The 57671-nt window shown below is 40.1% G+C and carries 49 protein-coding genes and 2 pseudogenes; 32 read left to right on the forward strand and 19 right to left on the reverse strand.

Annotated features, from left to right (window positions below; translation table 11 throughout):
- From H5200_RS23750 to H5200_RS05765, 3 genes are all read left to right on the forward strand, one after another.
- Positions 1–182, forward strand: a 182-nt coding sequence (locus H5200_RS23750) for a hypothetical protein (RefSeq protein WP_220497000.1), incomplete at its 5' end; no start/stop codon positions are given.
- 560 nt (positions 183–742) lie between these two features.
- Positions 743–1732: an FHA domain-containing protein gene (locus tag H5200_RS05760; protein WP_182739316.1), complete on the forward strand. Its 990-nt coding sequence runs from the start codon at positions 743–745 to the stop codon at positions 1730–1732.
- Positions 1716–4307 (forward strand): serine/threonine-protein kinase, encoded by a 2592-nt coding sequence (locus tag H5200_RS05765; RefSeq protein WP_182761126.1) that lies wholly within the window; start codon positions 1716–1718, stop codon positions 4305–4307. The genes H5200_RS05760 and H5200_RS05765 overlap by 17 nt, the downstream gene beginning before the upstream one ends.
- Here H5200_RS05765 and H5200_RS05770 read toward each other — a convergent pair.
- Positions 4304–4852 (reverse strand): hypothetical protein, encoded by a 549-nt coding sequence (locus tag H5200_RS05770; protein ID WP_182717285.1) that lies wholly within the window; start codon positions 4850–4852, stop codon positions 4304–4306. The genes H5200_RS05765 and H5200_RS05770 overlap by 4 nt on opposite strands.
- Positions 4853–5066: 214 nt before the next feature.
- Here H5200_RS05770 and rmuC point away from each other — a divergent pair, with 214 nt between their 5' ends.
- The 4 genes from rmuC to H5200_RS05790 all read left to right on the forward strand — a co-directional run bounded on the left by rmuC (position 5067) and on the right by H5200_RS05790 (position 8465).
- Entirely contained in the window at positions 5067–6536 is a 1470-nt protein-coding gene (gene rmuC, locus H5200_RS05775; RefSeq protein WP_182739318.1) for a DNA recombination protein RmuC, read from the forward strand.
- A 9-nt stretch (positions 6537–6545) separates the two neighbouring features.
- Positions 6546–6857, forward strand: a complete 312-nt coding sequence (locus H5200_RS05780) for a cupin domain-containing protein (RefSeq protein WP_182761127.1) — start codon at positions 6546–6548, stop codon at positions 6855–6857.
- A 109-nt stretch (positions 6858–6966) separates the two neighbouring features.
- The gene (locus tag H5200_RS23900; RefSeq protein ID WP_259399176.1) at positions 6967–7890 is read left to right on the forward strand and encodes a hypothetical protein; all 924 of its coding nucleotides are present in this window, start codon (positions 6967–6969) and stop codon (positions 7888–7890) included.
- Entirely contained in the window at positions 7887–8465 is a 579-nt protein-coding gene (locus H5200_RS05790; protein WP_182761128.1) for a DJ-1/PfpI family protein, read from the forward strand. The genes H5200_RS23900 and H5200_RS05790 overlap by 4 nt, the downstream gene beginning before the upstream one ends.
- On the opposite strand, the gene H5200_RS05795 is transcribed toward H5200_RS05790, so the two are convergent.
- A complete protein-coding gene (locus H5200_RS05795) occupies positions 8462–9352 on the reverse strand; it encodes a LysR family transcriptional regulator (protein WP_182717290.1) in 891 nt (296 codons plus the stop codon). The two genes, H5200_RS05790 and H5200_RS05795, sit on opposite strands and share 4 nt — an antisense overlap.
- A gap of 98 nt (positions 9353–9450) precedes the next feature.
- Between H5200_RS05795 and H5200_RS05800 the strand changes: the two genes are divergently transcribed.
- The 4 genes from H5200_RS05800 (at position 9451) to H5200_RS05815 (ending at position 13958) form a co-directional block, all read left to right on the forward strand.
- Positions 9451–9957: a DUF2938 domain-containing protein gene (locus tag H5200_RS05800; protein WP_182761129.1), complete on the forward strand. Its 507-nt coding sequence runs from the start codon at positions 9451–9453 to the stop codon at positions 9955–9957.
- Positions 9947–10588, forward strand: coding sequence for a thiopurine S-methyltransferase (gene tmpT / locus H5200_RS05805; protein ID WP_182717292.1), 642 nt, complete (start codon positions 9947–9949; stop codon positions 10586–10588). The genes H5200_RS05800 and tmpT overlap by 11 nt, the downstream gene beginning before the upstream one ends.
- A gap of 91 nt (positions 10589–10679) precedes the next feature.
- Entirely contained in the window at positions 10680–11477 is a 798-nt protein-coding gene (locus tag H5200_RS05810) for a class III extradiol ring-cleavage dioxygenase (RefSeq protein ID WP_182717293.1), read from the forward strand.
- A 138-nt stretch (positions 11478–11615) separates the two neighbouring features.
- Entirely contained in the window at positions 11616–13958 is a 2343-nt protein-coding gene (locus H5200_RS05815) for a S9 family peptidase (protein ID WP_182761130.1), read from the forward strand.
- 156 nt (positions 13959–14114) lie between these two features.
- Here the strand turns inward: H5200_RS05815 and H5200_RS05820 are convergent, their stop codons facing one another.
- Complete coding sequence (locus tag H5200_RS05820; RefSeq protein ID WP_182739325.1) at positions 14115–14711, reverse strand: hypothetical protein; 597 nt, start codon at positions 14709–14711, stop codon at positions 14115–14117.
- A gap of 85 nt (positions 14712–14796) precedes the next feature.
- On the opposite strand from H5200_RS05820, the pseudogene H5200_RS23905 reads away from it, so the two are divergent.
- Positions 14797–15138: pseudogene (locus H5200_RS23905) on the forward strand (integrase core domain-containing protein); the annotation flags it as partial.
- A 165-nt stretch (positions 15139–15303) separates the two neighbouring features.
- A pseudogene (locus H5200_RS05830) lies at positions 15304–15522 on the forward strand (haloacid dehalogenase type II); the annotation flags it as partial.
- Between the two features lie 133 nt (positions 15523–15655).
- Here the strand turns inward: H5200_RS05830 and H5200_RS05835 are convergent.
- Together H5200_RS05835 and H5200_RS05840 are read right to left on the reverse strand one after the other, a co-directional pair.
- A complete protein-coding gene (locus H5200_RS05835) occupies positions 15656–16966 on the reverse strand; it encodes a DKNYY domain-containing protein (RefSeq protein ID WP_182739327.1) in 1311 nt (436 codons plus the stop codon).
- A 344-nt stretch (positions 16967–17310) separates the two neighbouring features.
- The gene (locus H5200_RS05840; RefSeq protein ID WP_182761131.1) at positions 17311–18162 is read right to left on the reverse strand and encodes a LysR family transcriptional regulator; all 852 of its coding nucleotides are present in this window, start codon (positions 18160–18162) and stop codon (positions 17311–17313) included.
- Between the two features lie 129 nt (positions 18163–18291).
- On the opposite strand from H5200_RS05840, the gene H5200_RS05845 reads away from it, so the two are divergent.
- Positions 18292–18963 (forward strand): FMN-dependent NADH-azoreductase, encoded by a 672-nt coding sequence (locus H5200_RS05845; RefSeq protein WP_182717303.1) that lies wholly within the window; start codon positions 18292–18294, stop codon positions 18961–18963.
- Between the two features lie 6 nt (positions 18964–18969).
- On the opposite strand, the gene H5200_RS05850 is transcribed toward H5200_RS05845, so the two are convergent.
- From H5200_RS05850 to H5200_RS05870, 5 genes are all read right to left on the reverse strand, one after another.
- Complete coding sequence (locus H5200_RS05850) at positions 18970–19155, reverse strand: hypothetical protein (RefSeq protein WP_182739330.1); 186 nt, start codon at positions 19153–19155, stop codon at positions 18970–18972.
- Between the two features lie 76 nt (positions 19156–19231).
- Entirely contained in the window at positions 19232–19384 is a 153-nt protein-coding gene (locus tag H5200_RS05855; protein ID WP_182739331.1) for a hypothetical protein, read from the reverse strand.
- 168 nt (positions 19385–19552) lie between these two features.
- The gene (locus H5200_RS05860; RefSeq protein WP_182739332.1) at positions 19553–22420 is read right to left on the reverse strand and encodes a TonB-dependent receptor; all 2868 of its coding nucleotides are present in this window, start codon (positions 22418–22420) and stop codon (positions 19553–19555) included.
- A gap of 98 nt (positions 22421–22518) precedes the next feature.
- Positions 22519–23394 carry a FecR family protein gene (locus H5200_RS05865; RefSeq protein WP_182761132.1) on the reverse strand — a complete coding sequence of 292 codons (876 nt, stop codon included), beginning with the start codon at positions 23392–23394 and terminating at the stop codon, positions 22519–22521.
- Between the two features lie 60 nt (positions 23395–23454).
- On the reverse strand, positions 23455–23997 hold the full coding sequence (locus tag H5200_RS05870; RefSeq protein WP_182717308.1) for an RNA polymerase sigma factor: 543 nt from the start codon (positions 23995–23997) through the stop codon (positions 23455–23457).
- A gap of 212 nt (positions 23998–24209) precedes the next feature.
- Here H5200_RS05870 and H5200_RS05875 point away from each other — a divergent pair, with 212 nt between their 5' ends.
- Complete coding sequence (locus H5200_RS05875) at positions 24210–26978, forward strand: TonB-dependent receptor (RefSeq protein WP_259399177.1); 2769 nt, start codon at positions 24210–24212, stop codon at positions 26976–26978.
- A gap of 79 nt (positions 26979–27057) precedes the next feature.
- The gene (locus H5200_RS05880; protein WP_182761133.1) at positions 27058–28887 is read left to right on the forward strand and encodes a metallophosphoesterase; all 1830 of its coding nucleotides are present in this window, start codon (positions 27058–27060) and stop codon (positions 28885–28887) included.
- A 120-nt stretch (positions 28888–29007) separates the two neighbouring features.
- Here H5200_RS05880 and katG read toward each other — a convergent pair whose 3' ends face one another.
- A complete protein-coding gene (gene katG, locus H5200_RS05885) occupies positions 29008–31185 on the reverse strand; it encodes a catalase/peroxidase HPI (RefSeq protein WP_182761134.1) in 2178 nt (725 codons plus the stop codon).
- A gap of 522 nt (positions 31186–31707) precedes the next feature.
- Between katG and H5200_RS05890 the strand changes: the two genes are divergently transcribed.
- From H5200_RS05890 to H5200_RS05935, 11 genes are all read left to right on the forward strand, one after another.
- A complete protein-coding gene (locus H5200_RS05890) occupies positions 31708–34710 on the forward strand; it encodes a TonB-dependent receptor domain-containing protein (protein ID WP_182761135.1) in 3003 nt (1000 codons plus the stop codon).
- Positions 34711–34782: 72 nt separating this feature from the next.
- Positions 34783–36360, forward strand: coding sequence for an amidohydrolase family protein (locus H5200_RS05895; RefSeq protein WP_182761136.1), 1578 nt, complete (start codon positions 34783–34785; stop codon positions 36358–36360).
- Positions 36360–38945, forward strand: coding sequence for a M14 family zinc carboxypeptidase (locus tag H5200_RS05900; RefSeq protein WP_182761137.1), 2586 nt, complete (start codon positions 36360–36362; stop codon positions 38943–38945). The genes H5200_RS05895 and H5200_RS05900 overlap by 1 nt, the downstream gene beginning before the upstream one ends.
- Positions 38946–39051: 106 nt before the next feature.
- Positions 39052–40776 carry a Na+/H+ antiporter NhaC family protein gene (locus tag H5200_RS05905; RefSeq protein ID WP_182761138.1) on the forward strand — a complete coding sequence of 575 codons (1725 nt, stop codon included), beginning with the start codon at positions 39052–39054 and terminating at the stop codon, positions 40774–40776.
- Positions 40777–40803: 27 nt separating this feature from the next.
- Positions 40804–41679 carry a LysR family transcriptional regulator gene (locus H5200_RS05910; protein WP_182761139.1) on the forward strand — a complete coding sequence of 292 codons (876 nt, stop codon included), beginning with the start codon at positions 40804–40806 and terminating at the stop codon, positions 41677–41679.
- A gap of 122 nt (positions 41680–41801) precedes the next feature.
- A complete protein-coding gene (gene dgcN, locus H5200_RS05915; protein WP_182761140.1) occupies positions 41802–42797 on the forward strand; it encodes an N-acetyltransferase DgcN in 996 nt (331 codons plus the stop codon).
- Complete coding sequence (gene dgcA / locus H5200_RS05920; protein WP_182761141.1) at positions 42797–43846, forward strand: N-acetyl-D-Glu racemase DgcA; 1050 nt, start codon at positions 42797–42799, stop codon at positions 43844–43846. The genes dgcN and dgcA overlap by 1 nt, the downstream gene beginning before the upstream one ends.
- A gap of 211 nt (positions 43847–44057) precedes the next feature.
- Complete coding sequence (locus H5200_RS24335; protein ID WP_310737041.1) at positions 44058–44357, forward strand: glutathione S-transferase N-terminal domain-containing protein; 300 nt, start codon at positions 44058–44060, stop codon at positions 44355–44357.
- Positions 44336–44539 carry a glutathione binding-like protein gene (locus H5200_RS24340; RefSeq protein ID WP_259399406.1) on the forward strand — a complete coding sequence of 68 codons (204 nt, stop codon included), beginning with the start codon at positions 44336–44338 and terminating at the stop codon, positions 44537–44539. The genes H5200_RS24335 and H5200_RS24340 overlap by 22 nt, the downstream gene beginning before the upstream one ends.
- Positions 44540–44550: 11 nt before the next feature.
- Positions 44551–45192, forward strand: a complete 642-nt coding sequence (locus H5200_RS05930; protein ID WP_182761142.1) for a glutathione S-transferase family protein — start codon at positions 44551–44553, stop codon at positions 45190–45192.
- A gap of 36 nt (positions 45193–45228) precedes the next feature.
- Positions 45229–46050: an alpha/beta hydrolase-fold protein gene (locus tag H5200_RS05935; protein ID WP_310737042.1), complete on the forward strand. Its 822-nt coding sequence runs from the start codon at positions 45229–45231 to the stop codon at positions 46048–46050.
- Between the two features lie 80 nt (positions 46051–46130).
- Here H5200_RS05935 and H5200_RS05940 read toward each other — a convergent pair whose 3' ends face one another.
- The 4 genes from H5200_RS05940 to H5200_RS05955 all read right to left on the reverse strand — a co-directional run bounded on the left by H5200_RS05940 (position 46131) and on the right by H5200_RS05955 (position 48604).
- Positions 46131–46340, reverse strand: coding sequence for a cold-shock protein (locus tag H5200_RS05940; RefSeq protein ID WP_016706518.1), 210 nt, complete (start codon positions 46338–46340; stop codon positions 46131–46133).
- A 185-nt stretch (positions 46341–46525) separates the two neighbouring features.
- A complete protein-coding gene (locus H5200_RS05945) occupies positions 46526–46735 on the reverse strand; it encodes a cold-shock protein (protein WP_149980327.1) in 210 nt (69 codons plus the stop codon).
- A gap of 407 nt (positions 46736–47142) precedes the next feature.
- Complete coding sequence (locus H5200_RS05950; protein WP_145238947.1) at positions 47143–47592, reverse strand: GyrI-like domain-containing protein; 450 nt, start codon at positions 47590–47592, stop codon at positions 47143–47145.
- A gap of 142 nt (positions 47593–47734) precedes the next feature.
- Positions 47735–48604, reverse strand: a complete 870-nt coding sequence (locus tag H5200_RS05955; protein WP_182717314.1) for a LysR family transcriptional regulator — start codon at positions 48602–48604, stop codon at positions 47735–47737.
- Positions 48605–48707: 103 nt separating this feature from the next.
- On the opposite strand from H5200_RS05955, the gene H5200_RS05960 reads away from it, so the two are divergent.
- The gene (locus tag H5200_RS05960; protein WP_149980329.1) at positions 48708–49208 is read left to right on the forward strand and encodes a lactoylglutathione lyase family protein; all 501 of its coding nucleotides are present in this window, start codon (positions 48708–48710) and stop codon (positions 49206–49208) included.
- A gap of 126 nt (positions 49209–49334) precedes the next feature.
- Here H5200_RS05960 and H5200_RS05965 read toward each other — a convergent pair whose 3' ends face one another.
- From H5200_RS05965 to H5200_RS05980, 4 genes are read right to left on the reverse strand one after another with little or no spacing between them, the layout of a single operon-like run.
- Positions 49335–50069, reverse strand: a complete 735-nt coding sequence (locus H5200_RS05965) for a HugZ family protein (RefSeq protein WP_182717315.1) — start codon at positions 50067–50069, stop codon at positions 49335–49337.
- The gene (locus H5200_RS05970; RefSeq protein ID WP_259399178.1) at positions 50066–50857 is read right to left on the reverse strand and encodes a heme ABC transporter ATP-binding protein; all 792 of its coding nucleotides are present in this window, start codon (positions 50855–50857) and stop codon (positions 50066–50068) included. The genes H5200_RS05965 and H5200_RS05970 overlap by 4 nt, the downstream gene beginning before the upstream one ends.
- The gene (locus H5200_RS05975; RefSeq protein WP_182761143.1) at positions 50857–51903 is read right to left on the reverse strand and encodes an iron ABC transporter permease; all 1047 of its coding nucleotides are present in this window, start codon (positions 51901–51903) and stop codon (positions 50857–50859) included. Before H5200_RS05975 ends, H5200_RS05970 begins: the two co-directional genes overlap by 1 nt.
- Positions 51900–52709, reverse strand: coding sequence for a hemin ABC transporter substrate-binding protein (locus tag H5200_RS05980; RefSeq protein WP_182717316.1), 810 nt, complete (start codon positions 52707–52709; stop codon positions 51900–51902). The genes H5200_RS05975 and H5200_RS05980 overlap by 4 nt, the downstream gene beginning before the upstream one ends.
- 142 nt (positions 52710–52851) lie before the next feature.
- On the opposite strand from H5200_RS05980, the gene H5200_RS05985 reads away from it, so the two are divergent.
- The 4 genes from H5200_RS05985 to H5200_RS06000 all read left to right on the forward strand — a co-directional run bounded on the left by H5200_RS05985 (position 52852) and on the right by H5200_RS06000 (position 57561).
- Positions 52852–54933, forward strand: coding sequence for a TonB-dependent hemoglobin/transferrin/lactoferrin family receptor (locus tag H5200_RS05985; protein ID WP_182761144.1), 2082 nt, complete (start codon positions 52852–52854; stop codon positions 54931–54933).
- Positions 54934–55294: 361 nt separating this feature from the next.
- On the forward strand, positions 55295–55915 hold the full coding sequence (locus H5200_RS05990) for a fused MFS/spermidine synthase (RefSeq protein WP_182761145.1): 621 nt from the start codon (positions 55295–55297) through the stop codon (positions 55913–55915).
- A complete protein-coding gene (locus tag H5200_RS05995) occupies positions 55908–56792 on the forward strand; it encodes a spermidine synthase (RefSeq protein WP_182761146.1) in 885 nt (294 codons plus the stop codon). The genes H5200_RS05990 and H5200_RS05995 overlap by 8 nt, the downstream gene beginning before the upstream one ends.
- Positions 56793–57087: 295 nt before the next feature.
- Complete coding sequence (locus tag H5200_RS06000; protein WP_182732002.1) at positions 57088–57561, forward strand: TlpA disulfide reductase family protein; 474 nt, start codon at positions 57088–57090, stop codon at positions 57559–57561.
- Positions 57562–57671 lie beyond the last annotated feature (110 nt).

Here is a 57671-nt window from a genome sequence, read left to right on the forward strand (position 1 = left end):
GAGGGCGTCTACTCTTTTGCTTGTTGTTGAATTGCAGTTTACGCAAGCATCATGTTGATTTCCCTATTTGGTTACTAATTTTAGTAATGATTGAGCCAGCCCATTTTGAGCTGGCTTTTTTTATGCCTGTTATTTGGCGCATGCAGTATTATTTTATCAATTTTAAATTTATTTTGAACTAAAGTACCTTGGGGGCGTCTACTATTATGCTTGTTGTTGAATTGCAGTTTAAGCAAGCATCATGTTGATTTCCCTATTTGGTTACTAATTTTAGTAATGATTGAGCCAGCCCATTTTGAGCTGGCTTTTTTTATGTCTGCTATTTGGCGCATGCAGTATTATTTTATCAATTTTAAATTTATTTTGAACTAAAGTACCTTGGGGGCGTCTACTATTATGCTTGTTGTTGAATTGCAGTCAACGCAGGCATCATGTTGATTCCCTAGTTTTAGTTACTTATTTTAGTAATATTAGGCCAGCTCACCTTGAGCTGGCTTTTTTTATATTTCATTCTTTTACTTATCCCTTTAATAAACAATTGCTGTAATAGTACGTAATGTTTATTTTGCCTTTTTGTTTCTAAAATACTGTTATCTGGCCGCAATTGTTTGCGGATTAACCCATGAATACATTGAATGTTAATTTTTTGTTTCATTTTGATTTGGTTGTGTCTATTATAGAGAATTGGTTGTAATATCAATAGTTAGACACATACCTCATCATTCGATAAAAGGTAGTGAAAATGGCTTATTTAATTAATAAACATACAAGTGAATATTGTTTTTTATATGCGCATCATAGTTTTGGGCGCTTTCAATATTCTGTAGATACACTTGTCAACGATCTGAGTGTGTCGAAAATACACACTATTATTGAGTGGTTGAATGGTAAGTGGTATATCCGTGACTTAAGCCTGAATGGTACTTGGTTAAATCATAAGCGTTTGGTGAAGGATGACTCTGAAGAACTAAGTATTGGCGATAAAATTTATTTTGCCGGTAATTCAGAGGTCACTTATGTGGTTAAAGATCTCAGTGCTCCTACAGACCAATTAATCAAGTTAGATGACGAGCAAAGTCAAACAGCCGAGACAATTAAGCTTAATCATTACCACCTATTGCCTGAGCAGCAACCTGATAGCGTGGTTGTTTTTGAGCAAAGTAGCGGCCAATGGTTGTTAGAATCATTACACGATGATGAGTTTACGATACGAGAAGTCTTAGAAGATCATAGTATTATTACCTTAGGTGGTGAACAATGGGTGTTTCTTTCTAGTCATCTGGAAGTTGCAACCCAGATGAGCTCCGTACCACAATTGTATATTAGTGATTTAGACTTTATTTTTAACCTAAGTTTGGATGAAGAAACATCAGAATTAAAAGTTCAACATCACAATAATAATAAAGATTTTGATTTGCATGTTCGCTGCCATCACTACTTAACCTTAAATTTAGCGCGCTATAGAGCTTTAGATGCTAAAAAAGGAGTATTACCAGCTAACCAAGGTTGGGTAAATACGGAGCAATTAGTGAAAGATTTAGGTGTCGACATGCGCTATTTAAATATACAGATACATCGTGCTCGCAAGCAGTTTTCAGAAGTTTTAGTAAATGTTCATGATGCTGAAAATATCATCGAAAGACAATTGCGAAAAGTACGGTTTGCTGGCGCATCCTTTATGATTTATAAAGGGTGTGAATTAGAGAGTACCTCGGATGTCGTTAGAGCATGAAACAGTATTAAAATTTAATAAAGTCATCACTAACTATAAATTAATTAAACTACTTAACCAAGGAGGTATGGGAAGTGTGTATCTTGCAGAGGATACACGTTTAAAGCGCTATGTTGCGATTAAATTATTAAAGCCTACTGAGCACTCAATAGAACATAGCGACCCCTTGGTTGAAGCGCAGCTGCTTGCTCGTTTAAATCACCCTAATATTGTACAAATACATGATGTAATTTTATATGAGCAGCAAATTTGTATTGTAATGGAGTACTTAAAAGGCAAAACATTACAGCAGTTTCAACATCAGCACGTCACCACACTCTCCGAAAAGCTTAATTTATTAGCACAACTGTGTGCTGGTCTAACCCATGCCCATAGTCAAGATGTTATGCATTGTGATTTAAAGCCTAGCAATATTTTAATTGATAAAAATGAATTAAAAATCACTGATTTTGGTATTGCAACATTACAAAATAAGCCGCTTAGTGAGCAACGTGATGAATCCAGTTGTGGCAGTGCTAGTGCGATGTCGCCTGAGCAGCTTAATAAACAGCCGTTAGATTTTCGCAGTGATTTATTTTCTTTTGGTATGCTGGCCTATATGTTTATTAGTGGCCGTCATCCATTTGGTGAAGGATCTGCGCAAACGATTGCTAATAATATTGCCAACGGTAAAGCGTGTAATGCACATGAGATCATTCCCAAGTTACCTAATGAATTATGTGATTTACTAAATCAATTATTACAACGAAAAAAAGACCGCCGCCCTGTTGATGCTCAAAGTGTAGAGCGTAAGTTACAAGCCGTTATTATAGCTATTAAACAGCAAGAAATTTTGGCGCAAGACACAGTTCCACTAGAGCAACTCGCATTACAAAAAAAATCGCCTAAAAAGGCTGTTTTTTTAGGGACTTTGCTTTGTATTGCCGTGGCTGCAACAGGCTTAATGTATAAGCTGCAAGTACATAAACCAGCAGAGCACTATGTTGCATTTTTACCTCCGGTGGTAAAATCAGCCGCACTGTTATCCGCAGATACAAATATGCTCAAAGCCACAATTGATGATGCTATTAGGCAAAGTATTATTAATAGTAAGCAGTTAAATCTTATTTCGCAGGATGAGGTTGCGCTCATTTTACAAAGCGGCAATGCTAAACTTACTTTTACAGATAAGTTACATAAATTAAAGCAAGCAACGGGTGCACAAGAAGTGGTGACCGCTGAGCTTAATTGCATGCAACCGCAATGCTATTTAACGTTAGTTCGGCTCGAGGCGCCAAATTGGACGGTAAAAGCGCGTAAGCAATGGCCCATTGTAATTGATAGTTATAATCAGATGTACCATTTAAGCAGTCAGCAATTAACAGCGCTTTTCCCTGATTTTGATAGTAAATATATTGCAATGGCGCAGCTTAGTGACAAAGAACAAATAGAACATATTGAGCTTTATCAAAAAGTGCAGCAAGTTGGTGATTACACTGATCAATTATTTATGCGTATTAAAGAGGCTATAGAACAAACCCCGCAGTTATATGCCAACTATGAGTTATTACGTGAAGTCGCCCTGAGTTTATATCAGCAATCACAGCAAGCAGAGTATTTAAATATTGCCAGTAAATTACTTTTTAACTCACCAACTGCGTATCAAAACACCCCTGCATTTGCTACAAATGCAATGCTAATCGCGGTTGCTAGGCAAGATTGGTTAACTGCGAAGCAGTATTTAGCTAAAGCTGAACAAGTTGGAGCAAGTTCTACCGCTCTTTATGAACTTAAAGGTTTATTATATTTACAACAAGATCAGTTGCCTGAAGCACAGCAGGCGTTTGAACTTGCATTAAAAATACGAGCAAATCCAATAATAAAGCAAAATTTAGCGCAAGTATTATGGTGGCAAGGTCAAATTGAAGAGGCAAAGCAGCTGCTTAATGAAGTTATAAGCTTAAGTTCTCAAAACTATATGGCAAATCAATTACTGGCAGATATAGCCCTAACAGAAGGTGATTTAGCCATTGCTATAAAGCAATATAAACAGGCAATTGAGATTAAACCTGATAGCATAGATTTAAGTAACTTAAGTATTGCTTATTCGTTACAAGGAGAGTTTTCGCAAGCATTAATAGTTGCCCAACAGGCGGTTGATATAAACCCAGAGCATATCAGCTTTCGCCTTAACCTAGCTGATATTGAAAAGGTTTTAGGACTTAGTGAGTCATATCCGGCTAATTATTTAAAGGTAGTTGAGCTGGCGCAAGATCAACACACCCTTGATAGTTATTTAGAAGTCGCACAAGCATACAGCCAACTCGGCGAAGCTAAACTTGCCTTGCAAGCACTCAATAAAGCAATAAGTATTGCGTCAGATCATAATGAATATGTGTTCACTGCAGCGCTTGTATATAGTGTGATTGGTGAATATCAGTCAGCGTTAATGTATATAGAAAAGTCATTAATGATAGGCTATCACCCGATGTGGTTTAATTTACCCTGGTTTAAACCTTGGTGCCAAAAAGAAGAGTTTATTGCGTTAATGCAACAATATGACTCTTCTTTTCGTTGTGCTAGTGCTTTATATTAGTATGTAGCACCAGGCCTACGAACAACAATTTTAGGATCTTGTGACATATAAATTTTGCCAGAAGGCACATGTTTAGCTGTATACCTAAACGAAATAGGTAAATACTCAGTTTCTTTGCCTTCGGTTACTTCAACAACTTTTTCAAGATTGTCTTTATCTACACCGTTAAATTCATAGGTCGGCTCTACTTGAGCAATTCTTAAAACTAAAGTGTCGTCATCAGTGATCTCGGTAGATATATTATATTGGCAATTGCTATCTGCACCACAATATTCAACACCATTCCCATAAAATTCCCAATCGGCAGCCACTGACGGATCTAGGCTGATAATAAGTTCTACGTATTGTCTTTTTTCAGTGCTTATGAGATCGTTTTTTCCTGCATTATTAAACAAAACACTCAGCGACTCAGTCGGATTTGTTTCGTTATTAAAAAATGTTAACCAATTTTCTTGTGTATGAGGTAAAACAGTCAACGTTTTAACGGAAAAGTAGTTATCTGCTTTACATTGCACTTCAATATTTGGGGTTTTGATATCGTTCATTTTTTCAGTCCTTGTATTGTTGTATAAGTAAAACCACTTGTTGGTTTTTATTATTGTTCTGAGTGTAGAATAAAATTGTTTATATAACTAATTAAGATGGGTCTTTTGTAATGCTCTGTAATGATTTTTAGAGTCATAAAAAAGTAAAAAAACCTATCGTGGTATTTTTAGATTGGCTATCATGAAGTGTCTTTTGGTTAATTAAAGTTTATTTATGTATATACAGTTACTTACAAACATTGATTGGGTAAGTGTTGGGATTGGTTTTAGTGTTGGCGCGGTGCTTTTTAGTGTTATTTATGCAAGTCGTGGTAAGCGACTAACAGCAGAGCTAAGTGAGCAGCAGCAACAACTAGCTTTATTGCAAACACAGTCCAATGAAAAACAGCAGCAATATACTGCCTTGATAGATGAACACGATTTACTTAAGCAAAGCCACCAAGAACAACGCGACGAAACTCAGCACTATAAAACCCGCTTCACTGAGCAAGAAAAGCAAAGCCAGCAATACAACCATTATTGGCGCAAGGCTGAAGCTGATTTAACAACACTACGAAGCGAATACAATGCCCGTGATGTTGAGCTCAATAATATGCGCACTATGCTTGAGCAAAAGCAAAGCCATTTTGAGCAGCAGTTACAACATATTAAAGAAAGCAAAGAGCAACTTAAAAAAGAATTTGAAAACCTTGCTAATCAAATACTCGAAGAAAAATCGCAAAAATTTAAAGTCCTTAATCAAGAAAGTATTGAGCAGCTGTTAAAACCTGTCCAAGGTGAGTTAAAAGGCTTCAGGGATAAATTGGAATCAATTCATGTTGAAGATCTAAAACAACGTGAAGCTCTGAAAATAGAGTTATTACATCTACAAGCGAAAAGCCAAGCAATCACTGAGCAAGCAGACAGGCTCAGTAACGCATTACAAGGGCAAAAGAAAACCCAAGGTAATTGGGGCGAACTCATGCTTGAAAACGTGTTAGACAGCGCAGGGTTGCGCGCTGGTACTGATTATAAACGCGAGGTATCGTTTAATACCGAAGAAGGCCGCCTTCGCCCTGACGTGGTGGTGTATTTGCCTCAAGGTCGGCATTTAGTGATTGACGCTAAAACCTCGCTAAACGCTTACACCCGCTACGTAAATGCAGATAATGAACTGGAGTCTCAACAAGCAATTAGAGAGCATGTTGAGGCTGTAAAAGCGCGTATTAATGAGCTGGCGAGTAAATCATATGATCACTTACCAGGGCTTAACTCTCCTGAAGTGGTGGTGATGTTTGTGCCGATAGAATCAGCCTTTGTTGAAGCACTTAAGTATCAAAGTGATATTTATCAACAAGCGATAGAAAAGAATATTCTGGTTGCCACCCCCACTACCCTTTTAACCAGCTTAAATATTGTGAAACAGTTATGGCGCTTTGAAGAGCAAACTAAATACTCCAAAGAGTTGGCTAATCGCGCGGAGCGTTTTTATAGCAAGCTCAACGGCTTTTTAACCAGCATGGAAGGTGTTGGTAAACAGTTAGATAAAGCCAAAGAAAGCTACGATAAAGCGTTTTCGCAGTTATATCGCGGTAAAGGCAACCTAATAAAACAAGCCTCAGAATTTAAAGAGCTTGGTGTATCAGTACAAAAAGAACTACCCGCCGAAACCTTAGAGCGGGCGCAATTAGAGCTAGATGAATAAGGAAATTGTATGCAGATCATTCGTGGTAAAGAATTCACCGCAGCAAAGGCATGGGGAGCTAAAAATATTGCCAATATGAATGGCATCACTACCCGCTTACATTGGACTGATAAACCTTATAAATGGCATATCAATGATGGCGAAGAAGTCTTTGTGGTGCTTGATGGAGCCGTTGAAATGTTTTACAAACAAGATGGCGAGACGCACTCAACTGTACTGCAAAGTGGTGACATTTTTTATGCCTCAATAGGCACTGAGCACGTAGCCCACCCTATGGGTGAAGCGCGTATTTTAGTGATTGAAACGCAAGGTAGTGTTTAAGCTGCTAAAGTTTGATATTTAATTGCTGGGCTTTTTAGACCAGCTTGTATAACCTTTACGGCAGCTAGCCAGCTAGCCAGCTAGAATCGAATTGGATCAACAAATAATTATGAAAGATTTTATAAATAAAGGAATTGTTAAGCTAAAATCGACATCTAATAAAATGTTTGATGAATTAAATAAAGGCTATGTATTAGCAAAAGAAATGATTGATGGTCTGCCTATTTTTATGTCATTTGAACGCTTTGGTACGCAAACCCCTACGTCATTTGATGAAAAGCATTATTTTGTAATTCCTTTCGCACTATCGGAACATCAATTCGCTTTACACACCATGCGTTATTTGCCAAACGGCGTACCTGAGATTAATAACTTACCTAAGCGGCGTATTTTTCATTTTCCTAATGAGCATGCTGAGGCCGGACTTCGCCATTACATGCTAAACAGTGCTGATGCAATTATGCGTGATCAAGCTGTCGGGCAAACTAATTCATTACAGTCGCTTGCTAATGATATTGATGCCTTAGATAAAAAGCTCACTTACGGAATGCTTTTGGTTGGTGGCTTAGCGGCTATTGCAAATCCATTGTTAGGAGCCAGCATTGCAGCTAAAGCTATGCTGCCAAGTATCACTGGCCTACTGAATAAATATGGTGTGCGTGCCTCTGCCGATAAATTGTCTCAATATCAACTTGAAAAAGAAATCAAAGCAGCCCAAAGCAATATAATTGCAGAGTTTGAGGCCGCAAATACGCTACAGTTGATCAACCCTATTTTACAAGAGTTAGAGTTAACTCTTAGAACGACTGAAGCTGAGCATGATCCTATCAGTTCTTTTAATTTAGCAGATGGCTCACTATCAGAGTTTAATGACGACAAATGGCGTGAGTTAACAGAAGTTGCTATCTGCCATGTTTATAAAGATGTTTATGATGATCCCTCATTACATAAACAAGCAAATTTAGATGCAAAAGACTTAAGATGGTTAAAGTTAATGTTTGATGCAGAGCAAGCTAAGGAAAACACATTATGAACATTGCTATTTATATTTACGATGATGCCGAAGTGCTGGATTTTTCAGGCCCATTTGAAGTGTTTAGCACGGCAAAGCGTTTAGCAGACAATAATTGGCAGGTATTTTTTGTGGCAGAGCATGCCGGGCCGATAATTGCCCGTGCAGGTTTTAGTGTAAACCCCCATTACAGTTTTGCTGATCACCCCGCGATTGATTTACTCATTGTTGTCGGTGGTATACATACACATGAGCTTGAAAAACCAGCCGTAATAAACTGGATCCGAGAAACCGCTGGTGCTACTGCTAAAGTTGCCTCAGTGTGTACAGGCGCTTTTTTACTGGCCAAAGCGGGTTTACTCGATGGCTTAACGGTGACTACGCATTGGGAAGATCTTGCGGATCTCGCTAATATGTTCCCTCGGTTAAATGTGATCAGCAATAAGCGCTGGGTATCACAAGGTAAATTCACCACTTCAGCGGGTATTTCTGCAGGAATTGATATGAGCTTGCAATTAGTTACTGAGCTGGGGAGCTCTGAGCTTGCAGAGCTTACGGCAAAACAAATGCAGTACCAGTGGCACAAAAACATTTAACTGTTCGGTAACTGTTCACTGATAAAGTTATGCATATAATCTTTAAGACAAACCGCTTTTTTACTAAGTAAACGACCACTTGGCCAAATGGCATAAATTTCTCGCGGCAGGCTTTGCCATAGTGGCAATACTCTAACTAACTCTTTTGTTTGTAGCTCATTTATAATTTCAAAGCGCGGTAACAAACCGATACCTTGATGATCCGCAACTTGATATTTTACAAAGCCAGTATCGTTATAAATGCTTTTAAAGCGGCACATGTGTGTGTAAGTAGCACATGATTGCGTGTTCGTTAATAGCCATTTATTTCTAAGTGTTGTACCAATTAAACGGTGATGTTTTAAATCGTTCGGTTCAACAAGTTTTGCTGCATTTGTTAGGTACTCAGGTGATGCGACTAAGATAGAGTCGGCTTCTGCGAGCTTTTTTTGCTGTAATAACGAATCAGCTTGAGGGCCGATCCTGAGCGCTAAATCAGCTTGGTTTTTAATAATATCGTCAAGTTGATTACTTAAAATCAGCTCCAACTGAATATCAGGGTATTTCTTGCAAAACGACAACCACATCGGCTTTAAAAAACCATGACAGATATTCAGTGGCGCGAGCACTTTTAGCTTACCACTAAGTTGTTCTTTTTGTTGATTAAGTTGATAACGAGTTTGTTCAAATTGCTCAACTAAGTTGGCATAACTTTGATAGTACACCTGTCCTTGTTGTGTGAGTGTGCATTGGCGTGCAGAGCGATGCAGCAGTTTTTGCCCAAGGCGAGATTCAAGGCGCTGTAAACGCCGCGTAACTGTTGCCGCAGGCAGCGATAAATACTCCCCCGCTTGAGACAATCCTCCTTGTTGTACTATGTGCACAAACAGCACTATATCATCTAGCATGATTCCACTTTTGCAATTTAAGTTTGATTAAAGCTTTGTATTTAACGTTTTTGTAAGTCTATATCATAGTGACTTAGTTTTCAGCAAAGGGTGACATTATGTTTTCAGCGATTGATTGGTTAGCAGTGATCGTTATAGGGAGCGGTGCAACCGCGATACTTGATCTGTGGGCGTTGCTACTTAGTAAATTTGGTATTAGCTCTTTAAACTTTTGTATGGTGGGGCGCTGGCTATGCTTTATGCGCTATGGCAAGTGGCAACACCTAGCTATTAATAAAGCCGCTGTGCAACCGAACGAATGCGCAATTGGTTGGTTTAGTCATTACTTTATCGGGGTTATTTTTGCGCTGCTATTTTTATTACTGATGCCAGATAACTGGCTTGCAGCGCCAAGCTTAATGCCTGCGCTGTTGTTTGGGCTGCTTAGCGTTGTTATCCCGTTTTTTATTATGCAGCCTGCGCTTGGGCTTGGCATTGCTGCAGCTAAAACGGCAAAGCCAATGGCTGCAAGGCTCAAAAGTGCACTATCGCATGCAATATTTGGTATTGGCATGTATTTAACTGCGGTTGCGCTGTTACAGTTGAAGGGGGGTAATGCAGGCTGAATATTGGTTAAAGCGCTGGCAAAGCAATGACATTGGTTTTCATGACGGTAAAGTAATCCCTAGTTTAGATCGTTATTTTACTAACTTAAATTTACCTGCTAGTAGCCGTGTGTTTATCCCTTTGTGTGGCAAAACAGTCGACATTCATTATTTGCTTAATAAAGGCATGTACGTTGTGGGTGTTGAACTCAGTGAGCTTGCTGTTCGGCAGTTATTTATTGAGTTAGCGCTCACGCCAAAAGTAACTAAGCACGGTTTACTTAGCGCGTATCAGGCCCAGGGGATCTGCATTTGGGTGGGGGATGTATTCGCTTTAACTGCAGATCATTTAGGTCATGTTGATGCTATTTATGATCGCGGCGCATTGGTGGCGCTGCCATACGCTATTCGTAATCAATATGCTCAGCACATAATTACCTTGAGTAATGCTGCACCACAGTTATTGATCACTTGTGTGTATGATCAATCTAAGCGCTGTGGCACACCTTATAGTGTTTCAGCGGCTGAGATACAGAGTAGTTATGCAAAGAAGTACAGCCTAAAAATACTCAGCTGCGAGAAGTTAAGCCAAGGTATTAAGGGCGTGACCCCTGCCAGTATCGCGGTTTGGTTGATGGTATCTAAACCTTAATAAATGCACTTTAGCTGTGCATTTTTGTGGCTAGTTAATTTGGATTTGTGCGTGCATTATAATAACCACATTGATTAATTAAGGGGTTAGTATGCAACAAACAAATGTTTTCTTTTTATCTCATGGCGGCGGCCCATTACCGCTGCTTGGTGAGCCAAGCCATAAAGAGATGGTGACTTGTTTGCAATCAGTTGCCGCTAAAATTACTAAGCCTAGTGCTATTTTAATGATCAGCGCTCACTATGAAGCAAACCCTATTGCAATCACAGCCTCAGCAACACCTAAATTAATTTATGATTACTACGGCTTTCCCGAGCAGGCGTATCAGTTAGCTTACCCTTGTGCTGGTGAGCCAAAGCTTGCTGAACAACTGCAGCAGGCTTTAAAAAGCAATGGTATTGCTACCAACCTTGATACCCAACGAGGCTTTGATCACGGCATGTTTGTACCATTAAAAATTATGTTTCCTGAGGCAGATATTCCATGTGTACAAATTTCGCTAAATCCAACCCTTGATCCCGCAATGCACCTCAAAATTGGCCAAGTGTTGCAGCAAATAGAGTATGAAAATTTATTGATCATTGGCTCCGGCTTTACCTTTCATAACATGCAGGCTTTTTTTGCTAAACAAACAACGGCTATGCAAAAGCTCAACCAAAGCTTTGAGCAATGGTTAATTGATACTTTAGCAAGTCCTAAGCTTGCAGAGCCTGAGCGCACGCAACGTTTAACGAACTGGAAACTAGCGCCAGGGGCACAATTTTGTCACCCTCGAGAAGAGCATTTACTGCCTCTGCATGTATGTTATGGCGCGGCACAACGCCCGTGTGAAAACGTATACGAGTTAGAAATTTCAGGCAAAAAAGCCAGTATGTACCTGTGGCTGTAACTTTGCTTGCAGGCTTTTGGGTTTAACCTTATGCTTATTGCGACAAACGTTCAGATCTTATAAGTAATTTTTGCTAAAGTGTTGCTAATGCGACTTGTAAATAAATACACGCGCGCTAACCCCTTTTAGGATCACTACATGAAATTACTTAAAACCTCTGGGCTGGTTTTGTCGGTACTGGCTGGGCTGTCGCTATCAGGCTGTTCGGTAACACACAACGTCACGGCTACAACAACGATGAATCAAATTAGCAATCCACTGTCGCTTGAACAAATCTATAAAGATAAATATTTCAAAGCGCAGCGTAGCACTTACTTTAAATGGCTTGATGATGGCACCGGCTACACCGTGCTTGAAGAACGTGGAAGCGAAAAAGATAAAAAAGACGACGCTGAAAATGCCAAAGCAGATGACGAAAAAGAGCACGGTGTAAAAGGCAACGACATTGTATTTTACAACGCCGATGGTACTGGCCGCAAAGTTCTAGTTGAGTTTGAAAAACTACTGCCTGAGGGCGCAGATGAGTCATTTGCAATCGAAAGCTACCAGTGGTCAAAAGATGGCAAATGGTTGATGGTATTTACCAACAGTGAGCAAGTGTGGCGCTCTCGTAGTCGCGGGGATTTTTGGTTACTCAATCTTGAGACCAATCAATTACAGCAATTAGGTGGCGCAGATGTTGAACCAACTAAATTAATGTTTGCTAAGTTCTCACCAGATAGCTCAAAAGTGGCTTACGTGCGCGATAACAACATTTATATGCAAGCGGTTGGCAGCAACAAAGTAACAGCGCTTACAACCGATGGCAGCGCTAAAATCGTTAATGGTAACTTTGATTGGGTTTACGAAGAAGAATTCAGCATTGCTGATGGCTTTCGTTGGAGCCCAGATAACAAATCAATCGCCTATTGGCAGCTAGATACCAGCGGCGTTAAGTTTTTCACCATGATCAACAACACCGACGAGCTTTACCCTACTTTAAAAGAGTTTCCTTACCCAAAAGCCGGTGAAACTAACTCGGCAGTACGCGTGGGGGTTGTTAGCCTTGCTGATAAGAAAACCCGCTGGGCCAAACTTGAAGGCGATAACCGCGACCGCTATATTCCTCGTATTAGCTGGGCAGGCACCGGTAAGGAATTAATGATCCAAGACTTAAACCGCCCGCAAAACCACAACAAGGTTTGGCTGTTCGATTGGCAAAAACAGCAATTGACCAAAATTTTAGAAGATAAAGACGATGCTTTTATCGAGTGGTTTTACAAAGCCAACTGGTCAAAAGATGGTAAGTTCTTTATTTGGCACAGCGAGCGCGACGGCTGGCGTCACCTTTATCGTGTATCTCGCGATGGCAAAATCATTATCGATTTAACCCCAGGTGATTACGATATTGTTGATATGCTGGCGCTAAACGAAGATAAAAACGTGATGTATTTTACCGCTTCGCCAGACGATGCAGGTCAACGTTATTTATTTAGTACGTCTTTGGATGGTAGTAGTAAACCTGTACGCGTAACGCCTGCTGAATTTGAAGGTTCAAACAGCTATTACATGTCTAAAGATACCTCATGGGCAATGCACACTTACTCACAATTTGGCACGCCGCCAACTAAAGAGATCATTAAAGTAAGCGATCACAGTAATGTTAAAACCTTAGTTGAAAATAAAGAGCTGAAAGAAAAACTCGCAGAGCAAAGCTTACCAAATCACGAGTTCTTTAAAGTGAATGCGCAGGATGGCACTGAGCTTGACGGCTACATTATGTTCCCTAAAAACATGGATAACAGTAAAAAATACCCAATCGTTTTTTACGTGTATGGCGAACCGTGGGGCTCAACAGTGCAAGACCGCTTTGAAGGCGACAGCTACTTGTATAAATCACTATTAACGCAAAAAGGCTTTATTGTGGCATCGGTTGATAACCGTGGCACGCGAGCACCAAAAGGCCGTGATTGGCGTAAATCGATTTATAAAAAAATCGGCTCAATCACAGTACAAGACCAAGTTGATGCGCTAGATGCCATGGCAAAACGCTGGGATGTAATAGATACCGACCGTGTTGGTGTATGGGGTCACTCAGGCGGCGGCAGCTCAACCCTTAACTTATTGTTCCGCCATGGTGATAAATTTAAAGTCGGTATTGCCTCAGCGCCGGTGCCAGACATTCGCTTGTACGACACTATCTACCAAGAGCGTTATGCAGGTAATCCAAAGACCGATCCTGAGAGTTACGACAATACTTCGCCAATTAACTTTGCCAAAAACCTAACCGGTAAGCTATTGCTTATTCATGGTACAGGGGATGATAACGTTCATTACCAAGGCTCAGAGCGTTTAATTAACGAGCTTGTTAAGTACAACAAACAGTTTGAGTTTTTCTCATATCCAAATCGCTCACATAGCTTACGAGAAGGCAAAGGCACTACCTTGCACTATCACACCATGATGGCCGATTTTTTTGAAAAGAACTTACTAAATAAGTAATTACATTAAAAAAAGTTAAAGGCTAAAAAGCCACACGTTAACCATTGTTTGCGTGTGGCTTTTTTAATCAAAATGTAACGGGGGTTTACAGCTAAGGTAAAGCTTTTGACCAGTAGAGAGTTAATTTGAAGCAGTGTTAGTGAGCCCTTTAACTTTTTAGATTTCGTTTTTTAATGATTTTATTTTGCACTGGCTAAGTATTTCATCAACAGTATTTGCTATTACATTAGTTGGCACCAATTCCTGTTGATTAGAAGCGTTTAGTGCATTTAATGAAAGAGTGAACATCTCCTCGTCGCTTGCTGCTGACCAAAAGCCTATTAATCTATAATGCTCATTAAACGTAGCTTTCCAAATTGATAGCTTTGCAGTACGTTGCTCCCAAATATAGTTTTTAGAATGTAATAAAGTCACCGTATAAAAAAGCTCCTCTTCCCACATTTTTTCATATCTTTTGTGTGAGTCTTCCACAATTTCAATCTTCGATGCTTCTTTCGCTGAGTTTTTAAATAAAATAGAGTCGTGCTCAGGTCTTATAACTCCTACTGTAACGGTTATTATTTTATGTTCATCTATAAGCTGAAAGTCATATTTGAGGTCATTATCATACTTTTTCTTATTAATTGTGACTGCTTGGCCCTCGATAGAGGATATTTCGCAAAACATACTCGACTGGCTACGCCCATGAGCACTCAATGAAATGAGCAATAAAATTAAACAAAAAAAACTATATTTTGAAATATTGTGTATCACTAAACGATCCTTTTAAATAATTAGTACAAAGAGTTAGAGCTTACATCTGTCTTAATTATTATCTAAAAACTAGACGGAAAGAATAGCATTAGATAAAACCTACGAGCAACGAGGCAAACCATCTGAATTGATGTTTCACTCAGATCAAGGAAGCCAATACGGCGCAAAGAGGTTTTAGTAAAAGTTATTGCGTTACCGGATAAAAAAGCATGAGCCGCCGAGGGAATTGTTGGGACAATGCGCCGATGGAGCGCCTATTTAGAAGTTTAAAAACAGAATGGGTTCCCTCATTGGGTTATAGTAATTATCAAGACGCTGAAAAAGATCTTAGCTTCTTGATGAATTATTATAATTGGCGCAGGCCACATAGCCATAATCACATGGTGTAGCAGAAGAAAAACTTAATTCACTGCTTGGAATTAGTTGACCACAACAAACACAATCTTACCGTGCGTATTTTTAACCAAATCGTAACGGGGTTTACAGTGGGTGCTTAAATCGCCGGTAGTGTTACTGTACTTTATTACCTGATATGGTGATTAAGCTGAGCGATAAAATCGCGTTTTAGTAACGATTTAAACAGGAGTCATTAATGGCAACTACACTGGCGTTTGATGTATACGGTACACTTATAAACACTCATGGCGTGGTGTCGTTACTTGAAAATATGGTTGGCGATAACGCACACGCATTTTCAACTACCTAGCGTGAAAAACAGCAAGAATACTCATTTAGATGGAGCTTAATGCAAAACTATATGCCTTTTTCTGTGTGTACTGAGCATGCGCTTGATTATGCCTGTTTACTGCACAATGCCCGAAAAGACTTGGCAAGATCTTCAAACGTCGATATTGTCGTAAGGGCTTATCAGACTGTTTGGAAGTCATAGTCGAATACACAATAAAGATACAGAGTAGATAGCCATACCCTGTACCTTTGAGCGTTTATTCCCATCTTTTTAAGTAGTACTCACCCGCATCGTTCTCGTCTGCATATAAATTTTCTTCATATTCAAAGGTTAACGGGTCGGCATCGACTACCTTATACACTTCCCAGTAAACATGCTTAGCATCTTTTGAAAAACGATCGGCTATTACAGTGAAAGTGTTTGGATCTGCACCCTCAACTACAACATTATAATAAAAAACCTGAGATCCTATACGGACAAATATTTTTTCATCTTCATCAAGAATAACCACATCTTCAGGTTCAACACCGACAAGTTTATTATTTCTGCTATACACTTCGTTATTGTAAGCATAAAAATTATTTGTAATGTCTTCAACATCATCAGTAGGAACCAGAATCACCCGCGTTGGGCTTAAGTGAAGAGAATTCCATTTCCACATCTTCTCAAGCTCGCTGGCATCAGACCGGCTCACTTCTGCCACCGTTCTATTGTCAACAATATAACCGTTGTAGTAAACGTGCTTACCATCTTTGGCAACAGAATCATTTAATACTTTAAATGTAGATGGATCACTTTCTGGAATGGGTGTATTAAAATAGTACGCTTGATTTTTATCTTTTCTGTAGTAAGGCGTAATCACCGTAAAGCCATCGGCTACCATGCCTTCAACAACCTCACCATGTGAATAAACATGCTGTCCGTCTACGGCATACTCATCATTAATAATTTTAAAACGACTGGCTTCGTTACTAATTATTTTTCCCTGATAAATTACCTGCTCACCATGACGAATATAACGCTCGTTCGCATTTTTAATCGCTTCAGGCATTGTTTTACGTGGAAATTTGTCATCGATGTAGTAATATAAATATTCTTTATCCATGGCGTATGAGCCCAACAAATAAGAGAACGAAGCGGCGTCTGCACCTTCTATCATTTGTCCATAACAAAAAACTTTGCCACCACTAACAAGATAACCAGATTCATCTTTACTTGTATTAATACCCGATGTTATCAACTGAATTGAATTAGGATCAGCACCCTCAACCCGTCTTCCGTTGTAATAAACACTATTATTATCTCTAGCGTAAGACTGACTAATCACACTGAACGTATCAGGGTCAGCTCCTTCTACTGGAGAGCCTCCAATTTGGAAAAAATTGCCATCTAAAACATAAACAACTTTACCGTCTTGTAGGTAATATTGATTGCTAATTTTACTATCAAAAGCAGTCGCGTTATGCGTGCTAGGATTATTAACATATAAGCCAATAATAAGAGCAATTAAGGCACCAACAAGGGGGATGACTAAAAATATAATTCCAATCCATATGAGTATTTTCATTTATCTTTCCATAGCTATTAAATATATCAGCGGATAAAATAACATATTTATAGCGCCATGTTTAACGGGCTGCTAATGATTAACACAAGATGAAGAGGGCGTTCATAATTCTATGCCATAACATAGTAGGCAATTTAAAAGATCATTTCGAAAGAATGAATAACCCCTAATTGCTTAGTGTGAACTTACATAGAAACCCAGGGGAGCAAATATTGACTTCAGACATAATATTTATTGACTGACCCTTTATCCTTATTTTGCCTATTAGACAAAGTCTAAAGCAATAAGATAAATCAGTAACCCCCTACTTTTAGCTATTACTTAATTTGATTTATAACTAGCATTTATAAATTCAACAGCCCTTCTACCCATTCTAAAACTAGGCGTGTATCTCGGGTTTGAAAACGCTGTTTATTGGGTATGTAATAACAAAACTCAGATTCAACTGCTTGAGTATTAAAGTTTTTAAGTAACTCGGTGTTTAATAATCGTTGTACTAGCGTGGTTGAACAAAATACCAGTCCTGAGCCTGCCATAGCTTCTTGAATGCCAAATAGCTCTTGGTCGAAGGTTTTAATAATAAACAAAGCAGGATCTAAGTTGTTTTGAGTAAGCCATTGTTTAATTGGAGGCTCACTTAGCGCGTTGTTTTTCCATTTTGTGGTATAGAGCGTAACAGGGCCATTTTGCCATGGGATATCGGCGGCTTTGTATGAGCCAAACAGGTTAAAATGTTCGGTTTTTATAATGTCATCTGCGTTTATATTGCGCTGCTGGCCAAAGCGAATGGGTAATGTGTGCAATTGTTTGTCAATGGCTTCACTGGTTGATATATCTACCTCAAGATTGGGCTGACTTTTTGATAATTCCTGCAATGCGGGTATTAAGCGCAGGGCGGCCAGTGACGAGGTGGTGGTTATTTTAACTGTTGCCCCTGTGGCTTGCACAGTTGCCAGTGCTTGGTCGATGCGGTTAAAGCCGTCACTTGTGGCCGCACTTAAATATTCACCAGTGGGAGTGAGAGTGATCTTTCTTACTTGGCGGTAAAATAAATCCACATTTAAACGGCTTTCAAGATTATTTATATGGTGTGAAATCGCTGTTGGCGTGAGTGAGAGTTCATCAGCGGCGGCTTTAAAGCTGCCTAAACGCGCTGCAGCTTCAAAGGCTTTAAGCGCTTGTAGTGATACTTGCATAAGTGATATTGGCAAATAATAAAATTGACTATAGATGAGTATAACTTATTTATAGCTGAGGTTAACTCGTTTGTGAAAAGCCTCTGTTAGTTGGATGATGACCGCACAATTACTAACAGGATAAACAGCATGACCACCCTACTACACATTGATGCAAGCATCAGAGCCGTTAAAAATGACAATCCAGATCACGATTCAATCTCTAAAAATATAGCTAAGCGTTTTATAGAGAGCGTTACTCAGCAGCAAAGCATAGATGAGTATATTTATCGTGATGTAGGTGTGAATCCGCCGCCTTTTATTACCCAAGACTGGATAGGTGCGGTATTTACTCCTGATGATAAAAAGACTAATGAGCAAAAGCAGTTACTGGCGTTGTCAGACTTACTCATTGCAGAAATTGCTGGTGCTGACATTATTGTGATTTCCTCGCCTATGTATAACTATGGTATGCCAGCGCAGCTGAAAGCCTGGTTTGATCTAGTTGTTAGGATCAACAAAACTTTTGATTTTGATCTGGCCCGTGGAAACTTTCCGCTGCTGCCTTTACTTGGCGGTAAGACTTTGGTTGTGATCACCTCAAGCGGTGAGTTTGGTTTTGAGCAAGGTGGTATTCGTGAGCATATGAGCCATTTAGTGCCGCACTTACGTACGTTGAGCAAATATTTAGGCGTGAGCACAATTCATGAAATTGCCTGTGAGTATCAAGAGTTTGCCGATACTCGTCATCAACAATCACTAGAAAATGCTTACAGTCGAGCTAAAGAGCTTGCGCTGCATCTCAGTTATGTTGCTGCTTGAAAGCTCTTATTTAACGGCTTCCTGAAACTGCGCTAAGTCTAGCTTTGTTACGGCTATGTCTTCTTTGTTAACTGCGTAGCTTATAAATAAGCTTTTTTGCCAAAGATAACTTTTTGGGTAGCTGTAACCAATGCGTTTGTATTTACCTTGATACTGCATGGTCGGTAGAGTTTGTTGGTCACGAAAAGTCATAACCACGTTGTTTGCTTTATTGATAAACCAGCTAGGCTCTAGCTCATCGCTAACATATTTACTAAAAGGCCGGTTGTTAGGCTTTTAAATCCTGTTCAATAACGCCTTTTAGTGACGTGCCTGCTTTATTTAATACCGATTTAAACTCACCCCAATTTATGCCACCTTCACTTTGGCTATATAAAACATGTGTATTTGGGCCATCTTCGTCTTTTTTTGAGGATTGCATGAGGTAATTATCGTTATGTATCATTTCGATACTAGCAAGCCATTAACTCAGCGGCTACTGGGTTTGCATAAGCTAGCTTTAAACATTAGTTGCTTGTATTATTTTTACTCAAAACGTAATGGGGGTTTACAAAAGCGATCTTTGTTTACGTGTGGTAAATTCAAAAACTTATATTCTTAATGACAAGCTAACTACCACGCGGCGGCCAAATTCTTCAGCTTTGAGTAATGAACTGGCGCCGTCAGTTTTTGCTGTACGGGTGAGTGTTTCATTGGTGGCATTAAATAAATCTAAGCGCAGGCTGGCATTGGCTGAGTAAAACCAGCTAAAGCTTAAATCTGTGCTGGTGTAGCCTTCAACATAACTATTGGCATTATTACTAATGTCGTGTTGCTCCAAAAAGTCACTACGGTAATTAATATTAAATGCAGCTTGCCATTTATCATCACTGACCAAAAAGCGCAGGTTACCTGTCCAGTCAGAGACTCCTGCAACTTTTAAGTGATTGCCAGCTAAGGTGCTTACATCAGCTTTGTTTATATGGGTGATGCTTGCTGATAATTGGCTTTGTAAGAACCACTGGCTATATTGCGGTAATTGCCACTGGCTACTTGCTTGTAAGCCATTGACTTGAGCTTGGCCATCGTTAGTACGTTGCAAAGAGTTGTAATGCTGGCCTTGATAATTAAAGCTTGCTGCTTGCTCAACAATAAAGTTATTCATGTGGTGATTAAAGCCCAGCAATTGTGCGCTGACGCTTGGTTGTTGCCAGTTAACGGAGAGGGTACTAGTGTTGGCTATAACCGGTTGCAAATTGGGGTTACCAAGCTCTGCATAAGGTAGACCTCCTGAGTTTACATGCAGCTTTGGGTTTAAATCTGAGTAATTCGGCCGATTTAAAGAGCGGCTAAAGCCTGCCCGCCATTGCCAAAATTGCGAAGGCTGCCATTTTAAATTAACTGACGGTAACCAAGTGCTATCATTATTGCTGCTATTGATGGGCGCTAATTCCCCTGTTGTTGCATGCTGTGAGCCTTTTGTTTCACTTAATGTATTGCTGTATCGCAAGCCTGTACTTAACGTTACTTGCTCAAATTGCCACTTTGAAGAGATGTATCCTTCCTTTGATACAAACCTTACTTTGTAACTATTTAATCGGTCACTATCGCTCATTTCAGCGAACGATAAATCAATATCATAAAGTTGAAAAAGGTCACTTTTTGGGATTAGCCAAGGCTGTACATCTGCGTTGATAAACTCAGCTGAAAATTTATTAGTGATTGGTTCAAGCCAACGACCATCTAAATTAGGTAGTTGCTCTAAAGCCGAGGGCGATAAACTTATATCTTTGCGGGTGTAGTCATAATTTTGAGTTGAATGTAAAAAGCCGATATCCAGCGCTTGTAAGCCCCAATAATTTTCACGACTCCAATGACTATCAATGCCCCACTCGTCCACTTCATTAAGCACATTAATAGTGCGTTTGCTCATTTGATTAATATGTGAGTAGCTACTTACCAACCCTAGGTTGCCTGCAAAATTAAAGCTATCAACCGATTTATTTTGTAAAACTACGTTTGCCTGCATAGGCGAAATAGCCCCATGAACGCGAGAGATAGGTTCTTTGGTTTTACTGTTTGCTTTACTGCTACTGTAAAATGGCGAAAGCGTTAAGGGTAAATGCGCACTTGGTTGCCAGTTAGCATCAACTTGTATGGTTTGGTTGGCATAATATAAGTTGGATTCTTCACGGCTAGTTTTGGCATTTACATCGTTAAACACAAATTGGTTTAAGCTATTATTTTCATCGTTAACCTGTGCTTGAGCTGACTGACTTTGTGGGTTAATTGAAATACGGTGCTCATCAAACGAAAAGTCAGTATCTGATCTAAACCACAGAGTATTAAGCTTTAAACGCTCAGTAGCTTGCCAGGCTAAAGCGCCATAATATGTTGCGCGAGTGCGATCTTCGTTTTCTATGGTCAGTGCTAAGCCATCTGTAGGCACCAAGATGTTTTTATTAATATCAGGCCATTGGTAAGGCTGCGGTGCGCCGCCATTTTCTCCCCAGTGCCAGGTTTCAAACTGAAACTGACGTTGCAGACGGTTTTCATAGTTCATTTTTACCATCACAGCTAAGTCACCATCTGCTGTTTTGGCATTGCCTGTTAATCCAAAGCTTGGTTGAAGGTTTTGTTCACCTTCAAGCGCAGCGGTGGTGAGCATAACTTGTAGGTTATTGTCTTGATAAGCAAGGGGGTCATCGCTGAGCAAGTTAACTGTAGCGCCTACTGCACCACTAGGAAGGCTTGAGTTTGTGGTTTTATACACCGCGATATTTGAAAATAACCCTGCGCTAAATATATCAAAGCGATGTTGTTGCCCATATTGGTTTGAATTTCGAACGTTTTCGGTATTTGCAAGGCGATGACCATTAAATAGCGTTAATTGATACTCAGCACCCAATCCCATCGCATTAATATTGAGGGCTTCACCGCGATCGCGGGTAATGCTTATGCCGGGTACTGCTTGTAGTGCCTCGGCAAGATTTTCAGCTGGCAGTTGATTGAGCATTGCGCCTATTGCTATTTCGCTTTGCCCTACATAGTTACTCTTTATTTGTTGGGCGTAGTTAATTGCTTGTTGGTAATTGTGGTTATAGGCATCACCATTGGATGGTGTAGGTAATGACTCGGTTACTGTTACTTCTTCAATCACCTGCGTATTGTTAGTTTCGAGTATTGATATTGCCGTTGCTGGTACTGATGTTGCGGTTTGAAAAATAACGATGCCAGAAGCGGTTTTTTGCCAGCTTAATTGCCTAGGAGTCAGCCATAAATCAAGAGTTTGCTCAAGTGTGGTTTGAGTACTGGGCTCAACGGTTATGCCTGCTAGTAATGAGGTGTTGTATATTATCGCAGTGGAAAACCGTTTAGATAGGTCAGTTAATTGCTCTATTAAACTGGCCGTTGCGGCATCTGCTGCAATAGAAAAAATCGAGAGTGCTACACATAAAAAACTGCTTATACGTAACATCTATGAACGGCCTTGCTACTTCATTAATAAAACGACAGTGTGCAGAATATAAATGAACAATTTATGACAATGCCAGCAACTGCAGAAATATGCTCAAACTAGTTTGTTGGCGACAATACAATACTGTCGTCAAAGCGATTAACCTCAAGCTGGTTTAATTGCGCGATTAAAGATGCCGCGCCAACGACATCGGTTGTTTTAAAACGACCGCTGACTCGTAAGTTAGCATCCACATTACTCAGAACTAATGGTTTGTCGGTATAGCGATTAAGTTGAAAAATAGCATCATTAATGGTGACATTTTCTAAATCAAGCCAGCCAAGTTGCCAATCAGGCTGCTGTGCTTTAAATGTACTTACAATAATATGATTATTATGAACGCGAGCTCGCTGCCCTTTTATTAATTCTACTCGCTGTGCGTTATCTGGTGTGGTTACCGCCACCTTGCCATGAAACACATCAATTGTGGTTTCGCGTAGGGTTTTATCGATATTAAAAGCGGTGCCTAATACGCTTATTGTTGCGTTACCCGTATCGATAGTAAATGGGCGCTGTTCATCACGTTTTACTGAAAAATAAGCTTCGCCTTTACTCAGGGTTGCTTGTCTGGCTTTATCGTTTTCATTAAATTGCAAATTAGTGTGTGTATTTAATGCAACTTCAGAGCCATCTGACAAAGTAGTATCAGTGGCTTCAGTGGCAAAATACTGTTGTGCAGCAACGAGCGAAGAAGCTTCAGGGGTTACCTCTGAGCTTAATTGCATAACGCCAACCACGGCCACAATAATACTGGCTGCAAGCGCACTTCCCCACAACCAAAAAGGCTTTTCTTGGCTAGGTTCTGCCTGTGTTGGCTGATTCACTTGTGTTTGTGAGTCTAATTTTTGTAATGCTGCAATGAGTGCGGCATCTTGCCAAATCGCTTGCTTAAGTGGATCTTTATTTTCATCGTCATGTTTGGATGAGGTGACCATGTTATTTCTCTATCTATCTCTATTATTGATATAACGACTTAACGTTCATTAAGGGGACACTTAGTCGGCAATAAATTCGCTGATTGCGTCTTTGAGCATATCCATCGCGCGGGAAATATGCTTTTTTACCGCTTCTTCTGAGAACCCTAAGCTTTGCGCTATTTGTTGGCGGCTTTCGCCATGTAACCGCCTTCGAGTAAACACATCACGACGTAGCGCAGGCATTTGTGTGAGTACCTGTTGATATAAACGCAGTCGTTGCTCATGGTCGAGTAAGTTTTCAAGGGAAAGCTCTGTACTTAATGGCTCATGCTCTAGGCACTCGGGATATTTACTTTGCTCTTTGTGATGGTCAATCACTAAATGATGTGCCATCCGATAACCATACGCTAGTGGGTTATCAATATGATCGGTACATTCTATTTTTAATGCTTTGAGCAACAATTTTTGAAATAAATCGTCCGCATCGGCTTGTTCACCAACCGCCCGACGAAAGAAACTTTTTAATGCATCTTGATTCGCAATAAAACATTTAACCAATGGTCGATGAGATTGACTTTGCTTGCTTGCAAGCGATAGAGGCGGTTGTGTTTGCGATATCATTTTATTGTATTTACAGCATTTTCCTTTAATTAGGCGCCATACTAGAGCAAAAAAGTGGATATTGATGTGATCATTTGATGACATTTTTATGAGCGCGCTGTCGCAAAACCGACATAAAAACTTCATCAAATAAATACGTCCCCTATTAAATTTTTGCACCGTCATTAGAAGTGAAATCAATTTAAAGTCGTAATACATACAACAGGACCAACATGATGACTAAGCGAATTTTTACTCTATCACCGTTAGCATTAGCACTTAGCTCGTTATTTGTAGCACCAAGCTATGCACAAGAAACTGAAAAAGAAGATCAAGCGATGGAGCAAATCGTCGTAACCGGTAGTTATATTAAAAGCTTAGAGCAAGCGATTGATTTAAAACGTAGTAATATTGGCTTTTCTGATTCGATAGTCGCTTCAGATATTGCGGATTTTCCTGAGCAAAACTTAGCCGAAGCGCTACAGCGTATGCCAGGGGTGACTATTGAGCGTAATAAGGGCTTAGGTCAAAAGGTGAATGTACGTAGTTTACCGAGTGAATTTACGTTCGTATCAATCAATAATCTTGCTACGGCATCGGGCAGTGGCGGACGTGATGTTGAATTTGATATGTTTGCCTCTGAAATTATTCAAAGTGTTACTGTAAAAAAATCATCAACGGCTGCGGATGAAGAAGGCGGTATTGCAGGTTCAGTCGCAATCACAACAGCAAGACCATTTGATTATGACGGCCGTAAGTTAGTGGCATCTGTCGAAGGGGCTTATAACGAAATATCAGAAAAATCAGATCCTAAACTAACCTTTTTAGCCAGTGATATATTTGGTGATTGGGGGGCACTTGCCTCGTTTGCATTCTCTCAACGGACTAATCGTACTGATAGTAACTCAGGGATCGATTTTCGCCCCCTTTCTCGATTTTTAGAAAAGAAAGGCTCATCGCAATGGCAATCTGACCAAGCTGCGGACGTATTAGAGCGTGATACCGGTATAACAATTAATGATCGCTTTGATAGTGATGAAACAAGCCGCGTGGTGTTTTTAAATAAAGTAGGCGATCGTTCATACTTAACAGAGCAAGAAAAATGGGGTGCAACACTATCATTACAATATAAACCTAGCAGCGAATTTAGCTTAACCTTTGATGGCTTACTGGGTAATTTTGATGATCATGAAGACGAATATGATGCATCCGCTTATGCCGCATCAAGTGTTAGCTCTTTAGAACGCATTAATCAATATGATAGCTCTACGCTAGGTGATTACGGTATCACTGTTCTAACCGACGTTGACTATGCGGCTACTCAACACGAATTTTTAAGTAAAGAACACAGTAGTGATACTGACTACCAACAATTTAGCATTGCAATGGACTGGGTTGTAGGTGACTGGGATATATACGGTTTAGTGGGTTATAGTGGCGCAGATAAAACAACCGAATCCACTAATTTAAAACATACAGCCTATCGTGCAACACGTTCACGTTATACCAGCACAGGCGCAGAAACTATACCAAGTAATAATCCTGATACATTTGATATGTATAACTCACCTGAGGCTTATTTATTTGACTATAACGAAGTTAATCTTGAAGCAATCTCAGATGATAAATATGCTGCTCAATTGGATTTCTCTCGCCAATTTAGCTTAGATTCCTTCCCTGCGTTAACCAAGTTGCAGTTTGGGGCGCGGTATACCGACAAATCAAAAGAGCGTAATTATGGTACTAACCGAGCAACAGGTCCATCAGTAGGTGATACCTCTTGGGTAGGCACGCGTACGTTAGCTGACAGTGAACTAACTAATATTTCAGATTTGGTTAATGGTGGCGAGTATCTATCTGACGTACCGTCTAAACAAGGTTGGAGTCAAATTTCTAATCGTTATGCTCGTAACCAACTTAGATATGAAGGCTTTGGTGTTGATTTCGAACCAGACCAATATTATCAAGTAGAAGAAAAAACCACGGCTATTTATGCAATGGCTGATTTTGCTTTTGATATTGGCGATATGCCCGCAACCTTGAATACCGGTGTGCGTTATATTGATACTAAAGTTGATTCATCAGGTTATCACCAAGTACAAAATGATGATGGCTCAACATCTTATACGTCAACACCAGTCTCTAAAAGTGGTGGTTACACTGAAGTACTGCCAAGTATTAACTTTACCCTTGAGCTTAATAATGACTTAGTTTTACGTGCTGCGGCATCACAAACGCTTATGCGTCCATCATTAACGGATATCGCTTATAAACGTACAGTGAGCTTAAGTGAGTTTAAATATCGCGATGGTAACCCTGATTTAAAACCAACCTATGCTGATCAATGGGAACTGGGCTTGGAGTGGTATTTAGAAGATGGCGGCTTATTAGCGGTTTCTTACTTTGAAAAAGAAATTGAAGGCGTCGTACGTGAATCACTCACTGGTGTTGTTAATGGCGTAACTAAGTACAATGATAATGGTACTGTTGACGGTGTTTATGATTTTGATGTTTATCAAAAAGTGAATGCCGAAGGCTCGTATGATGTTAGTGGTGTTGAGTTTATTGCACAAATTCCATTTGCTCGTTTTAGTAGCATGTTAGAAGGTTTTGGTGTCAATGCTAACTACACGACATTAAATAACTCCATAACGGGTGCATCTGACTTAGGTATCCCTACCCCGCCAGAGGGGCTTGCAGATGAAACCTACAACCTGACTTTTTATTATGAAAATGAAAGCTTTGATGCGCGTATTTCATATAACTATAAAGACAAATACGTAGAGTACATTGAGCGTGATATGTATCCAGTTTATCGTGATGCGTATGGTCAAACAGATGTCTCATTTGGTTACAGCATTAATGATTCAGTAAAATTCACATTAGAGGGCATTAATATTACCGATGAAGCGACTAAAGGATATACATTAGATCCAGCTTTCCCATCAATGTATGAGTTCTCTGGAAGACGCTTTGCATTAGGTGTTCGCGCAATATTTTAATATATTATAAAGCTAATAACCGGAAGCATTTTGCTTCCGGTTTTTTTGTTTAAAGTGTTCCAGTCACAGGATATTTAAAATGAAGTTTCTCATTTCATTGCTCATTTTTTTGAGCAGTACACCGCTTTTTGCTGCGCCGGCTACAAACACCCAAATAGCCTTTGTTCCCGACATTCACTTTCACGATATTTATGGGGACTTTTCTGATGCGGGGTTTGCGGGCATACCAGTCGATAAAGCAAAGGATGCGGTGAGCATTCGCAGCATGCAGGCGCAAATTCATTCAACTCGCTTATTTAATGAAAACTACTTTGCGTTAATCGCCACCCTTGATGATATTGCCGCTAAAGGCGTAAAGCTAGTTGCCCTGCCTGGGGATTTTACTGATGATGGCCAACCTGTGCATCTTAATGGTTTAAAAACGATACTAGACGATTATGCAAAAAAGTACGGTATGCGTTTTTTTGCTATTCCAGGTAATCATGATCCGGTTCGGCCATTTAAAACCGCCGGCGGAAAATCAGACTTTTTGGGTTCTAAAGGCCAGCAAATTGGTATTTATTCAACCGATCATCCTCGTTGTGAACATGTAGCTAAAGATAATCACTCATTAGTATGCAGCGATAAAATCGCGCATGCTGGTTATCAAGAGCTTGTAGAGATAATGGCACCATTTGGTTTGCAGCCAGATAACCGCGATTTGCTGTGGGAAACACCATTTGGCAAGCAGGCGTTGCTCACTGATCGCAGTTATACCCAATGCGCGCAGAATGACCAATCACGTTGTAAGCAAGTACCCGATACCAGCTATTTAGTTGAACCTGTTGCAGGACTTTGGTTATTGGCTATTGATGCGAACGTGTATATCCCAAAACTGGAAAATGGCCATTTGATCTTTCAAGGCTCGGGCAATGCAGGCTATAACAAAGTGCTGACTGAAAAGCCTTATTTATTAAAGTGGATCACACAAGTAGTACAAAGGGCAAAAGCACAAGGTAAAACCTTAGTCGCGTTTAGCCATTTTCCGATGGGGGAGTTTTACGATGGCCAAACGCAGTCGATTAAATCACTGTTTGGTGATACGGCTTTTCAGTTAGCCAGAGAGCCTAGTCGTGATACTCGGAAATTACTCGCCGAAACTGGTTTGAAACTGCACATTGGCGGGCACATGCACATGAACGACACATCGGTCATTGAGAGCGAGCATAACACCCTATTTAATATTCAAGCACCTTCTATCGCGGCATACCGCCCTGCTTATAAGTTAGTCACACTTAATAAACTGTCAGCAAAGGTGGATACGATTACGATTGATAACGTTGCCCAGTTTGACCAACTGTTTAGCGCCTATCAAAAAGAGTATGACTATCTAAACAAAAATGCCCCAGAGCAGCTGTGGAATAACCGTATTTTGACAGCCAAAAGCTACCACAGTTACAGCAAAATGCACTTACAAGCTTTGGCAAAGTGGCGGTTTATTCCTCGTGAGTGGCCACAAGACTTTCGTGAGCAAGTATTGAATATGTCGTTATTAGAGATCACGGCTCTGTTTAACAATAATAGCCAGCTATCTAAAGTACAGCGCCAAGGCTTACAGGCTAAAACAGTGCTCGATTTTATCGCCGACTTTTACTTAGTGCGTAACGCTGGAACGCTTGCGTTTGCTGATATTAGCCAAGCAACTCAGCAAACTTATCAAACAATGGCAAACTTATTAAATAACAACACAAGGTGTGTTGTAAGTAGTGACAATAAAGGTAAAAACATTTGTCAGCTAAAATCAGCCCTAACTCAAGCATTTAGTATTTACGATAACCTTAATCATGCGCTGCCAGATAAATGCTTGATTATTGATATGTCAGAAAATAAGTCGTTGCAAAACTGTGCCGCGGATACTGCATCACAATAACTTAGGCGTTAATAATTTGTATTATGTAATGGGGGTTTACAGCGGCTAGACAGCTCAGTAGTTGTATTAGTTAGATAAAAGCGCGAGCATAAAATATGCTCGCGTCTTCTAGTGCTTTACTTAAATATCAAAGCGGTCGGCGTTCATTACTTTAACCCATGCATTTACAAAGTCTTGCACAAAACGCTGTTTGTTATCGTCTTGAGCGTAAAACTCGGCAAGGGCTCGTAAAATAGAGTTAGAGCCAAATACTAAATCTACGCGGGTTGCGGTCCATTTAGTATTACCAGAGCTGCGCTCAACAATGTTGTACGTGCTTTTACTTGCCGGTTCCCAGCGATAGTTCATATCGGTTAGGTTAACAAAAAAGTCATTGCTTAATGTACCCACGTTATCGGTGAATACACCATGCTGGCTGCCACTGTGGTTAGTGCCTAGTACACGCATCCCACCAAGTAGTACTGTCATTTCAGGGGCTGTTAACCCCATCAGTTGTGCTCGCTCTAAAAGTAGCTCCTCGGCTGAAACAGCATAATCTTTTTTCTGCCAGTTTCTAAAGCCATCATGAATTGGTTCTAATACATCAAACGACTCTGCATCGGTCATGTCGTCGCTCGCATCGCCGCGACCTGCTGCAAATGGTACGGTGATATCGACACCCGCAGCTTTTGCTGCCTGCTCAACGGCTGCTGTACCGCCAAGTACAATTAAGTCCGCTAAACTCACCGGTTTGCTTAAACTTGCTTGTGCTGTTTCAAGGGCCGTTAACACCTTAGCAAGTTTTTCAGGCTCGTTACCTTGCCAATCTTTTTGCGGGTTTAAGCGAATGCGTGCACCGTTGGCACCACCACGGTGATCAGAGCCACGATAAGTACGGGCGCTATCCCATGCAGTGCTGATCAAGTCACTGGCGCTAATGCCTGCATTTAGCAGTTTGTCTTTAAGTTCGCTAATTTCAGCATCAGATAATGTGTAATCTACGCTTGGGATGGGATCTTGCCAGATCAAATCTTCGCTTGGTATATCTGCACCTAAATAGCGAGATTTAGGGCCTAAGTCACGGTGAGTGAGTTTAAACCAAGCCCGTGCAAACACATCAGTGAAATAGTCAAAATCATTATAAAAACGTTCAATAATTTTGCGATAGCTTGGGTCCATCTTCATTGCCATATCGGCATCGGTCATAATCGGGTTTAAGCGAATTGATGGATCTTCAACATCAACAGGTTTATCTTCCTCTTTAATGTTTACCGGTTCCCATTGGTTTGCACCCGCTGGACTTTTGGTAAGCTCCCATTCGTAATTTAACAGTAGATAGCAATAACCGTTATCCCATTTAGTTGGGTGAGTTGTCCACGCACCTTCAATGCCTGATGTCATAGTATCGCGGCCTATCCCGCGCGTTTTATGGTTGTTCCAACCTAGGCCTTGCTCAAATACATCTGCGGCTTCAGGCTCTGGGCTAAGATTCTCTTCGCTGCCATTGCCATGGGTTTTACCCACCGTATGGCCGCCCACCGTGAGCGCTGCTGTTTCTTCGTCATCCATCGCCATGCGAGCAAAAGTTTCGCGTACTTGTGCCGCAGTTTTGAGTGGATCTGGTTGGCCGTTTACGCCTTCTGGATTAACATAAATTAACCCCATTTGCACTGCAGCTAACGGGTTTTCCATGGTGTCTGGTTTTGCTACGTTGTCGTAACGTTCATCACTTGGCGCAAGCCATTGCTTCTCCGCGCCCCAATAGACGTCTTTTTCTGGATGCCAAATGTCTTCACGCCCGCCGGCAAAACCAAAGGTTTTTAAGCCCATCGATTCATACGCCATGTTACCGGCTAAAATAATTAAGTCAGCCCACGATAATTTATTGCCGTATTTTTTCTTGATAGGCCAAAGTAAGCGACGTGCTTTATCAAGGTTGGCGTTATCAGGCCATGAATTTAGCGGCGCAAAACGTTGGTTACCTGTACCACCACCGCCACGGCCATCGGCTAAACGGTAAGAGCCTGCTGAGTGCCACGCCATACGGATCATCAAGCCACCATAATGGCCCCAGTCAGCAGGCCACCATGCTTGGCTTTGAGTCATTAAGTTTTTTAAATCAGTTTTTACTGCTTCAAGATCTAATTTTCTAAATTCTTCGGCGTAATTAAAGTCATCGCCGTAGGGGCTCGGTTTGCTATCGTGTTGATGAAGAATGTCGAAATTTAACGCATTCGGCCACCAATCAGTATTGGAATTAGACGTTTGTGTGTTGCTACCGTGCATAACTGGGCATTTGCCCGCACCTGAATTGCTCATTTTTAGCTCCTTTATCGGAATATAAAACTCGGTCTATAAATCGCTATGTTGAAAAGCTTAGTTCATAACAATTAACTTGCTACTGAATGTAATACTTTGATTGATAAACCTTGTTGAAGTTCATCCCTTGTACCAATATAGAATATTAACGATTAAAAACTAGATCTAGATCAATACTTTAAAACGATTGCAGCCATCTATTAATTAGATGCCCCCTTTAAAAATCATAAAAAAAGGTACACATCAAATGAGTCGCCTAGGCTCTTTATTATTAATGAAGTTAGTTACTTTTTTGTAAGTAAAGTAACAAATTAGTATTCGCAATTCTTTCATAAAGCTACTAAAAAAGGCTAAATTCACCTTTTATTTGAATCAATTATCTAAGCAGTGTGACCTATAACCTACGGTTATGATCAGGCTCTTTTTTGTTAATTGTCTTATTAACTTTTATTGTGCACTGTGTGAAATGCAATCAACTTACAAACTATAACCATTAAAAACATAAGTCGTTAGGGGAATAATATGTATGCATTTCATCAAACAAAATATCAGTTAAATAAAATTAGTTTATGTTTATTATCTGCGTTAAGCGTTATGTCTTTACCAGCAGTTGCTGAGCAAAGTAATCAGGTAAATGTGAAAGAAACTGAGGCTTCAAAGCAACGTACTAAAGTAGATGAGGATGTTGAAGTAATTAGTGTCGTAGGCTCTATGATTAAGGGAGCTGATATCGGTGGGGCATTACCCGTTTCTATTATTGACTCTAAGGATATTGATGCAATTGGTGCAACTTCAGGGAGTGAATTATTTGCATCGATCCCTAGTAACGGCACAGTTAGTTTTAATGGTAATGATGTTGTTAGTGGTGTTTACGCTTCTCGTGGTGATGTTGCGTCAATAAATTTACGCAGCATTGGTACGGGAAATACCTTAGTGCTTTTAAATGGTCGTCGTTTGGTTCAGCATCCAGGTTCTCAAACTGAAAATTCAGTACCTGTTACTACCGTTAATGTAAACTCTATTCCAGTTATGGGAGTTGGTGCCGTTGAGGTTTTACATGACGGGGCTGCTGCTATTTATGGATCTGATGCTGTTGCTGGTGTTGTAAATACACAAATGCGTGAAGATTTTAGTGGTTTTCAATTTGATATGCAGTATGGCCAAGCTGAAAATACAGAGCGTGAAAAACTCAATCTTAATGGTTTGGCTGGGTGGGATTTAAATGATGGCATGACCAATGTAACGGCTTCGGTTAATTATTATTACGGCTCAGAGGTAATGGCGTCAGAGACTAAGTACTCGGCTAATTCTGATCTGCGCCCTTTTCTTGATGGAACTCGTTGGGAAGGCGATTCAAATTTTCGCAATTCATCGACAACAACTCCTTGGGGACGCTTTGATGCGAGTCAATCTGTAGATGATTTGACTAGTTCGGCTGGGCGTTTTCATATTGAAGGCGCTGATGCAAGCGACGCTGATCAGCAGTGTGTATTATCTAATGGTTTATGCGTCGATAGTGGGGCGATATCAAGTGACACACAATCATATAATACGAATGCCAGCCGTACTTTGATCCCTGAAACCGAACGTCTTAACTCATTTATATTTATTAATCACGATTTAGGAAATGATACTGAGTTATACAGTGAGCTTGGTTATTATAAAGCAGAATCAAACTCTCAACGTGGTGAGACTGCGACACTAACCTCAGCCCCTGTTACAATTTCAAGTTCTGCATATTGGAATCCATTAGGTTCAGGAGTTAATCAGCTAAGCGGTTACGATATTCCAAGTGAAGGTCTTGACGTTGTAATCGATGCATATCGCGTTGTTGACGCTGGAGTGCGAAAAATTAATGTAGAAAATACTTCATATCGCTTTCTAGGAGGCGCACGAGGTGATATTGATAATTGGAGTTGGGATAGTGCCGCTTTGTATTCTGCTGCTAAAACAGTTGATAACACAGGCAATCGTATTAGTTTAAGTTTGTTTCAGGATAGCGTAAACAAACAAGATAGCTCTGCGTATAACCCATTTTGTAATGCACAGTGTAACTCACAAGAAACAATCAACAGCTTTTTAATCGATACCTCACGCACTGGTGAAACAGAGTTAGGCCTTGTTGATTTTAAAATATCAACGCCTGCTTTATTTTCTTTACCAGGTGGAGATGTTGGTATTGCAATGGGGGCTGAATGGCGCTACGAAAGTTTTGAAAATAAGTATGATGATCGATTAAATGGTGCCATAACATACACCGATGATATTACAGGCGCTAACTATGCGTCAGATATTATGGGCTCCAGTGGTCAACCTAATTCCGATGGCTCACGCAATGTAGCTTCAGCATTTGTTGAATTTGCGGGAGCGTTGATCAGTCCTGAAATGGATATTCCACTTGTTGAGCGATTAGACTTTCAAATTGCAGGTCGTTTTGAGCAATATAATGATGTAGGTAGTGTTTTTAAACCTAAAGCTGTTTTAAGTTGGTATCCGGTTAACAGTTTACATTTTAGGGCATCATATTCTGAAGGTTTTCGTGCTCCTAACTTAGAGCAGCTCCACACTGCGAGCACAACTCGAGTAAATTATCCTACTGATTACTATCGTTGCCAAGCGCAAATTAACAAAGGTGAATTAAGTAGCTTAAGTGAATGCAGCGGTAATGATAGCGTATCTAATATTCGCTATGGTAATCCTGATTTGAAGCCTGAAAATGATTACAACTATGGCTTAGGCTTGGTTTATTCGCCGGAACTGATTGATAATCTTACTTTTACTGCTGACTATTGGCGTATTGAACAAGAAGATTTAATCGGTATTCGTTCATATCAAAATATTGCAGATCTTGACTATTACTACCGTTTAAATGGTGGCAGTAACGAGAATGTGATTCGAGCTGCTGCAACAACTGATGATGTGGCATTCTTTAGCGGTTCAGGGCTTGAAGCTGTAGGTGATATGACCGAAGTAATAGGTTTATTTGAGAATCTAGATTCACGTGTTACGGAAGGGCTTGATTTAAGTGTTAACTACCGAATTTATGATACGCAATTTGGTGATTTCGATTTTAAATTAAACGCTGCAAAATTGCTTAAAGCGTACCAAAGCGTTGATGAAGAGTCAGCTAAGTTAGCAGAACTTGGGCTTGCATTAGAGGATGTCGGTGATTTGATGCAAATGGATGGTAGGCCTGAATGGCAAGCAACAGGCACGCTTTCTTGGAGTTACGAAAATTGGGGAGCAGGATTATATGGTAAGTATGTTGGTGATTTTTATGATACCAGTGCAATACAGAATGAGACTGGCGAATTTTGGCATGTAAACAGCTGGACGACATTCAACCTTTATGGTCAATACACCTATGATTCAGGTTCGTTAGAGGGAACGAGAGTACGTCTAGGAATGCGTAATCTCTTTGACAAAGAGCCACCACTTGCAGATGAAACATATGGCTACAATGCGAGCTTACATGATGCTGAAGGGCGTTATGTATATGTTAGTTTAAGTATGAACTTTGATTAAATAATCATTAGTGAATTTTATTCTGAGCAGCTTAGGTTGCTCTTCTTTTTTTATACAAAGTAGGATTGAGTAATGCCAATTACTAAATTAGCAGCACTTGTAGTTGTTGTGGCAGCTCTTGTTGGCTGTAGTCGTGAAAGTACATCGATAGATCTAATGATCACCGGCAATACTATTTACCAAGGTGCAAGCCAAGCCCCAATTAAGGGCGTGATTGGCATTGATAGTGGTAAGATTGTATTTATTGGTGAGCAAGCACCAGTAAATATACGAGCAGAAAAAGTGATTGATGCTCAGGATCTTATAGTTGCCCCTGGATTTATTGACCCACATACACATGCCTGTAGTGATTTTGCAGATGATGGCGTACTTAATTTAAACGCCAATTATACAACGCAAGGTGTGAGCACTGTTTTTTGTAATGTAGATGGGGGGGGTGATATTGACGTTGCGAATACTTTTGCGCAATACGAAGAGCAAGGTATAGGAACCAATGTGGGATTATACATTGGCCATGGTTCAGTGCGTACTGCAGTGATGGGCCGTACAAATCGTGCGCCAACGTCTGCAGAGCTTTCACAAATGAAGGGTATAGTTGAGCAAGCTATGTTAGCGGGCGCACTTGGTTTGTCTACAGGGCTTTATTATGTGCCGGGTAATTACGCAACGACGAACGAAGTGATCGAACTTGCAAAGGTGGCAGCCCGTTATGGAGGTGTTTATGACAGCCACATTCGTGATGAAAGCTCTTATAGTGTTGGTTTAGTTGGGGCGATCAAAGAAGTGATCACCATCGGTGAGCAAGCAAAACTTCCAGTGCATGTTGCTCATATTAAAGCCCTTGGTGTTGATGTTTGGGGGGAAAGTACGCAAGTTATTAATTTGATTAATAAAGCCCGCGACAACGGTATTGATGTTACTGCTGATCAATACCCTTGGCGTGCTTCGGGTACCAGTATTGCTGGCAGTTTAATGCCGCGTGAAACGTTAGCAGGAACAAAAGCTGAGTATATTGCGCGGATACAAGACGAGGCTCAATGGCCGTTACTCAAAGCCGCAATGCAAGAGAACTTACGTCGTCGCGGTGGTGCTGATTCATTATTAATAAGCGATCCTACCCGCCCAGAATTACGCGGTAAAACATTATTAGAAATAGCCACTATGTGGGGTATATCACCTATTGATGCAGCACGCAAAATTGTCATTTCTGGGAATGCACGAGTGGCTAGTTTTAATATGTCAGAACAAGATATTCAGGCTTATATGTTACAGCCTTGGGTAATGACATCTTCTGATGGAAGTCCTGGTCATCCACGAAAATATGCGTCGTTTCCGAAAAAGTACCATGAGTTTGTAAAACAAAAAAAATGGTTAACAACTGGAGAGTTTATTAATAGTAGTAGCACTTTAACCGCAAAAACCTTTGGTTTAACTGATCGAGGTGAACTCAACGTTGACTATATCGCCGATATTGTTATTTTTGATGAGAACAAATTTACACCAAAAGCAGATTACATTCATCCTGAAGAGCTAAGCGAAGGTGTACGTTGGATGATTGTTAACGGTGAACTGGTTATTTCAGATGGTAAGTTGACTAATACTCTTCCTGGTCAAGCGATCCGTCATTCTCAAGCAAAGGCAAGTAAGTAATGAAAACCCTTCTTTTATCTTTTAAACATTGTTTTTTCTGTGTTGTCTCATTGTTCAGCATTGCAGTGGATGCAGCGCCTCAAGTAGACACCATTTTTGATACATCAGTAACATTTGATCCAACAATTACTGAGCCTGAAAGTTTCTTAGGTCATCGCCTTGGTGACCAAATGACACGTAATGACCGTATGATTGCATATTTTCAAGAGCTCGCTGCTCAGTCAGAGCGCGTAAGATATGAAGTGATAGCGTATAGTAACGAACGTCGACCTATTGCTACTCTTACTATTACATCGGCTAATAATCATAAAAATTTAGCCCAGCTACAAATGCGACACATGAGCTTACAACAAGGTGCAACTCCAGAACTTACAGATATGCCAGTGGTTAGCTGGATCAACTTTGGTGTTCACGGTGGTGAAGTGAGTTCAAACGACTCTGCGTTGCCTATTGCCTATCATTTAGCTGCAGCACAGGGTAAAGAAATTGATAAGCTATTAGATAATAGTGTAATTTTACTTACTGCGAGTATGAATCCAGACGGTAATAGCCGTGAGGCATCATGGAATCTTAAATATTCTTCACAAATCAGTGTGAGTGACCCTAATCATGCACTGCATGGATCACCATGGCCTTCAGGAAGAACAAATCATTATTGGTTTGATTTAAATCGCCAGTGGATGTTGCAACAACAACCAGAGCCAGTTGGTTGGGTAAATAAGTTTCATCAGTGGCGACCAAACATAGTGGCTGATTTTCATGAAATGCGTTCATATAAATCATTTTATTTCCATCCAGGTGCCCCAGACCGTGTTCACCCGATTATAAATAAACAGGCAATGACGCTGTTAAGTGAAGTTGTACAAGGCCCTCGAGACTTTTTAGACAGTGAAGCGCGTGCGTATTTTAACGAAGAAGCCTACGATAATTTTTATTTGGGTAAAGGCGCAACCTATCCACACTTATACGGTAGTTTAGGTATCCTGTTCGAACAAGCAAGTTCGGCTGGTTTACTTTCTACACCGCGTGGCATTCTGTCGTTTCGTGACAATATTCGCACTTACTATCATGTGGGTTTAGCTTTATTAAATAATGCAGTTGATAAAAAAACTGAGTTACTTAGCTTTCAACAGCGCTTTTTTTCTCAGACTAAAGAGCAAGCAGAGGATGATAAAGTAAAAGCGTACGTTTTTGCGGCACCTGAAGATCCTGCACGGATGTTTCATTTTTTACAGTTACTTGAGCGAAACAAAGTTAGTGTTAGGTCATTACAAAAAGACTTAAAAGCCAACGGTACGCAATTTTTTGCTGATAAAGCGTATATCGTAGAAACAGCGCAAGCTAGTTACCCTATGGTGAAAGGGTTATTTTCAAAAGTTACAGAGTTTGAAAATAATACTTTTTATGATGTATCTGGCTGGACTATGCCACTTGCTTTTGGTTTGAAATATGAGCCACTTACGCGTCGAAATTATAAAGTAGGCAACCCTATTAAAGTTACTTTCCCTAGTCAACCTAATGTCCCTATAGCTAAAGTGGCTTATGTGTTTGAATGGAGCAATTACTATGCGCCAAAAGTGTTATACCAACTATTAACACAAGGTTATCGCCCTCGAATTGCAAATAATGAATTCCAAGCCAATACAGATCAGGGCCTGCAAACTTTTCAACGTGGTAGTGTAGTGGTATCAACTGGTTGGCAAGGGGGAGGCAATAATACTGAGCTACACCAAATAATGAATAATGCAGCAAAAAATGAGGGGATTCCTGTATTTACCTTAAACAGTGCTAATACGCAAAGTACTGGCATGGACTTGGGCAGCAATAATATTGAACCTGTTAGTTTACCTAAAATATTATTAGTTGTAGGTCCTGGCATGTCTCAGTACCAAGCGGGTGAAGTATGGCACTTGCTTGATCAGCGTATGAGCATGCCCGTTGTATTACTTGAAAAGTGGCGTTTAAACAGTGTTAAATTATCTGATTATACGCATTTAGTAATGGCTGATGGTACGTATTCAGACATGACTGCAGGACTTACAGAAAAAGTAACAACATGGGTTAAATCGGGTGGCACATTTGTTGGTATGGGCGATGGTGCTAAATGGGCAGGCAAAAAATTACTCAACCTGAATACCGTAACCATGAAGAAAGGTAAAAGCTCAGCTCAACCACGAATTGATTACGCGTCAAAAGCACATGTTGAAGCGCAAGATATTGTTGGTGGCGCGATAATGGCCGGTGATCTCGATATCACTCACCCATTAGGCTATGGTTATAGCCGCAGAGAAATTGCTAGTCATCGCAGTGGTTTACTTGCCTTCGAACCACCAAAAAATCCTTATGCAACAATAATTAAAATTGCTAAACAACCTTTATTAACAGGTTTCACATCTGCTGAAAATCAACAGCAACTAGCAGGTAATGCAATGCTAGTTGGGCAACGTTTAGGGCAAGGAAGTGTCATCGTGTTTACTGATGACCCTAATTTTAGAGGTTATTTTTACGGTACAGAAAAGCTATTTATGAATAGTCTTTTTTTCTCAAAATTATTTTCTAACCCGCGCTCGTTAGCGGCAGAATAAAAATAAATGCCTCATTAATATATTCCATTAGTGGGGCTTTTTTGTGTTGTAGCAGGTAATTCCTGACCTTCCTTATAGCAACTGTAAATTAAAAAGATTACACACTATGATAATTAATAAAAATGCCTTGGCGTTTGGTATCTTACTTTGCGGCTTATGTATGGCTTTGTATGTCAATTTGTTTACGCAGCAAACTTGGTTAGAACAATCTTATTTATACGATACTTATAGCACTGAATCTGGTCAAAGTGCTTATATCTATAAAGGGAAAGAGATAGTAATAAAAAATGTAGTTCCATATGCTGAATCGCCAATAAATCAGACCTCATTATCAAAAAGTCAAGGTACGCCAAGTTTATCTGAGCAGTGGGTTAAAAAAAATGATGGGCAACTTTTATTACTTAAGCCGGCTTTTCATTATGGTTTTTGGTCATTGTTACCGGCATTAATTACTATCGTTTTATGTTTGTTAACCAAAGAGCCTCTGACTGCTTTATTTAGCGGAATTGTTGTTGGTGCGTTTATGTTAGGTGAATATGACCTTACCGATAAAGTGCTGATCCCAAACCTTGCCAGTGAAGGAACAGCAGCTTTATTGTTACTTTATTTGTGGTTATTAGGCGGATTACTTGGTATTTGGTCCAAAACAGGGGCAGCACAAGCTTTTGCAAATTTTATGACTCGTTATTTTGTTAGAGGGCAACGTTCGGCAAAGTTTATATCATGGTTCTTAGGTGTATTGTTTTTTCAAGGTGGCACTATGAGTACAACACTTGTAGGCACCACAGTACGGCCGTTGGCAGATAAAGCAAAAGTTAGTCATGAAGAAATGAGTTATATTGTTGATTCTACGGCCTCCCCTATTGCATCTATTTTAGCATTTAATGCCTGGCCTGCTTATGTTCAGGCGCTTATTTTTGTCCCCGGTGTATCATTTCTAGCGACGGAATCAGACCGAATTAAGTTTTTCTTTAGCAGTATTCCGTTAAGTTTCTACAGTATTCTAGCCGTACTAGGTACTTTATTGTTGAGCCTAAATATAACTCGTTTTTCAGGTAAGCGAATTCGTCAAGCTCATCTGCGAGCACAAGAAACCGGTCAATTAGATGCCCCAGAAGCCAAACCATTAAGTGCAAAAGAACTACGCGGTACAAATATCCCCGACGGTTATAAACCTCATGTTTTAGAGTTTTTACTTCCTTTATTGACTTTGATCACAATAGCGGTGATGACATTTATTTATTCTGGTACTCCAGAGGTTAATTGGGCATTTGGTGTGGCGTTGTTAATGTCGGCACTAATCGCTTTAGCTAAAGGGATGTCCCTTGATAACTTAATAGAGGGCTTAGGAACGGGCTTAAAAGGGGTTGTGGTTGCATCGGTTATTTTAATGTTAGCAGTCATTATTGGTAGTATAAGCAAGCAAATAGGTGGTGGTTTATATTTAGTTTCATTGTTGGGTGAACAGTTACCGTTTTGGTTATTACCTGTTATTTTACAACTTATTACCGTCATTATTGCATTTTCAACTGGGACAAGTTGGGGAACATACGCTATTGCATTTCCACTGGCAATGCCGCTGGCATGGGCTATGTGCCAATCACAAGAGCTAGCTAATCCGGAATTATTTATGATGGTGTGCTTCGCGGCAGTGCTCAATGGCAGCGTATATGGAGATCAATGTTCGCCTATTTCAGACACGACTATCCTAAGTGCAATGACAACTGGCTGTGACTTAATGGATCACGTTAAGTCTCAGCTTGTACCTGCATCTTTAGCTGCGGGAGCTGCAGCAATTATGTGGACTGCACTTGTTTATTTTACCGCCTAAACTTTGTCATTGAAGAGTTGTTGAACTATGCGCTTACGACATATTGAAATATTTCATGCGATTTACACTACTGGCTCAATTACCAACGCAGCAAAAATACTGCATGTTTCTCAACCATCAGTTAGTAAAGTGCTATCACATGCTGAGATGCAATTAGGCTTTAAGTTATTTGAACGAATAAAAGGACGACTGATCCCAACTGATGAAGCAAACATGCTGTTTGATGAAGTAAATAAAATTTATTTACAGATGCGAACGATAAAAAGTACCGCTGAAAACATCAAAAAGTCGGAGTTTGGCAATATTAATCTCAGTGTCACTCCTGCGCTCGGTTTTGAAGCTCTGCCTGGTGCGATTGCTCTGTATCATAGCTGTTACCCCAACGTAAACTTTAATGTGCAAACAGTGCATAATAATGAAGTATTACAAGCCTTACTAGAGCATAAATGCGATATCGCTGTGTTGTTTTCTCCCAGTAATTTGCCCGGTGTAAAGTCCATCGAGTTGGCTCGATCAGAACTTGTTATTGTCTACCCCAAAACTCGTTTCCCTGATGCCCCTGCCCAACTTACTTTTGACGACTTAATCGATTATGAGTTTATAGATATTAGTGATAGTGGCCCATTAGCAAATTTGTTGTGGGGCCGTATGATGGAAGAAAACATCGTATTAAACTCAACTATAAAGGTGCAAACCTACTTTATTGCAGTAAGGCTGGTAGCGCAAGGTGTTGGAATTTGTATTGTTGATAAGTATACGGCAATGGGTAACGTGTCTGATAATGTTGCTATTGCTTCATTTGATCCTCCACTTTATTTTAATGTTAATGCTCTGCACTTAGAAAATAGAACATTATCGAATCCAGCAAGTATCTTTTTAGAGCAATTAACGCTATGTATTTAAAGTGATTTAATTTTTCATATAGCCTAAGGTTATAGGCTTTCTAATTCTTCTTACTATCTTTGTGGTGTTGATCTTATATGCTCAGTGAAACCTTATTATTCTTTGAATCTTAGTGAGCTATTATGAAAATTACCCCTCCTTATTTGTTATTTATTGGTGATGCTACGGATCAGCTATCAATCAAAATGGCGCAAAGTGCTGCATATTGGCGACCTGAATTGTGTATTGGCGAGATGAGTGTAGCTGGATGTAGAGTGACTACTGGGTTAGCGCAGCATACCATTTGCGATGCGGCTAAACTAGGTGCAAAAACATTTGTTTTAGGATTTGCTAATAGCGGTGGAATACTTGATAAAAAATGGTTACCGTATATTTTAGAAGCGCTAGAACATGGTATGGATATTGTTAGTGGTTTGCATGAAAAACTAACCAACATTGATGAAATTATTAACAAAGCCAAACAATGTAATCGCCAGCTTTTTGATATTCGACATCCTACCAGTCAGTTTGCGACAGGTACTGGACGTAAACGTTCTGGGAAACGGTTATTAACAGTTGGTACCGATTGCTCTGTTGGTAAAATGTATACAACATTGAGCCTTGAGCAAGCAATGTCAGAAAAGTGCATGGATGTTAATTTTCGAGCAACTGGGCAGTGTGGTATTTTAGTTGCTGGTACTGGAATTGCAATTGACTGTGTGGTTGCAGATTTTATTTCAGGGGCTGTAGAGACATTATCCCCTGACGCTGATGAACAACATTGGGATGTTATTGAGGGGCAAGGATCATTATCGCACCCTGCATTTGCAGGAGTGAGCTTAGGCCTATTACATGGCTCTCAACCTGATGCTTTGGTTATTTGCCATGCCTTAAACCGTAGCCATATGCGAGGATTACCGAATACTTCTTTTCCAAGTATCGAAACAACAATAGAGCTTAACTTAGCTGCGGCACAACTAACGAACCCAAATGCTCGCATCGTTGGCATTTCAGTTAACACTTCAAGTGTGAGCGCTGCACAAGGGCGGGAAATTTGTGATCAATTGAGCCTACAGCTTGGTTTGCCTTGCGTTGATCCTGTACGTGATGGTACAGCATTAATAGTGGAAAACTTATAATGGCTAACGGTTTCTTACCTGTAACAGAACGGATAGAGCTTGTTAAAGTTTTTCATCAGCCATTACCGTTAAAAGCGATTTTTCGTATCGCTCGCGGTGCAAAAACACAAGCGGATGTTGTTACTGTGTTACTCAGTGACGGCCTGAACTATGGGTGGTCTGAAGCCGTCCCCTATTCTCGTTATAATGAATCGGTGAGCAGTGTGATTTTGCAAATAGAACAGCTTGCAAACTATCAAGGCACTGATTTTGTAAATCACGTGATGAGCATGCCTGCAGGTGCTGCGCGAAATGCATTAGACTGTGCACTATGGGATCTAAAAGCAAAACAACAAAACAAGACCGTCGCAGAGTTATTACAAAAAAATACGACCCCTTGCGTATGTGCGCAAACCTTGAGTATTGATACTCCTCAGGCAATGGCTGATGCAGTAAAAGCCTTGAACAATCCTCCATTAGTGAAGGTGAAGTTAGATAATCAGGATATCCTGAAAAAAATGGCTGCAATATCAAATGCAGCTCCGCACAGCCAGTTTATTGTTGATGCTAATGAAGGCTGGAGTTTTCAAGATCTTGTAAGCTGTTGTGAGCAACTCAAACAATTAAATGTCGTCTTAATTGAACAGCCTTTACCTGTTGGAGAAGATCACAATTTGCTAAATTTTGACTCTCCAATTCCTTTATGTGCAGATGAGTCGTGTCATACTCGTGCTGATTTGCCTTATCTTAAAGGCCGTTATCAGGTAATTAATATTAAGCTAGACAAAACCGGGGGGCTCACTGAGGCTAATAATTTAGCAAAAGAGGCTAAGCAGCATGGCTTTGAGCTAATGTTAGGTTGTATGGTGGGTAGCTCTTTAGCTATGGCCCCGTTATCACTCTTGAGCGGCGAAGCAAAATATGTTGATTTAGATGGCCCGCTGTTAATAAAAACGGATCGAGCCGGTGGTTTTGAATTTAATGCAGGTATTATGCAGCCGTTAAATCTTCAATTATGGGGAGGAAAAAACAATAAAACATTAGATTCAATATTAAGCCAGATGAAATAATTTTTTAAACTGTAAAGGGACTTTACAGTTTAATTATTCCTCTCGAAGTACTGCAACTTCACTTCAATAAGATATTCTGAATATATGTTAATTCGCGTAGAAATTGCATGAATTAAACCTAAGTGTGGGAATAACAAATAAGTTTAGCTATGTATTAAATAGCGTTGTTTATATATGCTACTGTTCTCAGTTAACGCTAAGGAAGCAATTAGTGTACAAACTATTTTATTACCCGCTCAACGCCAGTATGGCGCCGCACTTTATTCTTGAAGAACTGCAAACCGATTTTGAATTAATTTTAGTGGATAGAAAAAACGAGGCTCATAAAGCAGCCAGTTATTTATCCTTGAACCCCGCTGGGCGAATACCTACATTATTGGACGCTCAACAAGTCGTTTTTGAAAGTGCCGCTATCTGTATTCATCTTGCTGAAGCACATCCTGCTAAGATGCTTATTCCGCAAATAGATTTGCTTTACTGGATGCCCAGCTGGAAAATCAAACATTCTTAGTTGGTGAGCAACTTAGCATCTGCGACTTTTACTTGTTTATGCTTGCGATATGGGCGGATGAACTAAAACAGCCACCGCTTTCTTTTGAGTACCTCAACAAGTATTTACGTCGCTTAGCTAAGCGAGAGTCGATTATTAACGTGTGTAAAAAAGAAAATCTCAGTTTGGTTGATTATCAATAATAGGAAGTACAATGAAAGTTTATGGAAGAACAACCTCGTTTAACGTGCAAAAAGTACTCTGGTTTCTGGATGAGCTGGGCGTGAGTTACCAACATATTGAAGTGGGTGGTCGTTTCTGTGGCCTGCAAAGCGATGACTTTTCAGCCTTGAACCCGCTGCAAAAAGTACCGGTACTGGTTGATGGCGATAATGTTGTTTGGGAGTCGCACAGTGTACTACGCTATTTGGCGGCAAGTTATGGCACTACAGACTGGTATTATGCATCGCCCTATCAGCGTTCGTTATATGAGCGCTGGATGGATTGGTCTCAGGTGATTTTTCAACCCGCTTTTATGGCCACATTTTGGGGCTATTACCGTAAAAGGCAAAACAACCGTTGTATGGAGCAAATCACACGGGACATACAAGAGTGCGAGCAATGCTTACAGATAATTGAACAGCAGCTAAGCCATGCCCCCTATCTTGCCGGTGGTAAAATGACCCTGGCTGATATTTGTGTGGGAGCCATTTTACATCGCCTAACATCTCAGGGGTTAGCAATAACATTGCCGGAGCGAGTGACTCAGTGGTTTGAGTTACTAAAAACCAGAGCTGGCTATCAAAAATGGATTATGAGTGATTTTACTGAGCTCCAAGGGCGTGAAGACTTTTAATTTTGTTTTAACGCTTTTAACTAAACAAGGATTATAGTGAAATATTTATTATTAGCTGCGATGCTACTTATCACTTTTAGTAGCGCGGCCGAACAGGCATTTGAAATACCCAGAAGCTCGGTGGTTAAACTTATCGATCAGCAAAGCAAGCTGAGCTATCCAGTATTTATAAAGCTCCCGCGAAGCTACAGTCGAAATAAGGATAAAACATACCCTGTTGTTTACTTGCTCGATGGCTCGTATGCGTTTCAAGTGGCATCGGGAGCGACACGTTTTCCTATGAACAGCGGTAAAATGGATGAAGCAATACTCGTTGCCATTGGTTATTCGCAAGGATCTAAAGGCTCATCAAGCCGAATACGTGATTTCACCCCAAGTAAAGCCAAAGATTGGCAGTTAGAGACCGGTAAAGCCGCGCAACATATCGATTTTATAGCTGATGTGGTGTTTGAACATATGAAAGCTAACTACCGAATAAAGCCAAAGCAACGTACTTTAGTGGGAAATTCTCTTGGCGGTTTATTTGCCGCTTATGTGCTTTTTACTCAGCCTAATATGTTTGAAAGTTACATTATCGGTAGCCCGTCGGTGTGGTTTGATAATGAGAGCATACTATCTCAGCCGATTACTAAAGCTAAGCAAAACGTTAGGGTTTACTTATCGGTAGGTAGTAAAGAGACACCTGTATTTGGCGAAGGGCAAGATATGGTAACGGGAGCGAACAAGCTTGCTGACAAAATACGGCAAAGTAATGATCAGCAGGTGCAATTGCAGTTTTCTATAATAGATGGCGCAAAACATGCGACGGCATTTCCAACCACGCTGATCCAAGGTTTAGATTGGCTTTATGCAAAATAGCGCAGACATTAAAAAGCCCACTGATAAATTAATATCAGTGGGCTTTTAATACGTTAAAACGTATTAACTAAAACAATCGTTTAGATACAAACGATGTTTTCAGCTTGTGGGCCTTTTTGACCTTGAGTAACAGTAAACTGTACACGTTGGCCTTCAGCTAGAGTTTTGAAGCCGTCACCGCTGATAGCGCTGAAATGAGCGAAAACGTCAGGACCTGACTCTTGCTCGATAAAACCAAAACCTTTAGCTTCGTTGAAAAATTTAACTGTACCAGTTGTAGTAGTAGACATAATAGATATCCTAGATATTAATAAAAGTGTGCCTAAAATCAGGCGGTTTAGCTGAAAAAACAAGTATTTAACTGAGGATAACGCGATGAATTATTACTAATAACAACGTGGTACGTACAAATAAACAGAATTTCTTTCAAACTTATAGTGCATTAACGGGTTATCACTAACCCATTAATTAAAAATTAGATGCAAACGATATTTTCAGCTTGCGGGCCTTTTTGACCTTGAGTAACAGTAAACTGTACACGTTGGCCTTCAGCTAGAGTCTTAAAGCCATCGCTTGAGATTGCGCTGAAATGAGCAAAAACGTCAGGGCCTGACTCTTGTTCAATAAAACCAAAACCTTTAGCTTCGTTAAACCATTTTACTGAACCAGTTGTTGTAGTAGACATAATAGAATCCTAAGAATTTATAAAAGTTCGCCTTAATGTAGGCAATTTAACAGGAAGAAAACAAGCATTTAACTGAGGATAGCGCGAAGGATTATTACTAATAACAACGTGGTACTTACAAATAAACAGGGCTTTCTATCAACCCGATGCAGAGCAGGATAACAGTAACTTAAACCATATAACAAGCTTTATTTACTTTTCTTTTTAAAGCCAAGTTAATTTTGTGAACATATATTGATTAAATAAGAACAGTCGTAGCCATGCTTACCGTCTCTGCATTCGCTTTGTTAAAGTGATCTAGGTATGGAGTGTAGACTTATTTTTAATTGGGGAAGTGCGAAATCCCACACTCCCCCCCACGAAAAAAAGGAACTCAGCGCTCATTTGAACAGCGACAGACTCCTTATTTATTCAGCAATTGCGATCGCTATTTCTACTTCAGTTGCGGTTTTATAATATTCATAGTCGCTGGTATAAGTACGAGTGTAACGACAATCATCTGAGCTAAAGTATTGCCAAATTTCACCCCATAAATCAATTATAGCGTCGGGCATTTCGCCTTCGCCACTAAAGACTAAATAACTCCCTGCGTGCGTTGTAACTGTTACTGAATCACGAAGGTTAATTGATTGCTCATCGCTACAGGCAATGACATCAAAATCACCGGTCACATCGCTCTCGTAGTTAGTGTAAACACCAAAGACTTTACTGTCTTTTGTGAGTTTTGAGGTATATTTTTCGCCAAATTTTTGCCAAAGCTCAGCTATCTTTGCTGTGCCAGTATTCATTTCATTGGCATTGCATGTTCTTACTTTTAAGCCGGTTAAGGTCTTACTTGCTAGCTGTTTTACTTCCATTGAGACTATCCTTTAGCATTAATACTCAGTATTAACTTAACAGAAAAAGCATGAAGTATTTAATAAATACGCTATAAAAAAGGTTTATTTTTTGTTGGTGATTAAACCTTTTGTTGCAACGACTTCACTTTTTTGAAAACAGTTACAGCCCAGCTTTGATCACCTCGATCACTTTACTCATTCGTTTTGCCAAAGGCCGATTACGGTGATAACACACATAAATAGATTCGCTGATCGGGTGCTGTAATGGATGGACGTTAATCAACTGTGGTTTACTAAATGCACTCACAGCATGTGCTGGTAGCACAGTAAAACCTAGACCAAGGCTGACAGGTTCAAGAATTAAATTAATTTGGTTTGAAAAACCAGAGCGCTTTATTTGCTCAAGGTGTTCAAATTCCGCGTAGTTTTCGCTTAATAATAATTGCGCATGATGCTTTGCATCAGGGTGAGCAATGAAGCCAAGTTCGCATAAGTTTTGCCAGCTTGGAGTTTGGTAATCGATTGGTGTAATTAATAATAGTGCATCTTGGCCGATTTTATGGCTGGTAACCTCGCTGAGTGTTGGGGCTTGAGTTAAAAAACCAATATCAGCATTGTGATTAGCAACGGCCTGTTCCACGCTTTCGTTTGGGGCAAAGCGATAATCAATAGTGAGTGCTTTATGTTGCCCTTGTAAATCAAGTAATTGATTATAAAACTTAAGCCCGCAACTGCCTGGTGATTGAATCTTTATATTGCCACTGTAGGGTGAGTCGTCATGCAGTTGTTGCTCTAAAAACTGCCACTCTTTTAGTAACTGACTTCCTTTTTGATATAAGCCTTGCCCTTGTGCGGTAAGGGTAAACTGCTTGCCATGGCGTTCAAGCAATGCGCAATTAACCTGCTGCTCTAACTTTTTAATGTGTTGGCTTACGCCTGACTGGGTCATATAAAGGCGTTCTGCAGTTTGGGTAAAGTGATTTACTTCCACTAAGGTGCAAAAGGTATGTAACCATGTAGGATTTATCATTATAAAACGTACTCAAAATGATGATTAATGATAATTTTACTTAATACAGGTCGGTTCGTAAACTAACTCCATCAACTAAGCATAGTTAAACAGGAGCATTATTATGAGTCATACCTATCCACGTAGTTTTTCGCACATTGGAATTTCGGTCCCCGATGTTGAAAAAGCCGTTGAGTTTTACACCAAAGTAATGGGTTGGTACACCATTATGGAGCCGACTTTAATTACCGAAGACAAAAGCCCAATAGGCGAAATGTGTACTGAAGTATTTGGTGAACAATGGGAAAAATTTAAAATAGCGCACCTTTCAACAGGTGATCGTATTGGTGTAGAAATTTTTGAGTTTAAAAATCAAGAAAACCCAGCTGACAACTTTGAATACTGGAAAACCGGTATATTTCATTTTTGTGTTCAAGATCCAGATGTAGAAGGCCTTGCTGAGCGTATTGTTGAAGCTGGCGGTAAAAAGCGTATGGAAGCACCCCGTTACTACTATCCAGGTGAAAAACCGTATCGCATGATCTACATGGAAGACCCGTTTGGTAACATTCTCGAGATTTACAGCCACAGTTATGAGCTTATTTACAGCGCAGGTGCATACTAAATTAATTGGCATCAGTGTTAAATTGTAACAGCCGCAGCTTAGTTACTGCGGCCTCTGATACCGAAAATGCACTACTGGGTTAGTAGTGCTAAGCGTTATAACCACACATGTGATTCATTTGTTTTCTTATGCTGGCTCTTCTATGCTATTGCGAGCATTTGTGGTTAAGGCAACAAGCGCTTTTCGCACTGCTTGTGGTGTCTCGCACACGTTTTCAAAGCTAATAAAATAATTACGTTGTTGGCTTTGAATATAAAACCCCTGTGGCAGTATGCCACTCATAACCGGTGCATTATCTGATACGCAATAATGCTGAGCTAATATTAGCGCCATTGCATTTTGATGATCTTCATTCATGTGGGTGATCATGCTTTGTTCTTGATCTTCGTCCCAGCTTTTAGCAGCGCTTTGCCACTCATCTTTTTCAAGCCAAAATATTTTCCCAAAGCCGCCAATAAAGCGAACTCGCACAACATCTAATTGCCATAATTTAAAGTCGTGGGCGTTCCGATAACTGTCAGCTTCTGGGTATAACGCTATGTATTTGTTAAGCAGTATTTCGGCCTGAGGGCCTGCAACTTCACAACCATCGCCCACCAATGTGACTCGGCCATGCTCGTTTTGGTCGCCACGGTCAGCGGCATCAAAAATAGTTAAGCTCATTCGAGAATCGTGCTTTAAGTTTTTAGTGTGTTGGGCTATATCGCTAATAAAAAAGTAGATGCGGCCTTGCTCATCACACATATAAGGGGTTACCGAACCAAACGGATAACCTCTTAAGTTGTAAGAAATAGTCGACATAACACCAGCATGGGTTTTAAAAACCAGCTTTTGTGCATCGCTTAATGCTTGCTCTCTCATGAAAACTCCTGACGTTGAGAAAAAACCATGGGTGCATTGTTATATGGATGAGAATTAACATGCAGTTTCATGGCGTACATTTGTTGTAAATTAGATTCTGTAAGTACTGTGTTTATTGGCCCGCTATCGAGTATTTTTTGATCGTGTAATAAAATAGCGTCGGTTGCGTAAAGGCTGGCCAAATTTAAATCGTGAATGGCTATAATGGCACTGTTGCCCTGCTCTACAAATGCTTTAACACAACTCAATAGAGCATGTTGATGGCGCATATCTAGTGCTGATGTAGGTTCATCAAGCAGCATCAATTTAGGCTTGGTATGAGTAGAAAAAGCATCTAATTGAGCCAAAGTACGCGCCATATGAACGCGCTGTTGCTCACCGCCTGAAAGCTTACTGACACGGCGGGATAAGTACTGGGTTAAGTCCATGAGTGCGGCATACTTGTGGACTTTTTCAGCTTGCATTTTAAGAGACTCGGCATAGGGGTAGCGTCCCATTGCAATGAGCTCAAATACACTAAAATCAAAGCCAACAAGATTGCTTTGCATCATTACTGCTCGTTGAGTGGCTAAGTGTGCTTGAGACAATGTACTCAGAGGATAATTATTAAACCGTACTTCGCCTTTAAAGTCATAATGCCCGGCTAAAGCATGCAGCAGTGTTGATTTTCCTGCGCCATTTTCGCCTATCAGTGCTACTAGTTGAGCTTTTGCAATGTGCCCACTTATGTTTTTTAAAACACTGTGATTGCCAAAACCAACAGTTAGGTTATTAAAAGTAATCATCATTACCCTCGCTTAGTTTTAATGATCAGATAAATAAACAAAGGTGCGCCAAGTAGCGCGGTAATAATACCAATGGGTAACTCTGCAGGCATAACAACTAAACGTGCTAACCAGTCAGAAAGCAGCAGCACAACAACGCCTAATAACATGCACAGCGGTAACATTTTACGTAAATGCGGGCCAACCATTAAACGGGCAATGTGTGGCACAACTAAGCCAACAAAACCTATCAAGCCAGTAAGTGCTACAACGGCACCAACACCTAATGCCACGAGTATAATTACATACAGTTTAAGCTTGTCTGTGTTGACACCTAAATACTGTGCTTGAGACTCGCCAATCAATAGTAAGTTCATCGGTTCTTTGAGTCGCCACAGACCAAGAATACTCAGTAGCAATAATGGTGTTGCTTGAGTTATGGCATCCCAATTGGCACCACCTAATGAGCCCATCGTCCAGTAGTTAATTAATCTAAGCGCACTATCGTCAGCGAAATAGCTTAATAAGCCAATAACAGCAAAGGATAAAGAATTGATCGCAACCCCCACTAAAATTAGTGTGGTTATATTGACCTGCCTATGCTGCTTAGCAATTAAATACACTAAAGAGGTCACTAACAATGCCCCTAAAAATGCGGCATAAGGTAAATAGTATTGAGCATTAAAATTAAACTGGGCGCTAAATGCTATAAAGGCGACCGCGACCATGGCTGCGCCTGTGCTAATACCAATAATTGATGGATCAGCCAAAGGATTACGACACAAAGCTTGCGTTGCAGCGCCAGTTTGGGCAAGCACTAAGCCAACCAATACAGCTAGTACAAATCGAGGTAGACGTATTTGCGTGACCACATTGATTTGCAGCGCATCAAATTGATTAAAATACTCTGGGGCAATCCATGCGATGGCTAAACGCCAATCCCAGCCTGCGGGGCCATATCCGATGCTCAGTAGTGCTAGAGCAAAAATACACACAGTAATTAGCAGCATCCACTTTTGGTTTGCAGTTATAGAAACAGGCTTAAAACGGCTCAAAGTTAATGTGTTCATAAGGTCGCTTTATAGTCGCTTAATTCTTTAATACCCGTGGCTATGCGCGGCGACATTCCCAGTGATAGCAGGCTATCCATCACCAATAATCGGCACTGCTTTGCAGCTGTTAATAAGCGCAGTGTTGGTTGATTACAAAAAGCCTCTTTACCGCCAAGGCTATAAACAACATGAGCTGGTGCGATTAAAAAATCGGGCTGTTTTACGGCAAGTACTTCGTTATTTATTACTTTAAAACCTTTGTGCGTAGCGCCTAAATTAGTGACTCCAGCATAATCAAGTAATAAGTCAGCAACCGTGTCAGTGCCCGCAGCAACAAGCCCGCGCTCATTAGCTGAGAGTAAAAATAAAGCGCTGTGTGTTTCGTTGCTCGCTTTTGGAGGCAATGAATTTTTTATTTGGGCTACGAGCACTTGGGCTTTGTCGTTCGCATTTAAGTCTTTACCAAGGCGTTTAACAAGATTTAGTAAGTCATTAATTGAGTTGGGTTTTTTATAGTGGATAAGCTCTACACCAGTGGCTTCTATTTGTGCAAGCGCTTGTGCTCGTCCTGCTCCTTCAAGTGCTAAGAGTTTAGTTGGGCGCACCGAAAGTACACCTTCTGCGGCTAAATCACGGTAATAACCAATTTGATCGAGCTGTGTCGCTTGTTTTGGATATAGGCTCGATTGATCCACCGCGACAAGGGTATTTTGCTTATCTAAGGCAAAAATAATTTCAGTTAATGTACCGCCAGCACTCACTATACGCTCCTGCGCGCTTAGGGGGTGAACAGTCAATAAAATCAATATAAAAAGGTATCTCATAAAAAACTCCAATTATTATTTTCGATTATTATACTCAACTAAATGCAAATGAAAATGATTATCATAAATAATTGATCTTGTTTTTAGTTAGTTGTAACATCCCTTTCCTACTAAATAACAACAATTATCATTTGGAGTTAATGTGAATTTTCCTTCTTTTCAACTTACTGCTTTAGCAACGTTACTACTTGGTTCGGGCTCTGCCATTGCCGAGGAGATAATTGGTGAGCATATTGTTGTCAGCGGTTCTCGGTTTGAACAAAAACTTGAAGACGTAACAGGCTCTGTAACTGTGATTACAGGGCAAGACATAGAACGTAAATTGGCTGTTGATTTACAAACAATGTTTCGTTATGACCCCAGTATATCAAGCACGGGCAGTGGTTCTGCGGCTCAAACGCTTTCAATTAGAGGAGTCGGTGGTAACCGCGTGGTGTTTATTAAAGATGGCCGTCGAACTAACGATGGTTATGCTGGCGGAGATGGCTATTTGGTTGGTCGTAGCTATTTTGATGTCGCTGGGATAAAGCAAGTTGAAGTCGCCAAGGGAGCCGCGTCTTCATTGTATGGTTCAGATGCACTGGGTGGTATTGTGTTTATCACCACTAAAGATCCGAGCGATTATTTATTAAACGAAAATAGTTTTGCTCAAGTGGCGCTTGGATATCAAGGTCAGAGTAATCAAATGTCGGTAGATATTACTGCGGCTAAAAATTTGGGAGATTTAGGTGTTAGTGCCGTTTATAGCCACCGAGATAACGAAGAAGTACAAAACTTTACTGAAAACCTACCTGGTTATGATGCTAAATCAGATTCGTTATTGGTTAAACTAGAGCAGCAACTTGATGAAAAGCGCACGTTAAAATACACCTTAGATTATTTTAATCAAACTACTGAACAAGTAATCACCAAAGCGAGCCAAGAAACTAAAGACGAAAATACTAATTGGTCGCTAGCACTGGATTACGACTCAAAAGCGGCCACAGCAGCGTTTGATCAATGGCATTGGCAAGTATCGTTTAGTCGTTATGAGCAGCAAAGTGATCAAATTAGTGCTACAGCAGCGCATACCGATTACAACAACTATGGCTTTGAACAAGATATTTTAGGGTTAAGGGCTGTATTTAATAAAAAAATAACCTTACAAGATGCGACCCACAACTTTGTTTATGGTGCTGACGTAGATATATACGATACAACACGTCCACGTTATAAAACACGCTTATTGGCTGATGGAACAGTCGATTTTACAGATCAAAAACAAAAAGCTTTTCCTGGCGCTGATACCTCTTTAGTGGGCGTTTTTATGCAAGACAATATTAAATTTGCAAATAGCGCGTGGTCTTTGATTGCAGGTGTACGCTTTGATTATTATTCATTAGCAGCTAAAGATGATGAGCTTTATAGCGATGCTGAGCTTGATGACATTACCGAATCTGCGTTTTCACCAAAACTTGGGATGATTTATCAAGTTAATGATAATTTATCTTGGTATGGGCAATATGTACGTGGTTTTAAAATTCCCCCGCATGATCAAGCGTATCAAAGCCATGGTGTTGAACCATTTTATCAAATATTACCAAACGCAGATTTAGCACCCGAAAGCAGCGACTCATATGAGCTTGGCATGCGCTTTTCTGGTAATGATATCAACGTTACTTTAAGCGCATTTTACGCCGCTTATGATGACTTTATTGATGTTGCAATTGCAGGTGTTGAGCCAACGTTCATACCGAATGTAAATAAAACTTTTTACCAATACCAAAATATTAGTGAAACACAGATCAGCGGAGTTGAAGCGAGCTTGTTGATGCATGTAAGCGATAATGTTTTAGTTGAGGCAAATGTTGCATATGTTGAAGGCGAAAACAAAGAAACAGACGAGCCGTTAACCAGTATCAGTCCATTTAACGGTTCAATACAGTTAACAACAGCACTTGGCGATATTGATTGGACCGCAGCATGGCGCTTTGCTAAATCACAGTCTGATGTAGTGCGAGATGCAAGTGGTGATAAAACAACGCAAGGATATGGTTACGGTATTGTGGATTTATACGCAAGTTATGAATGGCAAACATGGCAGCTAAATGTGGGCGTAATTAACCTGCTAGATAAAAAATATGTACCCTTTGAACTGATTGCAGGGCAATCTCAGGGGGCTGATTTTAGCCAATATACTCAGCCCGGGCGTAACTTTTCTGCCCGCGTAAGTTATCAGTTTTAAAAGGTAATCAACGCTGCGCATAAGTGCAGCGTTTTAACCTTACTGCTTTTTTACTTATTCATTGAGCCTTTGCCTAGATGATATAGAAGAGTCGTGATTTTAAAGTTAATAAAGGCTGTAAAGGGGGTTAACAGTTACTAAATAATATGCATCATATTTGCGCATTAATACTTTTGCAGGCTAGTGAAATTAATCCCTATTCTCTGATGGCTGACTTTATGTTGCCCCATAACTAAAGTGAGACTGTCTTGGTTTATAAAAGTAGCTTTGAGTTATGTTGACTCGATTAATTATTACACTGGCGGCTATGTTTACATCACGTTAGTATAGTGCTTCAAATAAGTTACAAAATGATAATTACATGACTTTAAAAACCAATGCTTTAATTTATTTTTTAGCCTTTAGTAGCGGCTTTAGTATTATGGGAATAGAACTACTTGGCGGGCGAATTTTAGCGCCTTTTTTTGGTAGTAGTGTGCATATTTGGGGCAGTATTATTACTGTGTTTATGCTCAGCTTATCGTTTGGCTATTTATTGGGAGGAAAGCTTTCAATTCGCCAGCCTTCGTTAACCAAATACGGTTTAATATTTTTAGTTGCCAGTATTATGGTGCTGCCCATTGCATTATTTGCCCAGCCAATTATGGCGTATATTTTTTCTCACATAGAAGACAGCCGTTATGGCTCGTTATTGGCCTCTACAGCGTTGTTTTTTGTCCCTACTATTATTTTAGGCATGATTTCGCCTTACTCTGTGCGTTTATTAGTGACCGATAGCGAGCACAGTGGCCAAGTCGCTGGCGGCTTGTATTTTGTCAGCACCTTAGGCAGTGCCTTAGGGACTATTATTACCTCGTTTTACATGGTGCTAGCGTTTGATGTGAATACCATTATTTTGGGTTTCTCGACGACATTAGGGCTATTAGGTTTATTGGCAATTGGCGTAAATCAATTAGCTAACAAGGAGAAACACAATGTTTAAGTATTTGCTCGTGAGCTTACTGTTAATTGGGTTTAGCAGCCAAGCTAAGGTGATCCATCAAGAGCGGTCGCTTTATCGTAATATTTTAGTTGAAGAGACCGGCGATTTACGCTGTTTAAAGTTTGACGAAAAAGCCCGTAAAAGCAGTCAAAGTTGCATATATAAAAGCAACCCACAAAAGCTAGTGTTTAATTATACCAAACTCACTTTTGCTAGTTTACTACTGATAGACAATCCAAAAAATGTACTCATTATCGGGCTTGGCGGCGGCACCTTATCAAATGTGATCAGCGAGCTATATCCTGACGCAATGATTGAAAATGTTGAAATTGATCCCGCAGTTATAAAAGTGGCGCGTGATTATTTTGCTTTTAAAGAGAACGATAAAGTTACTTCGAAAGTACAAGATGGGCGTATTTTTATTAAACGCGCAGCAATCCAACAAGCCAAGTATGACTGGATTATTCTTGATGCATTTAATGGTGATTACATCCCTGAGCATTTACTTACTAAAGAGTTTTTTGCGGAAGTGAAAAGTGTACTGGCTGATGGTGGCGTAGTAGCGGCAAATACCTTTTCATCAAGCAAACTTTATGAGCATGAATCTGCCACTTATGAAGCGGTATTTGGTGACTTTATTAATGTGAGCACTGAGAAAAATAGTAATCGAATTATTTTAGCTGGCTTTAATAAATTTCCAAGTCCTGTGCAGCTAGCACAGCGAATAGAAAAGCTAACCCCGTTATTAGCCCCCTATCGCGTTGATATCAAAGCGGTGAGCGAAGGGATGATTTCGACCAAAGATAATAAAGACTGGCCTAGCGATACAAAAGTACTCACTGATCAGTACTCACCCGCAAACTTACTCAATTTCTAAAGTTTACGGCCATTTGTTACTACACTTAGGCCAGCTTGCTGGCCATCAAAGCTAACTGCTAATTCCCCCTTTTTAAGTTAATACCCGATTAAATTTCTAATCGAGTCTTCCCTCATAGATTAGTTTAAGGTTCCTGCTGCTGCACTGATAGATAGTGTGCTTTGAGCGAAAGTTATAGTTAGGCTTGTCTTAAGTATTTCTTAAGAATTGCCTGCTATTGTTAAACTAATTATTTTTCTAGGTATTTTTAGGGGCTTAAAAAGTGGTGATTATTTCTCGGTCTGTATCACGGTTTATGCTTGTGACGGCACTTTTTACTGCTATGGCGAGTGCGCCAGTGTTAAGTAAAGAAACCGTTGTGCCAGTTATCTCCAGTCAGCAACAACTAACCGATAAGTTAGCAGAGCTTAAAGGCCAAGTGGTATTTTTAGATTTTTGGGCTTCGTGGTGTACACCTTGTCGTAAGTCTTTTCCTTGGCTTAATGAAATGCAAACAAAATACCAATCGCAAGGCTTTACGGTGTTGGCAGTTAACTTAGATGTTGAGCATCAAGATGCGGTTGATTTTTTAGCACACACTCCTGCTGATTTTCCCATTATTTATGATCCTGATGCACTAATAGGCAAACAATTCGATTTACTCGGTATGCCAAGTAGTTATGTGTATGGCCGTGATGGCAAAATAAAATATCGCCATATTGGCTTTAAGAACAGTAAAAAAGCGCAATATGAGCAAGAAATAACTCAGTTATTAGCCGTTCAGCCTTAAGAAGAGGTAACGATGAAAAAATTAATAAAATAGCCTCCTTATAATGTTACTTGGTTCACAATTCCTCCCCCATTGGATTATTCGCTAATTTGCTCAACACAGTGATATTA

It is taken from the genome of Pseudoalteromonas sp. SG43-7 (genome assembly GCF_014164295.1).
GTDB lineage: Bacteria > Pseudomonadota > Gammaproteobacteria > Enterobacterales > Alteromonadaceae > Pseudoalteromonas > Pseudoalteromonas rhizosphaerae.

Excerpts from the sequence above, each read along its gene's own strand:
- H5200_RS05950 (WP_145238947.1), bottom strand. The coding sequence starts at position 47,592 with ATGGAAGTAAAACAGCTAGCAAGTAAGACCTTAACCGGCTTAAAAGTA.
- tmpT (WP_182717292.1), top strand. The coding sequence starts at position 9,947 with ATGCAGGCTGAATATTGGTTAAAGCGCTGGCAAAGCAATGACATTGGT.
- H5200_RS05910 (WP_182761139.1), top strand. The coding sequence starts at position 40,804 with ATGCGCTTACGACATATTGAAATATTTCATGCGATTTACACTACTGGC.
- H5200_RS05960 (WP_149980329.1), top strand. The coding sequence starts at position 48,708 with ATGAGTCATACCTATCCACGTAGTTTTTCGCACATTGGAATTTCGGTC.
- H5200_RS06000 (WP_182732002.1), top strand. The coding sequence starts at position 57,088 with ATGCTTGTGACGGCACTTTTTACTGCTATGGCGAGTGCGCCAGTGTTA.
- H5200_RS05900 (WP_182761137.1), top strand. The coding sequence starts at position 36,360 with ATGAAAACCCTTCTTTTATCTTTTAAACATTGTTTTTTCTGTGTTGTC.
- H5200_RS05865 (WP_182761132.1), bottom strand. The coding sequence starts at position 23,394 with ATGGTCACCTCATCCAAACATGACGATGAAAATAAAGATCCACTTAAG.
- H5200_RS05780 (WP_182761127.1), top strand. The coding sequence starts at position 6,546 with ATGCAGATCATTCGTGGTAAAGAATTCACCGCAGCAAAGGCATGGGGA.
- H5200_RS05795 (WP_182717290.1), bottom strand. The coding sequence starts at position 9,352 with ATGCTAGATGATATAGTGCTGTTTGTGCACATAGTACAACAAGGAGGA.
- H5200_RS05770 (WP_182717285.1), bottom strand. The coding sequence starts at position 4,852 with ATGAACGATATCAAAACCCCAAATATTGAAGTGCAATGTAAAGCAGAT.
- H5200_RS05810 (WP_182717293.1), top strand. The coding sequence starts at position 10,680 with ATGCAACAAACAAATGTTTTCTTTTTATCTCATGGCGGCGGCCCATTA.
- H5200_RS05860 (WP_182739332.1), bottom strand. The coding sequence starts at position 22,420 with ATGTTACGTATAAGCAGTTTTTTATGTGTAGCACTCTCGATTTTTTCT.
- dgcA (WP_182761141.1), top strand. The coding sequence starts at position 42,797 with ATGGCTAACGGTTTCTTACCTGTAACAGAACGGATAGAGCTTGTTAAA.
- rmuC (WP_182739318.1), top strand. The coding sequence starts at position 5,067 with ATGTATATACAGTTACTTACAAACATTGATTGGGTAAGTGTTGGGATT.
- H5200_RS05765 (WP_182761126.1), top strand. The coding sequence starts at position 1,716 with ATGTCGTTAGAGCATGAAACAGTATTAAAATTTAATAAAGTCATCACT.
- H5200_RS05895 (WP_182761136.1), top strand. The coding sequence starts at position 34,783 with ATGCCAATTACTAAATTAGCAGCACTTGTAGTTGTTGTGGCAGCTCTT.
- H5200_RS05835 (WP_182739327.1), bottom strand. The coding sequence starts at position 16,966 with ATGAAAATACTCATATGGATTGGAATTATATTTTTAGTCATCCCCCTT.
- H5200_RS05880 (WP_182761133.1), top strand. The coding sequence starts at position 27,058 with ATGAAGTTTCTCATTTCATTGCTCATTTTTTTGAGCAGTACACCGCTT.
- H5200_RS05790 (WP_182761128.1), top strand. The coding sequence starts at position 7,887 with ATGAACATTGCTATTTATATTTACGATGATGCCGAAGTGCTGGATTTT.
- H5200_RS05945 (WP_149980327.1), bottom strand. The coding sequence starts at position 46,735 with ATGTCTACTACAACAACTGGTTCAGTAAAATGGTTTAACGAAGCTAAA.
- H5200_RS05870 (WP_182717308.1), bottom strand. The coding sequence starts at position 23,997 with ATGATATCGCAAACACAACCGCCTCTATCGCTTGCAAGCAAGCAAAGT.
- H5200_RS05855 (WP_182739331.1), bottom strand. The coding sequence starts at position 19,384 with ATGCAATCCTCAAAAAAAGACGAAGATGGCCCAAATACACATGTTTTA.
- H5200_RS05760 (WP_182739316.1), top strand. The coding sequence starts at position 743 with ATGGCTTATTTAATTAATAAACATACAAGTGAATATTGTTTTTTATAT.
- H5200_RS05975 (WP_182761143.1), bottom strand. The coding sequence starts at position 51,903 with ATGAACACATTAACTTTGAGCCGTTTTAAGCCTGTTTCTATAACTGCA.
- H5200_RS05995 (WP_182761146.1), top strand. The coding sequence starts at position 55,908 with ATGTTTAAGTATTTGCTCGTGAGCTTACTGTTAATTGGGTTTAGCAGC.
- H5200_RS05905 (WP_182761138.1), top strand. The coding sequence starts at position 39,052 with ATGATAATTAATAAAAATGCCTTGGCGTTTGGTATCTTACTTTGCGGC.
- H5200_RS05940 (WP_016706518.1), bottom strand. The coding sequence starts at position 46,340 with ATGTCTACTACTACAACTGGTACAGTTAAATTTTTCAACGAAGCTAAA.
- H5200_RS05875 (WP_259399177.1), top strand. The coding sequence starts at position 24,210 with ATGATGACTAAGCGAATTTTTACTCTATCACCGTTAGCATTAGCACTT.
- H5200_RS05965 (WP_182717315.1), bottom strand. The coding sequence starts at position 50,069 with ATGAGAGAGCAAGCATTAAGCGATGCACAAAAGCTGGTTTTTAAAACC.
- H5200_RS05890 (WP_182761135.1), top strand. The coding sequence starts at position 31,708 with ATGTATGCATTTCATCAAACAAAATATCAGTTAAATAAAATTAGTTTA.
- H5200_RS05955 (WP_182717314.1), bottom strand. The coding sequence starts at position 48,604 with ATGATAAATCCTACATGGTTACATACCTTTTGCACCTTAGTGGAAGTA.
- H5200_RS05970 (WP_259399178.1), bottom strand. The coding sequence starts at position 50,857 with ATGATGATTACTTTTAATAACCTAACTGTTGGTTTTGGCAATCACAGT.
- katG (WP_182761134.1), bottom strand. The coding sequence starts at position 31,185 with ATGAGCAATTCAGGTGCGGGCAAATGCCCAGTTATGCACGGTAGCAAC.
- H5200_RS05850 (WP_182739330.1), bottom strand. The coding sequence starts at position 19,155 with ATGACTTTTCGTGACCAACAAACTCTACCGACCATGCAGTATCAAGGT.
- H5200_RS05980 (WP_182717316.1), bottom strand. The coding sequence starts at position 52,709 with ATGAGATACCTTTTTATATTGATTTTATTGACTGTTCACCCCCTAAGC.
- H5200_RS05845 (WP_182717303.1), top strand. The coding sequence starts at position 18,292 with ATGACCACCCTACTACACATTGATGCAAGCATCAGAGCCGTTAAAAAT.
- H5200_RS05840 (WP_182761131.1), bottom strand. The coding sequence starts at position 18,162 with ATGCAAGTATCACTACAAGCGCTTAAAGCCTTTGAAGCTGCAGCGCGT.
- H5200_RS05800 (WP_182761129.1), top strand. The coding sequence starts at position 9,451 with ATGTTTTCAGCGATTGATTGGTTAGCAGTGATCGTTATAGGGAGCGGT.
- dgcN (WP_182761140.1), top strand. The coding sequence starts at position 41,802 with ATGAAAATTACCCCTCCTTATTTGTTATTTATTGGTGATGCTACGGAT.
- H5200_RS23900 (WP_259399176.1), top strand. The coding sequence starts at position 6,967 with ATGAAAGATTTTATAAATAAAGGAATTGTTAAGCTAAAATCGACATCT.
- H5200_RS05815 (WP_182761130.1), top strand. The coding sequence starts at position 11,616 with ATGAAATTACTTAAAACCTCTGGGCTGGTTTTGTCGGTACTGGCTGGG.
- H5200_RS05930 (WP_182761142.1), top strand. The coding sequence starts at position 44,551 with ATGAAAGTTTATGGAAGAACAACCTCGTTTAACGTGCAAAAAGTACTC.
- H5200_RS05990 (WP_182761145.1), top strand. The coding sequence starts at position 55,295 with ATGACTTTAAAAACCAATGCTTTAATTTATTTTTTAGCCTTTAGTAGC.